A 56,952-nucleotide genomic window follows, 5' to 3' on the forward strand; every position below is an offset into this window, starting at 1 on the left:
GAACATTTGTTCATGCTTTATCTGTTGAAGAAGTGAGGTTTTAAATTTCTAAGTCAGGACATCTTTTAATGTCTACAAAATAGAGGTATGGGTCGGGTTTTTTGTAGTGTGACGACAGATTTACTTTGTAATGATTTGCGGTAGCTTTTTGTTTTGTCGTACTATTTCGGGGTGGTCTCTTTCAGGGTGGTATTGACCTGTTAGAGTTGACTAAAGATTTCTGTCGTTCTCATGGGTGAGTTTCACTTTGCCGAAATGAGAATAAATTTTGTACGGTTTGGGATAGGGAAGTTTATGTGGAAGAATATTAAGAAGCTACCTCTTGTTGGGTGCCTGTTGTTTGCTTTGCCAGGTGGCGTATTGGCTCAAGAGGAGATGACGGAGGCGGCCGACTTGAAAGAGCCTGAGATACTTATATTGCATGGAGAGGTTGCTACTCCAATAATTATTCCGCCGGGAAACGTTGTGCCTGATCATATAGAGGCATTTGGTTTTTATCACTCGGGTAAGCACGTCGATTATATTTCGGAGGTTGCTCCTTTTTCGACTTTTATTAATCTGCATTGGAGTAATGTGGATGAGAAGTTGGCAGAGGCTAAAAGGCATGGGGTAAAAGTTTGGGTAGAGCTGGCGCCTATATTTTTCGATTCACAGTCGGGCTTCCGTAAGAGAGAGGATTATCTTGAGCAGTGGGAAGTTGCCAAAGAAAAACTAAAACCTTATGAAGATATTATCTATGCGTTAGATCCTCTAGATGAGCCATATAATAGATCAGAAATGGATCTGGATCAGGTTAAAGAGTATCTAGATGAAATTGGTCTTATTTTTATACAAGATTTTCCAAAGGCAAAAAGGGCTATAACTTTTACAGAAAATACCGTTGAGAAAATATTTGGTTATGGCAACCTTTTTGGTTATAGCGAACATGTACCTCTTAATTATAATTTATTCGGGGTTGATAAATATAAAGGTGTTAACTTTCAGGGGGGAATGACTGATCTTTTGAGAGAAAATGTAGATAATGTAAGGGAGCATACAGGCGCTTTGCAAGATGTTAAGTATTACATAATTCCCCGTGCATTTATGACCGACAACACAACTTATGGCTATCTTACGGAAGAGCAATTGATAACAAGAGCTCAGCAAGCTTATGATCATGCTGTGAGGAAGGAGGATGTGATCGCCATTTATCCTTTTGCCTGGCCTGAGGTGTATGCAAGTAAAGGGACTCTTTATGGGCCGCGCTATGTTCCTGAAGTAGAAGAGCAGTACAGAAAAATTGGTAAGGCGATTAAGTTGTTTCGAGATTAATTGATAAATACTCTATACAAGCTTTGTTGTTTTAAGTTTGTATAGAGTGTTTTTTACATTTGTTATCTGATTATAATGGTTTCTTAGTGGTTTGTGTTGTCAAAGTTGAAGCGGTTTTCGTATCGTAATGCTTTATTTAAAACGCTAGTTTTGCGTGGGCGGATTTGGTTGTGTTTCACTTATTCCTCAATGCCGCCCAAAATATTTTTTAAATTTTTCTTTAAGGTTTGAACATTATTGAGGCTCTAATTGGGAGGTTTAAATTTTAATAATTTTAAGCTGCTTAACTAGTCGTTTTGGCTGAAAGTTCTAGTTGGTGAAACATGGCTACTCTTCGGTTAGTATTTGTATAGAGATTAGCTTGGCACGAGAGCCGGAGCAGTTATCGTCTACATACACCTTCACGGGCTTTTGAGCCATTTGTGCAGCTAGGGCAATGGATAACATCTGGTCCATCATATTGCTACTCATGCTAGCAAAAACACCTTGGGGCCATTCGCAGCCTGGGTCTGTGCCATTATATGTGATCTGCCTGTCAAAATTGATTACAAAGCCATTATCTTCCCAGCCGGTTTCAATCCATTGAATATAGAGCTTGTTATCTGACTCTGACTGTACACCAGCCTGTGCAAAGGCAGATAACAGGCATGCAAATAAAGTTATCATTGTTTTCATGTACAGAATTCCTTGATTGAGTTTGGTGTTGATTTATGAAGTGTACCTTTGGCGCTTAGTTTTTTAAAGCTTTTAAGAGTAAAAGCTTATTTCGATAGATGTCCCTTGGGAGCGTATGCTCAATTCTTGTGCTGGTCGCGCTTGAGTATAGAGCGTGATGGGTTCAGATATGAAAGATAAATTTGGTCCAGATTTAGTTAGCCTTTCTGAATTAAAGGAAGGCACTTAAAAGGCAATTTTTATTCAAGTGCTATCCAAAAGTATGAGAAATTTTTAACAAGTTAGACTGATACTATTCATTCAAAACTCGTATAGAGATAAGTTCAGGTCTTGAGTTAAAACACTCATCTTCGACGTACAGAGTAACGGGTTTGTTAGCCATTTGAGCGCCCATGGCTAACGATAATGTCTCATTGTGTAAGTTATCGTCATCAACTTTAATAACCACGCTTTTTTTCCATTCGCAGTTGGGGTCTGTGCCGCTATAAGTAATAGTTCTATCGAATCCTATTGCCAATGTGTCTTTACTCCAGCCGGTTTCTATCCACTTGATGTAAAGCTTATTGTTGCTATCGGATGAAACTCCCGCGTATGTTAATGTGGGCAATAAGCAGGCGAATGCTGTTAAAAGTCTTTTCATCTTTAATCCTGAGTGCGATGGATAATTGTGAAGGGAGATGAATATACTTAAAAATAATTATTTTTCAAGCTCTTACTAATCCTGAATTAAATAAATTGTTCTTAGAAGGAATATTTTCTAGGTAATACATTAGTCCTAAATACCTTTTCTATCCCTCGATCATAGCCTGGGTTAACAACACTACCGTGATTCTCGTTATCAAATACACGCTTTCTTAGAGTAAGGCTATTGTAGTTACGGGACTTCAGTCTTTTTACTAGTTGAGAGAAGTCTTTTACTGCGCAAACTGAGTCGATTTCACTGCAGGTCTCTTCACCACCAATAAATAAATACACGCTTTTCCCCAAATCGGCATTGCGCTCTGCATAGGCCAATTCACTATCTAAAATTTGCTTATCGGCCCACCAAATGCTGGGGCTTCCAATGACATATCGGTCAAAGCTATTGGTGTGGTTAAAAAGTGCATGGAGAGCCAGAAGCCCACCCAGGGAATGGCCGACCAGGGTTTCATCTTCTTCATTGCCTTTAAAATTGTTATTGATAAAGGGTTTGAGCTCTTCTTCAATAAATTCCAGAAAGTAATCTGCGCCTCCACCGAGTTCGGTATCTTTGATTACACCGGGTACGGGGGTGAAGTCCATTACTCGTTGGGCGAAATTCTGGCCGTCGAAGGCGTGGGATATGCCTACCAGAATTACAGGAGGCATTTTGACATTGCCAAACTCATCGGGTACCTGTTCCTGGATAAGGTTGGGGGCTGTCATGGGGAAGTGCAGAAAGCCATCGGTCATATAAATGACTGGGTAGCGATCGGTATTTTCCGGGGTATATGAGAGGGGCAGCATTACATCGATGACGTACTCGCGTTCGAGTAAATCCGAGTAGAAATTGTAAGACAATATCCCTGGGCGAGTGAAAGTCGTAGGCTCGGCACTGCCGGCTATTGCCAGTTGGCAGCAGATGCTGAGAATACTCACCACTAATAATCTAATTATTTTCATTGTTATCCCTGAAGGGCGCTTAATCCTTCTTGTTATCGCCTTGTTTACTAGAGGTATATTTATGAAAGCCTAACAGATAGGTAATGGTAATCGCTAGCATGGGAGAAGATTAGCTGCCGCATGAATCACTCTGAGCGGCAAGTTTTTGTCCAAGGAGTGGCTGTGATCACAGAAACAGGCTTTTATGGCTGGGGGAAATGCTGATGTTGGAAGGGAGGGTGTGTCCCCCCCATAGGCTTAGGCAATGACGTTTTTATTGTTGTACAAGTGCTGGGCCATGCGAAGGGACCCAATCTCACCAGATCTTCCCACAAGTTTTGGTGCAACAATATACTTCTTAATATTGCTTTCTGAGACTTGCGGGTAGTAGCCGCCGGCCAGTGATAGGAACTTTGCCCTTATGCGATCGAATAGGTGAGTCTGGTCCATAACTCCCCCTCCCAGAATGATTCGCTGTGGTGAGTAGCAGCTGGTGAGGTTGACACACATAACCGCCAGATATTCTGCCTCCAGGTCCCAGGCCGGGTGGCTCTGTTCCAGGTGTTGGCCACGCAGCCCCCAGCGGTTTTCTATCGCGGGTCCTGAGGCTAGCCCTTCAAGGCAATTGTCATGAAATGGGCAGTTGCCGTTAAACGGATCTCTTCGATTGTCTCTTGGCATCAGCATGTGCCCAATTTCTGGGTGCATAGATCCATTGATCAATTTCCCATCGATCATAATGCCGGCACCGATACCTGTGCCGATAGTAACATAGACAAAGTTTGTTACATCTGTAGCGGCGCCGCAGAGGTGCTCTCCAAGGGCAGCGCCATTAACATCTGTATCGAAAGCAACAGGTACGGATAGAGCTTGGCTGAAGTAGCCGGCCATATCGGTATTGGACCAGCCAACTTTGGGGGTTTGGGTAATGTAGCCGTAGAGGGAGGATGTCGGGTCCAGATTTACCGGGCCAAAGCTGGCTATGCCCAGTGCAGAAACAGCGCCGTGGCGTTGACTGCTTTCGTGAAAAAACTGGGCGACTTTGGATAGTGTTTGTTCTGGGCTGGTGGTTGGGAAGCTGGCTCGCTCACGGATATCATCAACTCCTGCGGCAACCACACAGTTAAATTTGGTACCACCGGCTTCAATTCCACCGAGCAAGGTATCTACCGCACTGCCTTGCATTTCCATCCTAATCCGCTCCCCAGGTTACATAGGTTATTTGTATTATCAGTTGATCGTTGACAGAAACTACATCACTGATAATTTATAGCTGGTTATATTGTTTCTAAAAGAAAAAACCGAGCGCCGGTGGAAGCCAGACGCTCGGGGTTTGCAAAGCTATGGGCAGAACTGCAAACCACTTACTAGAGTAGGGAATAACAACGATCAAAAAGCGTAATTAAAACTGACGCTGGTGGATCGGCCACTGATAGCTCGTCCGCGTACTATGTCTCCAACTTCTGCGTAAGACTCTTCAACTTCGGTAACAACAAATTCGTCGGTGAGGTTGTTTACGTTAAAGGAAACGGTAAGGTCTTCTGTCAGGTAATAAGAACCAAACAGATTGATCAGGACATAACCTTCCTGTTTCAACTGGTTGGAGTCAGAAACAAAATATTCAGTAGACCCCTGGAAGCTCGCCCCAAATGTAAAGTCATCCCCAAAGTTATATTGCGGGGTAATAGTATAAATAAAATCAGCTTGGCGACGCGGTGTATTTCCTACGACGGAACTGTCATTGGCATCTTTTGAAATTTCGGCGTCGGTCCAGGTGAGGTTTCCATTTACGGAAAAGTCTCCATAACTGTAGGCTGCTTCCAGCTCAATTCCCTGGGCCTCGTACTCGCGTACAAACGTTAAGCCGCTGGTGATTTCTGCATTGGTCTCTTCTGTGACCGTATTAAAGTAAGTTGCAAAGAAATCCAAATCGCCGGTTGAGAGTTTGTATCCAATTTCCAGCTGGTCCACAGAGTCGAAGCCATCGGTGGTGTCGGTCAGGCTTCCGTCACTGTTGAGGGCGCCGCTAATTTGTAGAAGCCGATCTGCAATTGCTCGACCCCCCTCGCTGTAGCGGGCAAAAATGGCCATGCTGTCGTTGAGAATATAATTTCCACCGAGAGAGAAAGAGGTGTTGTCTGCATCGTAGTCAACGAGCTGGGTGGATCCATTGGCCATTGTGATAATGCCGCCGGTAAATCCAAAGGCATCGGAAGCACTAGCACTTTCCACATCACTGATAATGCCATCGCCATTCAGATCGTAGTCTGTATCACCACCGCAGCAGCTGGAAACCAGGGAGCCTTTGGCACTGACCATATCGTGGCGGGCACTGACATCGAAGGTAAAGTCGCCGATGTCGATCGCCACATTCATATAGGGTGCATAAGTTTCATATTCCAGGTCCCAGGCCCAAGAGAGAAAGCTTGCAGACCAGACGCCATCATCTACCAGTACATCTCCGTTGGCATTGGCAGTTATGGTGAGGTTTTCAGAATTGCTGCCGTCAACAGTTTGAATCAGGGCATTCCAACTGTTCCAGCTGGTTTTGATATTTTGGTTGGAGTAATAGAAGCCACCGGAGACAACAATATTATCGCCAATTAATTTATCGACTTTAAAGTCGTTAACTACCAGACCCAAATCGTGTATTTCTGTATCAAAGAGCAGATCGACATAGGCGAGGCCCTCGGCCTCTTCACCATTCGCATAAGTCACCGTTGTGCCGGCGCTACAGTCTATGGCCTCTCCGCTATTGCTTACGGCATTTGCACAAATGGTATCAGCCATATCCTGTGTGGATTGTGGTCCGTAATCGCCGAAAGTATCGGTAAAGGGGGAAATAAAGCTGCCGCTAACATCAGAAATTCTGAATTTGTCGGTAACAGTCCAGCCATCATTAAATTCGAATTTGGTTTCAAAGCCATAGGCTTCCACCAGTGATTCGATACCGTCGGATAAGTCGCGGGTTACCGGATTGCCGTAGGCATCAAAAGTGGAAATGTATCGATAATTATCGGAATGCAGGGTTTGGCTGCTGGCATCGAAGTTGGCAACCGTGCCGAATTCGCCATTGCCTTTATAGGTTACAGGGCCAGGAAGATAAGTTGTTACCTGGTCATCGAGATGTTTGTAATAGAGGCGGACATAACCGTTATCAAACTCTTTGGTGAGGTTGGCCTTGAGTTGGCCGCCGGAATCCCCATCAAAGCCCGTCTCGCGGATGCCTTCGCCCTCTCTTAAAAATCCGCCGACATAGAATCGCAAAGTATCATTCAAGTGGTGGCCATAGCCAAAGTCCAGCCGGGACTCATCGTAGTCCGCACCAAAGGAAAGTCCTACATTACCACCTTCCTCTTCGCCGGTATTGCTGATCATATTGATCACACCGCCAGGGGAATTACTGGCAAAGGTGGAGGCTGAGCCGCCGCGTACGCTTTCTATACGTGCGAGAGAGGAGTCGGTGCGAACAAAGTTGTCAGTGTTACCGAAATTAATATCGCCGTATTCTAATACAGGCAATCCGTCTTCCTGGATTTGCATATATTTGGAGCCGCCAGTTGCCAGGGGAATACCCCTAACGGTGATATTTGCATTGCCGCTGCCACCGGAGGATTCCGCCCGAATACCGGGTAAGCTGCGGAACAGCTCTGCGGTAGAGCGCGGGGCGTACTTCGCCATTTCCTCAGTGTCCAGTGCACTAACGGATACGCTGGATTCCATCTTGGTAACCGGTCGGGCGGTTGCGGTAACCATCACCTCTTCAATTTCCGGCATTTCCTCAGCTGTTGCCGGTACCGCTACGCTGGAGGCCATGGCAACTGCCAGGGCTATGGAGTGTGGTTTAAAGTGTTTCTGTGTCTCTGAACCTGCTTGGAAGCCCTCTGCAATCACGGCGCTCTCCTCAATCATCTCTTATGGTTATTAGATTTTTCACGGCCCGTTCTCTGCGGGCTCGAGACTCTCTTCCTGTTACCGCATGGGTGGGACCTCTCCCCGCGAACACATTTATTAAATCACTGTGATTTAATAAAGGCAATACGAAAATTTGCGTAATTTACGCAGTGGAATCAGCAAATAGATAAGCAAACCAAGGGGAAGTAGTGATTTTCGTGGTATCGATATTTGCTTTTGGTGACAGCGCTGCTTGTCTTTCTAAGTAGCACTGGTTGCGGGAGAAGGGGATACGGGGCAGTAGATGCTTCTGGTGAGCATCTACCTAAGGATTTGGTTGCGATTCCTGCCTGCTAGTCTTTGGCCAATTCCAGTTGCCCATCGTCCATAAACTCGATGCGTTTGGGGTCGCAGATACCGCCGATAAAGTTGCCCTCGGCATCGTCCCTATTAAAAGCCAGCAGATACCAATGTTGGTCCGGCCCCTGGATAACCCGGCCGGAGTAGAGTGATCCCTGCTGGTCTGCGCCGATAAAGCCATCTCCAACCACTTCGTATGGGCCATTCAGATCATCGGCGATAAAATATTTTGTGCCAGTCAGTGGTGTACCCTGCATGGATTGTCGATGGGCAGCGCTGTGGAACTTTGTCGATACTGAGCAGAATAAGTAGTAGCGGCCATGGATATATTCAATTTGCGGTACTTCCATTTCGCCATACCAGCCGGGAGCCAGTACAGGTTGCCCCACTTTCCAGTGAATTAAGTCCGTTGAGCTGGCATAGCCAACTGCGCCACGCCCATCAGGGCTGCCCTGGTTACAGCGCGCAGTGAGATACATATGGTAGAGATTCTGCGTGGGGTCTTTAACGATCCATGGGTCACGCCAGGATGCATCGTGCCAATATTCAAGGTTCAGGCCATCGTAGAAATTGGGGTCTAATTCCACCAGGGGGTTGTTGGGGTGTTTTTCCCAGTGTAATAAGTCCTTGGAAGTTGCCAGGCAGACCCGCTGAATCAGGCCTTTCTCCGAATATTTAGTACCGGTATAAAACATATACCAGGTGTCGCCTTCTCTGTGTACACAGCCGGTCCAGGTAGTGTAAGAGTCTGCAGCTTCCTCACTGGCGGTTGCAGTTCGAGGTGAGGGTTTTAATGCATCCTGGAGCGTTGTCCAATGAATAAGGTCCGTAGAAACGGCATGACCGACAGATACATTCCAATGGCGCAGCTCAGGATCGCCCAGTGATTTATCGGCTTGAAGGTAAAATACATGGTACTGGTCGCCGTCCTGCGCGAACCAAAAATCCCATACCCATTTATTATCGAGATTAAATGCCATGATATTTACCTCATTAGTGCTGATTGGAAATTTGCCGGTGAGTTATTACTTTGATCCTTCTTAAGGAGCCCAGAGTTATTTTTATGCTTTTCTGGGGTTCCAATTAAGGCGCAATCAGGTAGATATTCTTCCTGGTATGCCGCCCTTTAATAGAACTGTTTTATCCGGTGCAAAAATTGAGTAAAAAGGCAGAATCGCACCGCCTGTGGCGATAGCGTCGACTCCAATTTTTCCACTGACAATTTTGGGCGCAAATACACCTGAAGGCGCCACCTGCTTTATCCTGCGAGAAATCATTTCGACCAGTTCGTCTAATAAAAAGCGGGGTAAATGCGCATCGACGATAATAGCCTCCAGGTCCAGTACGCTGATTGCCGATAGAAATGCATAAACCAGCGCATCTGCACAATCATCCAGCCACTCCTGGATCTGAGGGCGGGCCTGGTCCATTACCGTTTCAAGTTCGGAAGCGCTGGTAATTTCGATGCCGCACTCTCGTAAATGTCTGCGCAGTCCAAATAGTGAAGCGCGATTGAGGAGTAGCTCAAATGCCTGGTGATTTTCAGGGGTGCTGCTAAGTTTTGAGGGGGGTACTGGCAGGGAAACCAGGTTGCCCGCATTGCCATGGACGCCGGTTTCCAGGCTGTCATTTAATACCAGGCCTCCACCGATAAAGGTCCCGATATAGACGTAGAGAAAATTGGATATGTCCTGGCCATTGCCAAACTGCAATTCGGCAACAGCAGCAGCTGAACAGTCGTTCTCGAAGAAAACCGGCAGGTATGTGCGCTGAGCAACTTCTTCAGCAAAGTTAATTTCCTGCCACTGGGCGGCAAGTTCTTCGCTCATATTGAGCTCTTCAGTCCAGGCGCCGATAAACCAAGGCATAGCGATACCAACGCCCACTAGTTTCCCTCTGTCTTTAGTGGGGAGGGTATCGGTAAGTGTCTGGAGGCCCGATTCAATTTTCGCTAATAAAAATTTGGGTTCCGGAAATTCAAACTCGTGACAAACTTTCTTTAGTACCGTGCCACCAAAATCCATTAGCAACAGCTCGATATTACGCCGTCCCACTTTGATACCGACAGAGTAGGCACCGGTAGGATTAATAACGTACATGATCGAGGGTTGGCCTTTGCCGCCCAGTCGGCGCCCCTCTCGCATCACCAGTCCTACGCTTTCCAAATCATCGACGATCCTGGTAACCGCTTGAGCGGTGAGGTCAGTTTGGCGCGCCAGGTCGGACTTGGAGGCCGCGCCAGTTTTCCGCAGGGCCGTGAGCACTACTCGCTCGTTATAGCGGCGTAAGCCACTGGAATTGCTACCTTTACCCATCCGTGCCCCCTGAGATGAAACGTGATCTGATCCGGCCACTGATTGTCCGGTTCTATTGTTAAATAGTGTAACTTTAAAGCCTTTACTTAGTCTATTAGCTTCGCTGTAACTAAGATTTGAATTTGGCTAACCTGCTGATTAATATGAGTTTTTTTGTTTTTTGAGGCTTGGCTTTACTTAATTAAATCACTGTGATTTAATTTTTGGCCAAGTTCAAGCAATCATTCTAAAAATACGCTGCTAGCAGTGAACGAGGAAGTTATGCCGGTCGATTTTGGTCTCCACCCAGTCGATGCGACCATTTTGGTCGTCTATTTCGTTTTCACCATCGCCCTTGGGCTCTTCCTAAGTCGCCGCCACGATACTGCAGAGGACTACTTCCTGGCTGGGAGGAAAATGGTATGGCCTTTGATAGGCTTATCCCTGTTCGCTTCCAATATATCCAGTACCACTTTGATCGGCTTGGCTGGAGATGCTTACAGCACTGGCATAGCGGTCTTCAACTATGAGTGGATGGCGGCGATTATCCTGGTCTTCTTTGCCGTTTTCTATCTGCCTACAATTCTTCGCTCGCGCATTTACACAATGCCGGAAATGCTTGAGCGTCGCTTTAATAGCACCGCACGCACTTATTTTTCGGGATTGACTATTTTCCTGAATATTGTGGTTGATACTGCGGGTAGCCTCTATGCAGGGGCCCTGGTAATGAAATTGATATTCCCTGAATTACCAATTTGGACCACGATTTCAATTTTGGCGGTGATCGCGGGTATCTACACTATCTGTGGAGGTTTGGCGGCCGTTATTTATACCGATACCATTCAGGCTCTGCTGCTGATATTTGGTTCAATCCTGATCAGTATTTTTGCCCTGGATCGCGCAGGAGGTTGGGAAAATGTTGTATCCCAGGTCTCGGCGGAACAATTGAGTCTGATACGGCCCATAGGTGATTCGAGTGTGCCCTGGTTAGGGCTAATTACGGGAGTCACTTTGCTGGGATTTTATTTCTGGTGTACTAACCAATTTATGGTGCAAAGGGTACTCAGTGCGAAAGATGTTAATCACGGCCGCTGGGGAGCCTTATTTGCCGGTCTGCTGAAACTTCCCGTGCTATTTATCATGGTTCTGCCTGGCACTATGGCGATTGTTATTTTCCCGGAACTAGAGCGCGCGGATATGGTTTATCCCACTCTGTTATTTGAGCTGCTGCCTGTCGGTATACTGGGGCTTGTGTTGGCCGGTTTTGTTGCTGCACTAATGTCGCAAATTGATTCTACGCTGAATTCAGCTTCCACGCTGGTGACCATGGACTTTGTGCGGAAGTTTTTTCCGGGCCTGAACCAGCACCAGTTAATGCGTGTAGGTCAGCTGGTCACCTTTATCTTTATGATACTTGCCGTACTTTGGGCACCACAAATTGAGAGTTTTGGTTCCTTATTCCAGTATCTGCAGAAGGTACTTTCCTATGCAGTTCCCCCTGTACTGGCACTTTTCCTGATTGGATTCTTTTGGCGTGGGGCTAACTCCAAGGGAGCCATAGCTACTTTACTGTTAGGTACCTTGGGCGGCGTTGGCCTCTTTTTTGTCAATGAAGTCTTCGACTGGACAAACTTACACTTCCTTTATATTGCTCCAATTTTGTTTGTCTTCTGTTCACTGGTATTGGTGATTACCAGCCTGCTTTATCCAACTGAGATTAGCAAAGAAGCCAAATCTTTCACTTGGTCTAAAAGCGATTTTGACACCGAGACTGTATCCCTAAAAGCACAACCACTATGGCAGAACTATAGAGTTCTATCTGTGCTACTGCTTATCGTTACTGCGCTGGTGGTGGGTTCGTTCTGGTAGCGCGAAGACAGGTTACTCCTATTTTTCACCCCACAGGATGGAAAACTTGGACAATAAAGGCAATACAGGAGGGCTGGACACGGACGAAGTTGACAAAAGATTGTACTCAGATAGTTGTATCCATTTAAAAGAATAATCTTATAAAGAAGGTGTTGACTATGAAGTATTTCGTCACAGCGATGTTAGGTTTATTGGCTTCTGCGCAGATAAGTGCAACAGAAAATATTTTGGATCAGTACTTCAATACATCAGATAATGGTGGGACCCTAAGGTACGATACAATATTTCAGTATGGTAAGAGTGGGAATGGCAGCGATTTCGACATGTGCGATAGCTATGGTACCACCCGAATCCCTGGAGACAAGATCACCGCTATAACAAGTTTTAGCGGTGATGAAAGAATCAAAGGGTTAAAACTCGAATACTTATATGCAGGAGATGAGGAGGTTGGTAAAACCACTATCTCCGGGTATCGAAAGTTGCTTGGTGCTACCGAATATATTCAGGGTTGGCGCTTCTATAAAAAGCGCGATGGCAATATTTCCAGAATTCGAGTTTACTTGAAAGACATGGCTGATAACTCAACCCGTGATATTACCTTTGGAGGTAATAATGGCTGGTATAAGTGGGAGGAATATCATCTAAGTATTGAAACCCGGTCAGTAGTTGGATTTGCTGGTACTGCGAGTGATAGTAAAGTTTGGAGTATTTATCCTTGCGTTGCGGATCGTTTGGAATTGGTGGAATCTGGAGTAGAGATTCATTGGGATCAGATTGTGGAAACCCCCAACAACACCAGGACATTCTTTGGTGAGAGATTGCTTGAGAACTCTGGCAGTATTGCCCAAAACGACAGTACAGAAGTCTGGTATACCGATGGGAAGAGTGAAACTGATACCTGGACTAATACTATGGGGATTTCGGTTACTGCTGGAGTTAGCTTGACCGAGGGTTACAAGGTCGGTGTTCCCGGTACTGTTGAAAATAGTGGCTCTATTACATTCAGTTTCTCTGAGACTTTTAGCGTTTCAACGACGGTTGGGGAAACATCGACTAAAAGCAACCAGGAAACGGTTAAGGATGCCATGCCATCCAATGTACCCGCCTATGGACTGATGATGGCGCGGATGATGGTGGAAAATAGCGAGGTTGAAGTTCCCTATACCACAACGGTCGTGAACCCCCATAATGGTGATGAGTTCGAGTTGACAGGAGTTATCAAAGGTTCCAGCTATTCCAATGCGCGGAAACGCTGGGATGAAGTGGGGCGGGCCTATCCAACTCGTTATGAGATATACCAAAGTTATGCTTGGGTGATCGAGTACTATGGGTTGGAAAACGCAAGCTTGATAGATGATCCGGATATTTTCTAGATTGACATTGGTAAGAATTGACTGGCTCAAATTATAAAGAGTCAGTCAATCATATGAGATTTGGCTATTCATCATGAAACCGGATTGAGCCTAAGCGAATCCTGTCATCTTCACATCCGTAGTAACTGAACTTTACAGTTTTCTGGGACATATAAGCGGAAAGCAGAAAAGATACTTTGGTGTTGTATATGGCAGAGTCGTTATTGATAAGAAAAAAAGTGTTTTTGCTCACGCAGCTCACCTCTGTCTCTGGATTGACAAATCCTCTAAGTCTGACATCTACACCATTCGAGTGTACTTTTAAGTAGTAAATTTGCGCCTTCTCTGTCCAAGCGGCTTCGCTGATAAGTGGCAGTGTAAATGGGATACTCAAAAGTAAATATTTTAGAGACTTCATCCTTGATTCCTTGCCAATTCATAAATGGTAATTAAACCGTTTCTCTCCGTATTGGTTAACTAACCTTTAAAACTATAGCAAATGAAGTTGTTAGGATCGGTGGCAGGCAGCGTAGTTAAGTGCCTTTTGAGGAAAGGGTTTACGCCCATACCGACACCTCGATTCTGTTTTCAGTCTGGGGTGAATAAATTAAGGCCACTTGTTGAATATCGCGAAGTAGTAGCTACTGGAAGTTTTAAGTCGCCAGTTTGAACGCCAGCAGGTGTTTGAGCGCTAAACAGTTTCCGTGAAAGCAGTGCAGACATAAAGACTAAGACAAATAAGGCGCTAAAAATCATTCCACCTGTAATGACAGTAGCTAGCCCGCGATAAATAGCAGCGCTACTATCGGGATTAAGAACTAAAGGAAGGTTGCCAAAAATGCAGGTTATTGTTGTAAGCATAATTGGGCGCACACGCAATCTTGCTGCAGCATATATAGCATTCAGTTGGCTGGTTCCATTTTGAAGTGATTTATGAAATTAATTTACAAACAGTATTGTGTTGTTAACCACAAGTCCCATCAGGATTACGAAACCAATCATGGTTATAACATCCAGGCTTTGGGGGGTGAAGAGGTTTAACACATGTAAGCTCAGCATTCCTCCCGCAAATGAAAGGGGTACAGCACAAAGCACTGCTGCGGCCAATTTGGCAGACTTTTGAGTGAAATACAATAGTAAGGCCAGTACGATCAAAGCTGCTAAAAATATCTTTAAAAATTCATTGAGAAATAAATTTAGCTCATTGGCGCTACCTCTAAATTGTGTATGAAGATCGCTATAGGAACCTCCTGATAAAAATGCCGTTACAGATTTGTCAATGTTCTCTACAAAAGACTTCATTGCTCCTCCTTCGGGAGGAGTCAGGTTTATTGATGCACTAAGTGTGGAGTACGACAACTTCGGCCGCCCCAAGCATCAGTACGATGTTTTGGATGGCGAAGTGTCCAATGGTGCAAACGGTATCACTAGCGGTATCCAGGAGCACTACACCAATACCGGCGCATTGGAATATGTCACCGACCTGAATACCGGGCGTGAAGTATACCGGGCGTGAAGTATACCGGGCGTGAAGTATACCGGGTGCTCAGCTCCAATAGCCGTGGCCAGGTAACGGATTTTGATATCAATAGCGGCGGTGTTCGTATTAGTAATGGCTACGATAGCGCCACCGGACGCCTGTTGTCGCAAAAGGCCGATAACTCCGCATCTGCGACTACCGTTCAGCAAATGGCTTACGGTTGGGATGCCGTAGGCAATCTGGTTAGCCGCAACAACCAGCGCACCGGCAAGAAGGAATCCTTCTGCTACGACAACCTCAACCGCCTGTTGCAGGTTAATGCCAATACCACCAGCACCAGTAGCTGTAACTCCGACGCTACTGACACCCAGTATCAATACGACAGTATCGGCAATATCCTCAGCAAAGATGGTGCTGCCTATTTGTATGAAAGTGCCAAGCCCCACGCGGTTACCAAAGCGGCTGGAGTGGATTACGCCTACAACGATAGCAATGGCAACCTGACTTCCGACGGTACCGGCAGGACGTTCACCTACACCACTTTCGATAAGCCGTCCCTGATTACCAATACCCAGAGTGGTGACAGTACCGCTTTTACCTATGGCCCGGATCGCGCCCGCTATCAGCGTGTCGACACTCGCTCCGACGGTGAGGTGGTTACCACCCTCTATTTGGGTGGCGTAGAGCGGATTCATTATCAGTCTGAAGGAAGCTACCACTGGAAGCGCTACCTGCCCGGCGGTGCCGTATTTACCTACGAAACCAACGGTGCCTATGAGCAGCAATCCCTAACGGAACGCTATCTGCTCACAGACCATATTGGCTCTACCGATGTGGTGCTGGATGAAAATGGCAGTGTGCTCGAAAGCCAGAGTATGGCCTTCGATCCCTGGGGTAAGCGCCGCGATAGCGATTGGGACTCCCTGGAGATCAGTGACCTGATCGGTAGCAACTACCAGCTGATGGATAGCCTGAACGAGATCACCACTCACGGCTTTACCGGCCACGAGATGGTGGACGCCCTCGGCATTATCCATATGAATGGCCGTATCTATGACCCCAATCTGGGTCGCTTCTTGCAAGCGGACCCGATGATTGATGGTGTTGAGGATACCCAGGGTTATAACCGCTATAGCTATGTAAAAGGCAACCCGCTAACTGTCGTTGACCCTACAGGTTACTACGGCATCAATGATTTCTTTGATGATGCTAATGAAATTCTGGATGATGCGCTGGGAGGGCTCGGCATTTCATTCCAGGTTGGCGTTACCTATGGTGCTACCGGCACGGGAGTAGATATTTCTGGTGGTAACTTCTGGTCACAGCTTGGTACTGCCGGTGCTGCGGCTCCTGAGGGAGCGGTAGGGGGCGCCTTTGGTGATGATGAGGAAGATAGTAGCTTTTTAGATGATATTGCTATTACTTTGGGGCCGTTTGATCAGAGTGAGTTTGAGGGGCCGTTTTCACCTGAGGTCACTAAACACCTGGTTGGTGATAGCGATTCTAAGCAGCCAGATACTGAGGGTAGTTTTGGTGCTTTCGCCCTTGGGGCTGTTCGAATGTTTATGTTGGATACTTTAGTATCGGCTCATTCATATATGACAGGGATGACACCAGAGCAAATAGGTGACCCAATGGGTCTTAGGCCTTCAGGTGGGGCTCAGGTTGCTGGAGCAGAAATGTATGAGGATAATGCGCTTATAATTAATAGTGCGATGTTGCTTGTTCCTGGAAGAAATGCCCTTTCTGCTAGACAGTTAACGACGAGGACATTAACTACTGTTGAGAACAGGGGAGCTTTCGGACATAAAGCGAACATTGGATTAAAAAAACAGCTAAAAAGTGAAGAGCAATTAGCTGATATTTATAATGGGGGAGGAATTCCAACACATGGAGCCGATTCACCTCGTCAATTGGATGTCGCTGAAAGGCTTGTAAGAATGTATGGGGGAAATGCAGGAGACTGGCAGAAGGTTTCCAGTGATGCGTATCATGCTGTTGATGGGGGGCATGTTGAAATACATGCCTATAGAAATATCGAAACAGGTCTGGTCGTTGAACCTAAAAGTATTGCGTTTCCTCAGGAAAAGGGCTCTCAGTAATGAAAGTAAAGGCAGTTGCAACTAAGCTAACATGCGCTCAAAAGAAAGAGTTAAATATTGATCAAAGAAAGCAATTTGAGTGGCAATTAACTGTCAATAAAGAGTATTTAATTATTTCAGTAAGGAATATTATCGGATCATCATTTTATGGTAATTCAGTCCTCTTGGAGCTCGAAGATGATTATGGGCGATTACTGTTTTGTCCAATCTGCCTTTTTCAAGTTGTTGATGATCGGCCTTCTCGGTTTTGGAGGGTTTCACTTGATGGGTCGAACCTCTCACTACAAGTAAAGGAGTTTTGCGATAATCCGGAATTGTCTGAGAAAATCTTGGATAGAGAGCCAGAGGCACTCTTGGAGTTTGAGAAAATAAAAGCGAAGCTTGATGCAGAATTTGATAATTAAAACCTGCATTCAAGTTTGAGGTGCATCAGTTAATCGCTTGGGAAAAGAAATTCTAGACACCCATAGATTGGAGGAAGGCGCTAGTAGTATTACTGGCGCTGATTTTTGGCGGCCGTTTCAACTTGATTCAGAGCTAAGTGCTATGAGGTCGTGGAGAGTTTCACTTAAGGCTCGAAATGGGAAATTTGGATAAAACTAGAAGGGATTGTGTTGGAAAATTGGGTGGGGATTAGCAGGGTGTAGTAGAAAGGAAGCGCCGGCAGTTGCTTACACCCTGCGCCCAGCGTTTATCGAATTGGATACAGGCTTGTTGAGCGGCCGTTGCTGACCCACTAGGCCTTTAAAACGGCTGTCAAAATTACGACTGAGATACAACCAGTGTTTTGGTGGTATACCCAGGCGTTCGAGCATGGGGGCGTTCTCAGAAATGGAGCCGCGCCTTCTGGGATCTAAATGTCGACCGTTCCAGTCCACTAGCTCTAAATCGTGATCCAGCCGAAAGGGCAACCCTTTCGGCATATTTAGCTTCTCACTTGCCACTCCTCCTGATACGCACATAAATTTCTTCGCGGTAAACAGGCAGGGATTTGGGAGCATTGATCCCAATCTTCACCTGATTGCCCTTAACCTCCAATACTGTAACTGAGATATTGGTTCCAATTCTTAAGTTCTCGCCGGTCCGGCGCTTTAAAATCAACATGGTCATTTCCTGCAGAGACTAAAAATCGTGTGCGGATCTTCCGCATGGGGGATGCTTGGTAAGTAATACGTGGCAGAAGTGAAGGGCGGTGCACGAGAACGGTAAGCGTAGAATAATAAAAGACAGATGCAACGCTGCCAGGGCTTGAAGGATCTATTCAAGCCTCTGAATCTGCTCCACTTTATTGAAGACGAGCGGGTTTCTAGCGTATTATCCACTGAGCCACTTTGATAGTTTGCTTATCAATTTGGTTAGCTGGCCCCTGGTGTTGGTAGCACCTTGGGTCAGCGCCTTTTACCTACTCTTACGTTACACTACCGTTCTCCTTTGAGAGATGGGGCTGGAAAACTCTTGGGTTTCTTGATCTTTGGTTGCCAGCCTATTCAGACATACTCAATTACGGCCAAAATATCGATAAATATCTGTCAATTTTACGCAGCTTTGACACTAAAACAAACTGAATAAAATCCAATAAGATTATTTTCGTGCCTATATTTTTATGGGCTTTATCTATAAAAATATCAACTTTCTATTAATAGCTCGCGCTTAAGTTGAGATTGTCCTGATTTAACAAGCTGAATTAAAAATTAATAATGCCTCAACAGCGGTCGCAGCAGCTTCGAATACCATACCTTCGGTGAGCGCACTGTCAGCTCCGATGCCAAGGTCCAGGTGGCTGGCACCTTCTACGATAAGCTCGGCCGAGTCACCTACTAAGATCAGAGACGGTTCTGGATACCCATGGATAATGCCCATAGTTAATGGAGTACTGTTCTGGAGATACCCATAGATAAGGGTAGGGGGCTACCTGAGACACAGGCATCCCCCTTTGCGACTGGTGTTTCCTAAATTGGTACCAAGGCGTAATGTAAGAGTTAAGCATTATGCTTCGGATTCGAAAATTAGAGTTTAGGCAAAATCTGAGAGGAATGAAGGCTGTGGGAGGGAGTCAGAAATAGCCGGGCGTTGCAGAAAGGTAGCGTTGACAATTGCTGATGCCATGTACCCAGCGTTTCCCGAGTTTGATGCAAGCTTGTCGTACAGATCTCTACTGATCCAACTAGGCCCTTAAAGCGGCATTCAAATTTTTGACTGAGATAGAGCCAGTGTTTTGGCGAGATACCCAGCGGTTTAAGAATAGAGGGTGTGATTCCAGAAATGGCGCCGCGCTTTCTGGGGTCTAAATGCCGACCACTCGAGTCCCCCAGTTCCAAATAGCGATTTAGCCGTGACTTTAGATATTTTGAATAACTAGAAGTAGGCGGTGTCCGCATATTTTGAGCAGTCTTATTGGAAGGCGGGTTTGTACCAAGTAGCAAATTAGTATCCTAGGTGGTAATTTGGAGCAGATAGGCCACCTCGCCGGGCAATCAAGTTGACCTTGTCCGACAGGAATTATAAAGTTCTCACTTCTATTTTAAAATTCTACAGTGTAGGTAATAATGCGGAAAATTATAGCTATTAGCTTAATGGCACTCTCCATGCAGGCAGTTGCTGATAAAGGCTGGATTGCTACAGACGTTGAAGTAACAGCTGTTACAAATACCAACTCTAATGGCCAAAGCTTTTCAGTGGTTGTGACTGACGGTGATGGAAATTATCCATGTGAAGATACAACAATATCTTTTCCTCTTGGTGCTGCCGGAGAAGACGGGGATGAAGGTATTCATAACAGGGCATTTAGTTTAGCCATTACAGCCTTAACTGCAGGGAAAAGAGTTAGCATATATAGTTATTCCGATAACTCAGTATGTCATGCTGCCGCACATATCAAATTGCTTAAATAAGCTTATCGGCCTAGGCGCATCCCAGATATGTCTAGGCAAATTTTTAAAATTTAAGCTCTAGGCTCTTTAGTGATCATAGATTCGTCCAGGCAACGCTTAAGCCAGCTGATATCCACTAAGTCTTCTTGCTTTAGAGTAATTAACTCTTCGAGCTTTCTCTCTTCATTGTGATCCGGTGAGGCTTCCTGGGCTGGACGCTAGGCCATATTAGAAATCTTGAATGGCTTTTCCCAGAAGATACTGACCTGAGTTTCGGGGTGGTTCATAACTGTGCAGAAGTACTTTTCTTTTTGATGTGAGATATGATGTCGCAAAGGTATGGAAGTTAATAATTTTTAGTTGGCTATTAAGAAAGTAATGGTTATGGTTGTATGATTGCTATTGATTTAATCTGTACTTTTGGTTTTTAGATTCTCTTATTACGTAATTTTTATTGTGCGTGCTATCTGTGCGTGGTGATGTTTGAGGTGGGGTATAATATGGGCGGTTGTTAGTGGGGTGAGGGTGCTTGCATTTTGATTAAGGATGTTTGTTATTTTTCGTAACTCATATGCCGTGCTCACTAAGGTGACCGTGTATGATCGTTTGCATTATGTAAGTGCAAAGTTCGATTGCTTGATATGTTCTCTAGAAATTGGTGGCGAATTATTTGACTTGGAGGTTAATGGGGGGTTCTAGTCGATTGCTTGGTGTGAGCTTGTGGTTTGTCAAAAATCTATAGTAATGTACAATCAAAATATTAAATCTATGGTTAATTTAGAAAAGTATAGTCACAACAAGTTTTCTGTGGTGAATGCCGATAAAAATATATAATTTCAGGGGGGTAAATTTTGAATAATAGAAAAATTTTATTGCTTGGATTTTTTCTGGCCTCCGTTAACACTTATTCTGATAGTCAGACATGCACTGGCAATGTTACTACAGTAGAAGTCGCTGCAAATGGAAATATTCACGCCAGCATACAGGATAGTGGTGGAGATACTAATTTTCATAGTGTTGGAATTTGCAGGGTTACAGAAACCGTGGGTGAGTTTGCTGAAGAGTCCTGTAAGGCAGCCTTAACTCTTCTAACCACGGCACATGCGACAGGAAAGGAAGTGACCCTATGGTTTCGAGAGGATCAGTTTTCTTCTTGTACGCAGTCGTGGGGAGAGGTTTGGTCTCAGGGAGTTTATCATCTTCGGTTGAAAGAAAACTAAGAGTCCAGGTTTTCCTGGTGGATAAATAGTTTTTTGAAGGAGCAACCCTAGACATCCATACGTCATGATGAGCCAAAAAAAGACTGGAGGCGGCACCCCTTCCCCGTGAGCCAACAAGCTGCTGGGGTCGATTTTTAGCAATGCATTATGAGGTTATAAGGAGTTTCACTTGGACTAGAAATAGTCAATTTGGGGCAAGGTCAGAAAAGATAGTGCTGAGAAGATAAGCGGGAAATAGCAGTACATTGTAGAAAGGGTAATCCTTTTTTATATTGCGGGGTGCAATGGTGTGAATACTAACGCTTTGGGTTGTTGGCCTTATAAGTAGGTATCTTTGTGGGGATAGATAGTGAGTCTATCTATCGACCGTTAAATTAACAGTGTTGTAGGGACCTTATCTTCTTCAACTAATGCGAATGGGTGGGGCTAGTGGTAGTATACGCAGAGTTTTTCACTTAAGTTAAAGCTTCAGAAAAGGGGAGATACTGTGATGAAGAAGGCGTTGCTATTATTTTGCGCCCTGTGCTCGGTAAATGGATGGGCTTCCGGTGGATATATAGCCCAAAGTGTCGAGATTACGGCAGTGGCAAATACTGCGGCAAACGGTATGTCTTTTACGGTGAAGACCGCCAATGGCAATGGCTTGTGTAACGGAGAGTCCATAACCTTTCCTTTATCGGTGGCTGGTAATGCAGGGAATAATGAAGAGATTCATAGTCGGGCCTACGCTGCTGCCCTTACTGCGCTGACCACTGGAAAAAAAGTTTCCATATATAGCTATGAGGACTCTTCGGTATGCAATCGCGCGGCCTTTATCGAGATTTTTCAGTAAGTTGTTGGTTTTATTTTATAAATTTAGGGTGGATATGTGATAAGGCTTAAGGCTTTTATTTTTTTAATTGTTCTTTCATTCCCAGCGGTTGCGGAGGAAGTTTGGTTTACTTCAACGGTTACATGGATATACCCTCACGGGGATGGGCATTTCGTTATAACGTTTGCTGACGATTCTCCGAGCTGTACAAGCGGAATTAACCCAAAGTACCATCGCGTGAAAGTTGGGGAGAATGGCGTGACTAAGGAAGGGTTGAATCTGATGTTTAGTGCAGCTTTGGCGGGAGCTGCAGCGGGAAAAGAAGTTCGAATTAATTTTGATGATAGCAGTAGCTCTTGCTATATAAATAGATTGTTTGTTAAATATTGAGGGCTGTACTCGTAAGGTGCTGATATTTTTTAAAACGTCTTCGAGTAAGTTGACCAGATAAGACGTTACCATTATTTAGCGCTTTGTGTTCGGCAAATGGATGGGCTCTTGGTGGGTATATAGCTAAAAGTATCAAAATTACTGTAGTGGTAAATACTGTAAAACGGAATGTCTTTTACGGTGAGGACTACTAGGTAATAGCTTATGTAATGGTGAACCCATAGCCTTCCCTTTGTCGGTGGTAGGAAATCAGGAATTGATAAAGTGATTCATAGGTGGGTCTGCTCTGCCGTTCTCGCAGTGCTGGTACTGGGAAAAGTTCCTATGCAAAGCTGCGAGGGCTTCTCAGTCTGTAGTCGGACAGCTTTTATGAAAGTTTTGGTAAGTTGTTTTTGTTTTTATTTCATAAATCTAGGGTATTAATATGCTAAGACTTAAAGCTTTTATTTGTTTGGTTTTTCTTTCATTCCCTGTGGCTGCCGAGGAGGTTTGGTTTACTTCAACGGTCACAAGAGTATATCCTCATGGAGATGGTCGATTCGTTATAACTTTTGCCGACGATTCTGCCAGCTGTACAAACGGTGTTGATCCAAAGTACCATTGGGTAAAGGTAGGGGAGAACGGTGTTACAGAGGAAGGGTTAAATCTAATGTTTGCTGCAGCTTTAGCGGGAGCTGCAGCAGGAAAAGAAGTTCGAATTAATTTTGATGATAGCACGAGCTCCTGTTATATAAGCAGGTTGTTTGTTATATATTGAGTGGTGTAGAGCTGTACCCATAAAATAGTGAAATTTAAAATCTGCCTTCGATTGCATAATTGACCTGATAGTGAACGATATTAATTCTTTCGCTATCAGGTCGGTTACTGCATATCTTAAGCTGTGAGACCTTCTACTCCTCTCGTCTCAACTCTAAACGCTGAGATTCGCGGATACGAAAACGCCGCTTATTTTCCCGCTCACCACGAATACGAACTCTTTCGCCAGACTTCATCCCCTTTTCCTTCGCTTCCTGTGCGTCTATAAAGTAATACTCACCGGTAGTTTCGTCTTTTACAGAGAAGCGGTGATCCACTTCTCCGGTTTGAAAGTTCTCGGAGATCTCTTCCTCTAAAACGCCAGTTACAGTCTCTTCCGCCATGACTGAGGAGGAAAGAGCGAGAAGCATGGCTAAAGGTAAAATTTTCATTGTGGTCTTACTCCTCTCTGGATTATTCGTCATAAGTTACAGAAACAGTTGCGGAGTTATTACTGCTATCGGTGGATAAGAGTTCAATAGTGATACCTGCGAAAGAATCGGTGAAACTCTCCCCGGTACTGGATAGGGTGGCTACCTGGTTGGCGGTGACATTGTTGCTGCTAGCGCCGCTTAAGTAGTGGATTGTCACCGCATTTTCATGATGTGGGCGAGGATTGAGGATATCGTGCTCAATATGGTATTCGATGTAGTAGTAGTTTTCTCCATTCCTGCTACCAATACTTTCCACCTTTAATAGTTGGGGAAGAGTGCTGCTAAGCTCACCTGGAGTTAGTTCGATAGCTTGAAACTCAATAGAGGTAGTGGTACCCGAAACTGCCTCAAGGGTTTCTGTATATCCGGGGAATGAGTCATACCAGCCCATATAATCGCGGTGACCGCTTCCGAAGAGGCGCGACTGCCATGCGTTGCCCATAAGGGACCCATCACTGCCATATTCACTCTCACCACTATCGTTGGTGTCCCCATCATTATTATTGTCATTGCCGGCGTGGCTCAGGCCAATATTGTGACCGATTTCATGGCCCATAATCAGCTGGTCGCTATCGGCAATAATCATGCTCCAGCGGCCTCCGACAGAGGCCACTCCTGTGCCCACCAATCCCGCGTTGGCGGCGGCTTCGGGGAAAATGTATACCCGGTGACGCCAGTCGCTGAGGTCTATCGGTTGGTTGTTGGAGTCTACATAGTTACTCTCTATCCAGCTGGTTGCGTTATCTCTCCAGGTGTAGCCGCTATCGTTGTATTCACTGCCCGAGCGGGATTCCGCGTCTTCAATGCTTAATACACCACCATTTTGGCTATCAGCAATGTTATAGGTAAAGCAGTCGATAGAAGTGCTTTCATCGCTGCCTTCACCATAGCAATACTGGTCCAGTGAGGTATCACTACTCAGATGGCGGTTGAACTTCAGTTGTCCCAGGGAGTTCTCTCGGTAGGCGTTGTCGAGAGAGTCAGTGTCATTAAAAGCCATATCAGCGATTTGGGAAATACTGAGATCGTCTTCTACGGTGGAGTCAGAGAAGTTCATAAAGATAAAGACGATGCTGCTCTCGGTCGCTTCAATAGTCTGAACTGAGAATACAACAGAGAGGGTACTGCCATCGCTAAGCTGGAAAGAAATAGTGTCCTCTACGGATTCGCCATCATTTAAATTGCCGGAGTTAGTGTTTAACTGGTATTCCCAGTTACCGCTCTCATACAGAGTAAAATCACCATAATCCCCGGCAACACTACTGGCTTGAAAGGCGGGGCTGCTGCTATCGGTATCTTCCAGGGTGAGGGTGCCACTGGCATACTCCTGTGTTCCCACGATGAGTGTTGCCAGGGGGCTGCTGGGGTTAAAAGTGTAACCTCCTGTTTCTTCATCATCCCCGCTATCGGAGTCGCCGGAACTGCCGCTGTCGGTGCTTGTTTCCGTTTCAGTAGTTTCGTCGCTGGAATTGCTACTGCTGGAGCCGCCTCCTCCGCAAGCTGTAAGGAGAACGGATAAGCTGAATGCTGTGAGGAATTTTAGGGTATCAGGCATGACAAACTCGACGTATTTCTTAGTGCAATTGAGCAGGACGATTTGTATTTGATGGACAGCTGCTCAAAGGTCCGGTTCCTGCCGGTTAGAATTTAAATAACCGAAATTGGATTCTGGGTCACCGAAGGCAAAATAGCTATCTGTTTTTTGGCAGGTTGTGACGGTGTTGGACCATTGGCTTTGGTTGCCTTTAAGTAGTGTGAACCCAGTTTGTGCAATTGATGACAGGGTTCATAATGCTTAACTGGCATAGTAGATAGAATATAGAAGTTAGCCCTATATTTGAATGTAGTTTGAGTTTAACGCTCATAATGCTTCTGCAAGAGCAGGGGGGCTTTAATCATCGAGGCCAATTGGCGGAAGGGTAAGTATTTTGCCTGTTAGTGTGAAAACCAGATTAGGTTGTTTGCTACTCTGGAAGGCATTGGACTTATGATCTGGGTGCTATCTCAATTCGCAACCCTGATAATCTTAATATGGCCTATTCCATGGCAGAAGCTCTTGACTCATCTCATAGTGTAGGAGTCTATTACAATGGTGGAGTTAATAAAGAAGGTCGCTGCAGTTTCGATATAAATACAATGCCCCTCCAGGAAATGATGATATTGTTGTTTGCATCCAACCCTGTTTAATTCTTACAGCCAGGGAGGTGGTATTTGAACAATGACCGTATCCTTGCGTGGCTGCGAAAAGAGCAATCAGCAGCCCTGTTGGATGTAGCCCCTGAGTAATCCCTTCCACTAATCCCTGCCAATTGCCTCTTATCTGGATAAAGTTCCTCTGATCTTATCCGGTGGCTTGGATATTACAGCTTGATAGTGTGTCTCCATCGAATGGAGGCAACTATGAAACCCTATTCTCTTTGGGCGCTATCTCTAATGATCAGTAGCGCTACTACCCAGGCGGGTGCTCTTGAGTCGCAATGGGAGCTGGCGATGGCAGCCGCTTATGATCGTGTTTCTGATAGCGCACTCTTTGAAGGACAATCAAATGTATCCCAGCAAGCTTTGCTTCAGGGGGCTCTACAGTATGAAGCCTGGGAGGGGCAGGTATCCGCGCTTCATCAGGCGGAGAGAGGTGGTGGTGAAGACTCACAACTGGTGGTTGAAGAGCTTTTCTGGCAGGGAAGCTGGCAGGGGTGGGATTGGCTTCTGGGCAAGCGTCGCTTGGACTTTGGTGTTGGGTATGGGCACCGCCCGCTGGATTGGTTTTTACCCATAGAGCGGAATCCGGTATCACTTCAAGTGAGCGAAGGGGTTGGGGTAGTGTCAGCCAGCCGTTTCACTGAGAGTGGAGAGTTGAGTGTAATGCTGGTGGATGCTGATATCAGCCAGGTCTCTAATGGTAAGCTCCCCAAGGGGGTTGCTATACGCTGGTATCAGCTTGGAGCAAGTGCCGAGTGGCAGTTACTCGGCTACATGGATGACCAGAGAGGTATGAATCTAGGAGGGAGCTGGGTTAACACTTATGGAGAGCAGTGGGAGATCCATTCAGAATGGCACTACCAGCAAGAGTATTGGCGCTGGCAGACACCAGAGCTGACCGCTATGCCAAAGCAGGAACAGGTTGATGATGGTTGGCAGGCTCTTGTAGGTATGACTTGGGCGAACAGTATTGGGCACTCGGTTATTTTGGAGTACTGGTTTGATAATCGCGCCTGGGGTAAAAGTGAATGGAGCCAGGTGTTTGATAATAGCCTGTGGTACAAAAACCAGGGAGTGCAGTGGGACAGCCTTCGCCAGTCCTTCGCGACGGCCTTTTTAAGTGATAACCCCCTGAGGCACAATCTGCTTTTACACTGGACGCTTTCCAATAATGAGTATCATCCAAAAGTTGATTTAATCTACACACCTGAAGATAGTGGCCTTATTTTAACTATCGGCGGTGAGAGGGAGATAACTGACGATTGGGTCATTGGGGCATCCGCAAGATTCTTTGGCGGCCGTGACGAGTCTGCTTTTGCACAGCTTCAAAACCAGGCTGTATTTACCTTGAGTACAACTATTGTTTTTTGAGTGGAGTTAAGGGTGAACCTGTTAAGAGAGTGCTCACGTACTTTGATAATTTGTGTGGTAGTAGCGGTAATTACCCAGGCTATCTGGGGGGGGAGCTATGCAATTCACGGCGTGATTTCTTTGGCGTACGGATTTATAGCTACATCCACGAGACAGATAGTCGAGTTTTTCAAGCCCGCCTGGCCCTCTAAATTAAAGTATGCAGTGGTGAGTTTAGCGGCAATTATACTGGGAACTCTACATGCTTGGTGGTGGATATCGGGCTTTGGGGCATTTCGGGCACTTGATTTTTTAATTATTGCCACTCTTCTTTCTATTTTTCTCTATCAAGTTCATCTTAACCGGGAGCAATCTCACCAACTTGAGAGGGAGCGTCAGGAAGCTGAATTGTTAAAGCTCGAACAACAAAAGACTCTGGCTCAAAGCCAGCTGAAAGTGCTGCAAAGCCAGATAGAACCTCATTTTCTTTTCAATACCCTGGCCAATCTAAAAATGCTTATTCGCCATGATCCTCAAAAAGCGGAAACCCTACTGGATAACTTTAGTGATCTCTTACGATTTAGCTTGAAAAAATCCCGTTCCGATCAGGTGTCTTTAAAGGATGAGCTTAGCAGTTTGAAGTGCTATCTGGAGATTCAAAAGATACGCTTGGGGGAAAGGTTAGAGTATGAGGTCGATTTATCAGGAGATGTAAGTTTAGAGACCTTCGTTCCTCCTCTGCTCGTACAACCCTTAGTGGAAAATGCGATTTTTCATGGCATTGAGCCTGCGGCCAAAGGTGGATTGGTAACGTTGAGGGTGAAACAAAAGGAAGACCAGTGGGTTATTGAGGTAGAAGACAATGGTGTGGGGCTTGCTGCTGGAGTCAACAACCTTAGCTCCAGTAAACATAATGGAATTGCACTAAGCAATATCAGGGAGCGCCTTTCTACCCTCTACCAGGAGCGTGGTAAACTGCTGATTCAAAGTAATAATCAGGGTGGGGTAACTGCCCGTTTGGAGTTTCCATGCGTGCCATAATTGCAGATGATGAACCTTTGTTACGTCACCACCTGGATCATATGCTTGCAGACGTTTTTCCAGAGCTTGAAATTGTAGGTAAAGCAGCAGATGGTGAAGAGGCACTGCAATTGTGCGGAAAAGCAGAGCCGGATGTTATTTTTCTTGATATCCGTATGCCTGGCCTGGATGGTCTGGCGGTTGCAGAGGCTCTCAGGAAATCTGAAAAACAGCCTATCGTAGTATTTGTTACAGCTTATGATGAATATGCAGTGAAGGCTTTCGAGCAGGAAGCAGCTGATTACCTGCTGAAACCGATTGATGACAAGCGTCTGGTTCAGGCCTGTGAGCGTATTCGCCAGCGCTTAAAGGAGAGAGAGGAGAGAAGTGTTACGGCAGGCCCTGATATACACGCCATTCTCAAGCAGCTGTCCTCAAGCCAGCCGGAATATTTGCGCTGGATTCGGGCGAGTAAGGGGGAAGATGTCTACCTGATTGCTTGTGATGAGGTTTCAGCATTCGTTGCTGAAGATAAATACACCACCGTTTACTCTGAGCAGGGACAACATATAATCAGGACGCCGCTAAAGGAACTCTTGTCTCAATTACAGCCGGATTTGTTTTGGCAAATTCATCGCTCCACCATTGTCTGTGTGAAACGTATCCAAAAAATAAGTCGTGGCTTGACAGGCAGTATAACGGTAGTGATGGATGATGGACGTCAATTTGGCGTTAGCCGCAGGGCGGCATCAATGTTTAAGTCTATGTAAAAGTGAAGTACGTATTTACTATTTATTCTTTTTATGGGCATCTTGAATAGTCGTTATTGATAAGCATTATAGCGATCAGTTTTTATTTCTTGATGTACATTGGTACTACTTTGGTGTCAGTTAATTGCTTACCAGCTATGAACGTAAGGCCGACCAGGGAAGAGTGGCCTTGTTTTTGGATAAAAATTTTTGTGGTGCTGAGCTGTATGATAGTCTACCAGATAGCTTTATGAAAAGTTGCAGGCGTTCTAATTGGAGCGCTTTGTGTATGTGATACGTTCTACCTAGTATTTTACCTTCCTTAAGAAAATTAAAAAGTCCAGTCGTAATCCTTTCCCATGAGAAATCTGATTGTTTTTATTGCCCTTATTGTTGTTATCCAGAGATGGGATGACATCGGCCGTATTTTTTCTTCAACACCTTCCGTCATGCCGGTTGCTACAGAAGTTGAGGCTTTAGAGGGGCAGGTTATTCTTTATGCTACAAAGTGGTGTGGATACTGTAAAAAGGCAAGAAATCTGATGCGTAAAAATAACATCGATTTTGTTGAATATGATATTGAGGCTTCGAAAGAGGCGAGAGCGCAATACGATCAATTAGGTGGTAAAGGAGTTCCTTTACTATTGATCAATGGTGAATTGATTCATGGCTATAATGCAGGAAAAATACTTCGTGCGTATCAAGGCTCCGAATAGCGATACCCATGATTTGTCGTGAAAGGTAAAAATATTATGAGGCGCTTAGTGTTGTTACTTTTCGATGTAATTGGTAGTAATTTACTTTTTTAGATCCGGTCGAGATAATCGCGTGCAATACGCACTTGCATATAGCGGTGGTTCGCTTAAATGACTGGCATAGGTTTTTAGATTTAACACATTAGTTCTTTGACTCTGGTGGGGTTGTAGCCCAATAAAAACCTGGTTTACTTCCCTTTTTGGGAAGTATCGGTACTTCTTGATAAGAATTTTTGTTTTGGAGTTGCTATGCACATTGTTTAATGTGTGCTTGGCTTTCGTCTTATCTATTGACGACTGTGCCATCAGGGGCTCTTTAGCTTTGATGTTAATTAGTATGGCAATTGAAAGTCTGTTTTGCCGCCCTGCAGATGTTTGTGCATGAGTTTTTATATCTGCTAATAATGGATCTATCATGCTTAATGGTCTTAACTTGGATTCTTGCGCTATTTCTGTTGAAGGGTTTGAGGACCTGATTGAAGTTAAAGCACCTTACTTTGCATTAGAGTCTTTACATTTTGATATTGACGGTTGGTTGATTGCCAGGGTGCCAGTTCAATGTGAAAATACTTTCGAAAGAACATTAATGGATGTGGCGGAAATAGGCAGGCACTTAGCTATTTTAGGGTCATGCTTTGGGGCCTTGGCGCACCCTTTGAAGTTAAGACATTATTATTTGGTTTGGAAGGCTGACCTTAAAACCTTTGATAATTTAATTTCGGACACTCGTCCTGATTATCTCTTTGCTCGTACTAAAGCGGTATTTACCAGTAAAAGAGAGTTGATAGCTGAATCTGAGCTGCTGGATACTACGGGTGAAGTTGCCGCCAGGCTTAATGTGAGATATCGCGTAATGAAGGAGAAATCTTTCCATAGAGTTTATGACAGATATATCCAGGATGTCTCTCCTGTTATTGAGAGTGTTAATCCTTACGGAAAGAGTATAGACATAAAGATTTTAAGCGTTGATGATCAAACTTTAAGTGCGACTATCGGCCAGGTGGCACCTGAAATGTGTCTAGGCCATTTTGATCGGGTTAAGGCATTACCAGTAGCAACTTCCTCTCAATGTATGTTTAAGTCCTGTTGTCTATTTTTAAGAAACCTGCTTGGTGAGGATGAAGCTCGTTTTGTTCTGACATCAACAGATCTGCGTGCAGATAATTTGGCTTTGGCCGGCCAGGAAGTAGATATTAAAATATCTCTTGTGGATGTTAAGGGGGACCTGTTTACTGTCCGGAGTATTGCTACAAATAATCATGGTGAAGCTGTCGGAGAGGCGGTAAGCCATATTAAGAAAGCATCTTAATTATTGCTAAGCTTTTACTTCAACTTGCCGGTGAAAACTTTTTTCTCTAATGCCGGCAAGTTTTCTGCTTTATTTGACTAGTAGCTCTGGGCCTCTCTAAGGCGGCCGTAACTCTAACTATAAGTTGGACTTTCGTACACCCTGTAGCTTTACTCATTTCACCTGTCTCTACTTGGGACCCGTCTATCCACATTTTTTGAGCCATTCAAATTGGCTGATCCCCCGCTTATCCTCCGTGACGACTACTTATCGCATAGGGAAGATTCTGAATTTAGATCTCGCTAATTTGCTCCCAACTTAAACGCAAGGATAGATCTAATGAAAAAGTTGATAGCAGTATTAATTATGAACTTGGGGATGAGTATCTCCTCATTCGCTGCAGTCGATGCACAAATGGAAGGCTTGTATCAAAAAGCTACAAAGCAGGGAGGGGATGCGGTAGAGGAATCTTATGAAATTTTCAAATTAGCACAGAAAGAAGATCCCACTGATCCTGTTGTGCTCTTTTATCTGGGGGCCAGTGAGACATTGATGGCAAAAGAAAGTTTACTGCCCTGGAGGAAGGTCAGTTATGCAGAGAATGGAATTGCTCGAATGGATAAGGCACTCACCATGATTGAAGAAATGGAAGATCCCGGTCGACCCTCTCATGGCGTACCGCAAGATATACTACTTAAAGGGATTGCCGCTACAACTTTTACTAAGGTACCTAAGTTCTTTAACGCTTTTGACCGTGGATTTGAACTGTACCGAGAGTTGATGAGTGATCCACGTATGGGATATTTACCGCCGAGTGCTACACGTTGGGTTTATTGTGGTGCTGTGCAGGCTGCGGGGCTTCAGAACAATTCAAAGTTGGCGAACTCCTGGAAAGCTAAAGCGCGAGATAACGGCATTTCAAGCCCCTGCCGTGATGATAGCAATTCCGATTAATAGCAGCGATCAGGTGGAGAATCCATGTTACAGCTAACCCATATTGAAAAGACTTATACCTCCGGTGAGATCCAGCTTCAGGCGCTAAGGGATGTGAACCTACATATTCGTGCGGGGACTATGGTGGCGCTATGTGGTCCATCGGGCTCAGGCAAGAGCACTCTGTTAAATATCTGCGGGCTACTGGATCAAGATTACAGTGGCGAGGTTTGCTTTTCTGGTGAAGTGATGACTAGAAATTATCGGCAGGCAAAGGAGATCCGCCGTGCACACTTGGGCTTTGTGTTTCAGAAATTTAATTTGGTCCCAGTAATGACGGCTTTTGAGAATGTGGCCTATCCCCTGCTTCTGAATGGAATTAAAGAGGGAGAGGTTAAGCGGAGAGTCATGGCTATGTTAGATCATGTGGGGTTGTCCCAGTTTGCCAAATACCGGCCGGGTCGCCTCTCTGGAGGTCAGCAGCAGAGAGTAGCGATCGCCCGGGCTCTGGTGCACCACCCCAGACTTGTGATAGCCGATGAGCCCACAGCCAGTTTAGATAGTGTAACAGCGGAGCAGATTATTGAACTAATGAAAGGTTTGGGGCGGGAGCAAGAAACCGCATTTATTGTGGCCAGCCACGATGATCGTATGACCCGCCATTGCGATAGGATTATTGATTTAATAGATGGTGTAATTTATCAGGGGGAAGCTTTATGCGTCGCTTAAAAATCGCCATATTAAATTTATTGCGCAATCGTCGCAGAAGCTTGTTGACCGTTGCTATTGTTTCCATCGTAGTGACTGCTTTGATGGTCTCCGGAGGCTTTGGTCTCTTTACTTACCAGTCTCTTAAAGAAGGTGCCGCGCGAAGCGAAGGACATCTGGTGTTAACACAGCCGGGATATTTTGCTTCTGATGAGGAGTTCCCACTACAAAATGGTTTGGATAATGCGCATGAATTGCGTAAACGGCTGCTGCTTGAGGATCGGATAAAGGCGGTGCAACCCAGGGTTTATCTGCAGGGATTGATTTCCAATGGCGATAAGTCCTCCATTTTTTTAGGGCAGGGAATACTATCCAGCGAATTCCGAGTAAAAGGTCCATTTCTTGATGTTACTAAGGGCGGTATTTTATCCAGTAACGAAGATATCAGTGACCCTGAAATTATGCTGGGTAAGGATCTTGCTAGAAACCTCAAGGTGCAGCCAGGAGATTATGTCACTTTAATGTCCTCTACGGTGCATGGAGCCCTCAATGCGATGGACTTTAAAGTGAGGGGTATTTTCGGTACTGGTGTTCCTGATATGGATAAGCGCCAGGTTTATATTTCGGTAAAATCTGCTCAGTTCCTGTTGGATAGTGATCGAGTCAGTACCATGACGATCTACGGGTATGACCTTGATGAGGCAGAACTTTTACAGGAACAATTGGGGCAGTTAGTTCCAGAGTTAGAAATTACCAGCTGGGAGGATCGTGCCTTCATTTATCGGGGAGTTAAAAATCTCTATGACCGGACATTTGGTCTGATGGGTTTTATCATGGCGATGGTTATCTTTGTATCGCTCTTCAATACTTTGGCTATGTCGGTAACGGAGAGAACCCAGGAAATAGGTACCCTTTCTGCACTGGGGGCATCTAAGGCGGAATTGATTACAGGTTTCATATTGGAGGCTCTGGTATTGGCGGTAGTAGGTTCTATAGCAGGTATTATTTTGGCTGGTCTGATAAGCGCTGGATTGATGGTATTTGATATCACTATGCCGCCACCACCTGGAAAGACAACAGGGTATCCTTTGAATATTTATTTTTCTATTAACCTGGCTTGGATGATTTCAGTTGTGATAGCTGCGATATGTGTTTTTTCATCCTTCCTGGCAGCGCGGAAAGGTGTCAATAAACCGATTACTGAGGCATTGGTCCATGTATAAATTAAAAATAGGCAGAACCAGCTTGGTTATTTGGTTATTAATGATGTTTTCTCCCTTTCTATTTGCCGAGACTGATCAGGGAAGAGATGAATTCTCATCCGTGCAGGTTGAAAGCATGTTGGCCAAAGCTGATTCATATCGTATTGGGGAAGCGTCTTCCAAAGTTGTCACCAATATTCAGGTTTTTAAAGGTGGTCAGCTGGAGAGTCAGGATCGGTTCCACGTTTATACTCGTCCTGAGAGGAAATCTCTGGTGGTATTTAAAGGCGTTGGTGAAGAAGGGCAAAAGATGTTGATGTTGCAAGATAACTATTGGCTATTGATGCCCCGCAGTCGCCGCCCAATCCGTATTACACCAATGCAGAGATTACTTGGAGAGGCGTCAATTGGCGATATTGCAACTCTGACCTGGAGCCAGGATTATCAAGGCAAATTTGAAGCAAGTGAAGTTCTAAAGGATAAGCAGACCTACAAGCTTCAACTGGAGGCGAAAACCAAAGGGGCCAGCTATCAAAAGATAACACTGTGGCTTGATGGTGAGAGTCACTTTCCTATCCAGGCGGAGCTTTACCTGAAGTCCGGGAAATTGGCAAAAGTTGCTCATTTCGTACCTGGGTTCAGGGGCGAAGAGCTGTTTGTGGAGGAGATGGTTTTAGTAGATAGTATTAAAGCGACTACTAAAACGAGGGTTCACTATGAGAGCAGCACTGCGCATCAGTTACCGGAGAAATTTTATAATCCTGCTTACTTGAGTCGGCAGTCTAAAATGGAACTCTGAAGGTCTTGCCTCTGCCAGTATCAACTCGGATACTGGCAGGGTACCGGAAATTAGGCTGCCTCAACTGCTGATGTTTGAATTTCCCGTTCTTCGGAGAAAGCTTTATCGAGTCCTTCGGCTTCCCTGAGGCGCTTTATTTTATCAAAGAATAACTGTGCTTCCGGGAAGGCTAATTTTAAATAGGCGAGCCACTGTTTAATTCGATTTCCAAGGTACTTGGAAGGGTAAACTTCCCGAGTGGTTTGATAGTAACCCCAGAGAACTTCAATAATTTCCTGCCAGCCCATCGCTGAATAGCTCTCGCCTGCGCAATAGGCTTTTATTTGCCTGCCCAAATCTGGTCTGGCCAGCAGACTGCGACCAAACATAAATGCTTCACATCCAGTAACTTCTCGGCAGCGTTGAAATTCCTCAAGTGTCCAGATATCCCCATTGGCAATGACTGGGATTTTCAGCTTTTCACGGATCTCACCAATATATTCCCAGTAGGCAGGGGGTTTATAGCCGTCGACTTTGGAGCGCGCGTGTACCGCTAACTCGTTGGCACCACCAGTCGCTGCAGCTTGGGCGTTATCCATATAGGAAGAGCGATCATTAAAGCCCAATCGAATTTTTGCGGTAACTGGGATGTTTTCCGGGACAGCGCGGCGAACGGCTCCCACAATAGCTTCCACCCTGTGAGGACTCTGCAGTAGGCAGGCACCGCCATCGCTGTTATTTACAGACTTGGCGGGGCAGCCAAAATTCAGATCAATCGCTTTAGCACCAAATTCAACTGCTTTTACTGCGTTTATAGCCATTGCACCAGGATTGCCACCTAGCAGCTGTAACCGTACGGATATGCCGCTTGGGGTCCTGGCTCCATTATCGACTTCTGGGCACAAACGAGTGAATACCCTACGGGGCAAACGGGTATTGGTAACGCGAACAAATTCTGTGACACAGACATCCACCCCTCCGATGGCAGAGAGCAGGGCGCGGACATGATGGTCGATCACGCCCTCCATTGGCGCCTGATAGATTTTGGGTTCTAGGGGAGGTGTCTTATTGGTCATAAGTCAGTTTGGCGGTAAATCTTGAATCGGAAAGCGCATATTCTATCAGCAAGTTATTGTAATGGCGCAAAATTGATCATTCTTCAGTATAAAAAAATAGGAGAAATAAACTCAGTCTATTGATGTCTCGCACCAAAAATGGGCATCTATGGTTAAGTCCTTCTGTTGCCCCTGAAACCAATAAGTGTTTGATTTTAAAAGCAACTTGTATTGATAATAGAAAATTATCAGCATTTTGGAACTCACGAATTTATTCCTTTGTAACTGCTTTGTATGGAAATAGATTAAGTACAACTGCAGTTGAAATTACTGGTTCAGGGAATAAGATTCTGATGTGCAGAAATTTGGGACATCTGGTCTATCTGGGGCCTCCTTGGGCAAATTTATTGGTTGTGCAAAATAAATTTGTCTAAGTGGCAGGTAAGGTCATACAGAACATAAAATATCAATTGGGGTATTTCGCCAGTCCCAAGTAATTAGAAACGTAAATTCATAGTGTTGCGGGCACATGTGAAACCGTCCAGGATGGCTGGTTTTATTGCCTGGTGCTAGGGGGAATAAACAGTGCAAGAAACACTTTTTCAACAGGGGCTGGATATCACCCTGTTTGGTATGGGGATTGTTTTTACTTTTTTGTTACTGCTGGTGATCGGTACCGGCATTATGTCCAGAATAATTTCCCGATATTTCCCCGAGGCGGAGCCCGTCTCCCACACACCTTCCCCCACTGCCGGGAATGATAAGGCCCGTTTACATGCGGTGATTAAAGCGGCGATTGAACAGCATCGCAAAAGACGCTAATCGCTATCCGCTTCCAAATAATTTCCAACAATTTCTGCCGAGAGAGATAACCCATGACTGAGGTTAAAAAGCCATTGGGGATTACCGATGTAGTCCTGCGCGATGCCCACCAGTCACTGTTCGCTACCCGACTGCGACTGGACGATATGCTGCCGATTGCTGAGAAGCTCGATAAAGTTGGCTTCTGGTCACTGGAGTCCTGGGGGGGCGCCACATTCGATTCCTGCATTCGCTATCTCGGCGAAGATCCCTGGGAGCGGATCCGCGAACTGAAGAAAGCTATGCCGAATACCCCCCAACAGATGCTGTTTAGGGGACAGAATATTCTCGGTTACCGCCACTATGCGGACGATGTGGTTGAGAAGTTTGTAGAGCGAGCTGCAGTCAATGGAGTAGATGTGTTCCGCGTGTTCGACGCGATGAACGATATGCGCAATCTGAAAACCGCGCTGGCTGCGGTTAAGAAGCAAGACAAGCACGCCCAGGGCACTATCTCCTACACTGTGAGCCCGGTGCATACCATGGATTTATGGGTGGACCTGGGCCGAAAAATTGAGGATCTGGGTGCAGACTCCATTGCGATCAAGGACATGGCCGGTTTGCTGCGCCCCTATGAAGGCTACGAGCTGGTGAAGCGTCTGAAGGCCGCCGTGGATATCCCCATTCACATGCAGTGCCACGCAACAACCGGTTTGTCTACGGCCACCGCTCTCAAGTGTATAGAGGCGGGTATCGATAACGTGGATACCGCAATCAGCTCTATGTCCATGACCTACGGCCACAGCCCTACCGAAGCATTGGTAGCGATTTTAGAAGGCACCGAGCGGGATACTGGTCTGGATATCAATCTGCTGGAAGAAATCGCTGCTTACTTCCGTGACGTACGCAAGAAATATTCGAAGTTTGAGGGCTCCCTGAAAGGTGTAGATTCCCGCATCTTAGTGGCCCAGGTGCCGGGTGGCATGCTTACCAATATGGAGAACCAGCTGCGCGAACAGGGCGCTGGGGATCGCCTGGATGATGTACTCGAGGAAATCCCCCGGGTGCGTGAAGACCTGGGCTGTATCCCGCTGGTTACCCCCACATCCCAGATTGTGGGTACCCAGGCGGTGCTCAATGTTCTGACTGGAGAGCGTTACAAGTCGATCTCGAAAGAGACTGCCGCCGTCTTGAAAGGCGAATACGGTGCAACGCCTGCAGAAGTAAATCAGGAGCTGCAAGTCCGGGTACTGGATGGAGCCAATCCGGTTACCTGCCGCCCGGCGGACCTGTTGGCGCCAGAGTTGGACAAGTTAACTTTGGAGCTGCAAGAGAAAGCCGGTGAACAGGATGTGGCCCTGACCGATGGTGAGGGGGAAATCGACGATGTGCTTACCTATGCACTCTTCCCACAGATTGGTCTGAAGTTCCTGAAGAACCGTGGCAACCCAGAGGCATTTGAGCCGGTGCCCACTGGCAATGAAGGTGCTGCAGTCAAGAACGACAAAGGCGAAGAAGTCTACACGGTAACGGTGGAAGGGCAGAGCTACACCGTCACTGTGGCCGATGGTGGCGACTTAACCAATGTTGCTCCGGTGTTCGGTGGTGCTCATGCACCTGCAGCTAGTGCACCTTCCGTGCCTGCTACCGGAGGTGAGCCGGTTAATGCCCCACTCGCCGGAAATATCTTCAAAGTCATGGTAAAGCCCGGAGATCAGGTGAGTGAAGGCCAGGCGGTATTAGTACTGGAAGCGATGAAGATGGAAACTGTAGTGAGTGCCCCTCGTGCCGGTAGCGTCGCCAGTGTGGCTGTAAAAGAAGGCGATTCAGTGGCGGTAGGTGATGCCCTGCTGTCCATTGCGTAGCCAAAGGTAGGAGTCACACGTGGATAATCTAATTACTCTTTGGCATTCCTCCGGTGTCGCGCAGATGGCATCGGGCCAGTTCATTATGATTCTGGTGGGCTTGGGCCTGCTTTTTTTGGCCATTCGCAAAAACTTTGAGCCCTTGCTTTTGGTACCTATCGGTTTCGGCGGAATCCTGGCCAATATTCCCGGTGCCGATCTGGCACTCTCCGCCGCAGAGACGGCACTTACCCAGGGTAATGCAGCAATTTTGGCCCAGATGGCCCAGATCCTGGGACTCGACAGCACTTCAGCTCTGCCCGAGTTGAAGGAAGCTTTGGCCAGTGCGCCGGCAGCCGTGCAGGTGCAAGCGGCGGAGTTTGCCCGGGATGCCGGTTTCAATAACGGTATGTTGTACAACTTCTATTCCGTGGCTATTGCTTCTGGAATTGCTCCGCTGGTGATTTTTATGGGCGTGGGGGCCATGACTGACTTCGGTCCGCTTCTCGCCAATCCGCGCACCTTATTCCTGGGCGCGGCTGCCCAGTTCGGGATCTTTGCTACGGTGCTCGGTGCTGTGGGTCTCTCGGTAGCGGGAATTATGGACTTCTCTATCGCCGATGCCGCTGCAATCGGTATTATCGGTGGAGCAGATGGTCCCACGGCTATTTATGTTTCCAGTCTTCTTGCCCCGGATTTGTTGGGTGCGATTGCTGTAGCGGCTTATTCCTATATGGCACTGGTACCTATGATCCAGCCGCCGATTATGCGTGCCCTGACTACTGAGCAGGAGCGTAAAATTGAAATGGTGCAATTGCGCCATGTGAGCAAGCGGGAAAAAATTGCGTTCCCGATGTTGCTGCTTATTTTGGTGGCCCTGTTCCTGCCTGCCGCTGCACCGCTGCTGGGTATGTTCTGCTTTGGTAACCTGATGCGTGAGTGCGGTGTGGTATCCCGCTTATCGGATACTGCCCAGAATGCCCTGATCAATATCACTACTATTTTCCTGGGCTTGTCGGTCGGTTCGAAATTGGCGGCAGACAAATTCCTGGACCCCAAAACTCTGGGTATCCTGGCTTTAGGTATTGTGGCGTTTGCGATTGGCACGGCGGCAGGTGTACTGATGGCGAAGCTGATCAATGTATTCAGCAAACACAAAATTAACCCCTTGATTGGCTCTGCCGGTGTTTCCGCCGTACCCATGGCTGCCCGGGTGTCTAACAAAGTAGGGCTTGAGTCCAATCCTCACAATTTCCTGTTGATGCATGCAATGGGACCCAACGTAGCCGGTGTTATCGGCTCTGCGGTAGCTGCGGGTGTAATGATCAGTATGGTGAGGAGTTTGACAGGCGGTTAATTCAAACCAAATAACCTCATGGGAAAGGGTGAACAGTGTTCGCCCTTTTTTATTTTCTGAAAAAGCTGGCTTTATTTAGAGTTTTTTTGGCCTTTTTTACCGCTTCGATAGGAGTAAATCGATAGCAGGCCTTTGCAGCTCGATAGAGTTCATTTTGAGTTAAGGTTCATTGCGCTATATTCCACACCAGCTTATTAATTGTAATCGTAACCTGTTTGGAAGTATCTCTTATGCGCAGTTTGCCTATTGTACTTTTTCTCACTCTTTTCTCCTCCAGTGTGTTCGCTCACGATAACCATCAAACGGCTGAGGAGGTTCGCCTGCTGAAAAAAGAAGTGATCAAGCTTCGCAAGGAGGTACGCTCTGATTATAAGCAGAATGTGCAACCTGAAGGTATTCGTGATTTGCAGAATGAAGTTGTTAGATTGCGGAAAAATGTCCATCAGCTGCAGGATTTAATTCTGGAACTACAGGCAAGTATCGAAGCTCAGTCTCAATTAGTTCAGCCGCTTCCGGTTAATGAGCGCCCTAAATGGGCTTGTTATATGAAGGATGCTAGAGCTGGAGGCATGCACTCCAATGGCTTCAGTCGTGTTGAAGCGAAAGGGAAGCTACTCGAAATTTGCTCCCAGCGTGGTGGCGTTTGCTTTGAAAGTGGAATTAAATGCTCTGATGAGCAGTAAGGAAACGATCGGCTAATCGATGTTGGTGGGGACGGTGGCTCTTGAGGGTGACCAATTCCCCTGGGATGTAGTCTCTATTCTTTTATTTCTCCCGAGACAATATTGTTAAAAGTAAGGCTGAATGGCTCTATAAAGTGAGCGTTGAGAATTTTAAATAGTAAGTCGCGGGCTTTCAGGTGGAGCTTCTCAGGGGAGTCAAAGGTCTTTAGGTAATCAGGAAAAAGTTGGCCAATATCTGCTTTAGACCATTCAAGGTGAAACTGTAACCCCATTATTGTTTTGCCGAATAGAAAGGCTTGGTGAGCACACAAGTCAGATTCAGCCAAGCGCCTTGCGCCCTCTGGAATTTCGAAATAGTAGCTATGGGCATGAAATACCTGCACGTTGCTAAAGCACGGGCATGCCGCAGATCTTATCGGCAGCCAGCCCATCTCTTCTTGGGGAAGTGGGTGGATCTCCGCTCCTAGTATATGGGCAAGAATCTGTGCCCCAAGGCAGATACCTAATACTGGGGTCGGTTGCTCCACAAACTGCTTCACCCATTCAATTTCACTGGTAAGCCAAGGCAGGGTTCGACTATCACAGATATTCATCATTCCCCCAAGGAGAATAACTCCGCCAAAACCCTCCTGGGGAAGCAGTGAGTCCTGTGGGCGAATGACTGTTAGTGGGATTTTGTTTTCTTTTGCCCAGTCGGCAATATACCCCGGACCCTCATTTTTTTCGTGCTGAATAACCAGAATTGGTTTTGTCATGTTAGCGGAAATCCTGGCTTTCAAAATACAATTGTTTTTTTAACTGGATACCTGCTTTGGTAAAGCTCTTGGGCCAGTTTTTTTCTGAAAGTGGTTTACCACTGTCATTGTAAACGACACTCGGTAAATCCTGGTTGATACTAACTAATAATATTTGGTCGAAACTGGGGGTGGGGCCTATTTCGTGAACAAGAAGGGCTAGATCCTGGAGTTTTATTAACCGGTAATGCCCATTTTCTTCCCGACTCAGGGGCTTGTTCATTAGCTGACCTATTACTTCAAAAGTAACAGGGGATAGGGTAGGTTTTCCATTGCGTTCAAAGTGGCCTTTGTATAGTTGGCCCTTAAAATTGTTTAGCCCACCGTTGCGTAACTTGTCCAGGGAGAATCTTTCTGGTTTAAGGCTGATTAGGTCATTTTTTTGAAATAAATCATCGAACTCTACTGGAATTTTAGCTTTCAAATTTAGCAATACCTGATGACTGTGTCGCCCTCCGTGGAGAGGCATATGAGAGGCGATCAATAGCCCTTCTACAGAGAAGAGGGCCATTCCGTGAACTCCCATGGACTTGTCTCTGTGGTTTGCTAACTCCTGGGCGGAGCTAAATGTTGAGCAGATCAAAAACACCCAACTGAACAGCAGGTTCTTCATATGTTCTTCTTTATTTGTACAACTTGGATATCGGTAATTCTAAGCGTACATTAGTGATCAATCGATTCACTATCAGAAAGGTTTAGTTCCACAGTGGAAATAGAAGCACTTGAGAAGTTTTTGGTGATCGCCGCTACAGAGAACCTTCAACGCTCTGCAGATCGGCTGGATACCACTCCAGGTGGACTCAGTAAGATACTTAAAAGGCTGGAGCAGGAGTTGGGCGCCCGATTGTTTGACCGGGTAGGCAAGCAGCTTAAAATCAATGATGCGGGGCGCCGACTGCAAAGTCGGGCTGTTGAGATAGTGGCGATAGCCAATAAGGCGCGCGCTGAGGTTGGTGGCTCTGGTCAGTATTTGGAGTGCAGGATCGCTGCACCTGCCATGCTGCAATTACTATTGGGAGTAACTATCCAGAAAAAGCTGCTAATCCACAAGACAGGGGTACATTTGTCATTAACTTCAGCTTATGAGGCTCTTGCCTTGCGTATGCTGGCGCGCGGGGAAGTAGATTTAGCGCTGGTGACAGGGTCTGTCCTGGGCCAGCTGTCGCCCTCGATGGAGGCGCATTCTCTGGGGGAAGCTTCTATGTGTGTCGCCGCCGGGCCTGAGCATCCGCTGGCTAAAAGCCGAAGTCTTGAGAAGCAAGTTAACCTGGTAGATATTCTGCAATATCCCTTTGCGGCTCCGCGAATATCCCCTTTTTGTGGCGAAGAGCGAGGAATCGGCAGTGATGGTTGGCCTGAAAATGTCCACTCTCGCAAGGTGCAGGCAGTAGTGAACGATTACGGTGTTCTTTGTCGACTTGTAATGGATGGAGAGTTATTGGCGTTCCTGCCAGAAGCACTTGTTCGGGAAATGGGGGGAATCATTCTCAGAGTTGAAAGTGATTCCATAAATTCTCGGGAAGATCTTTATGTTGTAGGTGTGGGGGAGAGCAATTATTGGTTGGACCTGCTCATCTAGGATTTCTTGGCCTTAAGCCAGTCAAGCCAGCTACCAAAACAGGTGATGTCAGAGGCTCCTTGAAGACCTGAACTTTCACAGATAAATCCCATTTCCCATTCTCCAGTAATTAATTCTATTTTTCCTATGCACAAGGGGGCAGGAATAGCAGCGACAAAGCTGCCAAAGAATTTGCTTGGCAACTGCCAGATTTCAACTTGAATAGTTTGGCCTCTACCTGATTCATCGCGAATCATAGCGGGAGAATCTCTCCCGGGAAGGGCGTAGAGTCGGTATCGTTCACTGGTTTCCGTTATTTTAACCAGTGTTGCCCCCCGTTCGGTAAGTTGCCAATTTAGAGGCTGTCCCTGGAGGTGGGCACCACAGACTACAAGCTTGATCTGTCTGTCAGGAATTTTAAGCTGATAATAAGGCTCGATTCCAAAGGCTTTCTCCTCTGGAAATATACCTGTAGCTCCCTGTGGTAAATTACAACTGCGATGTAAACTATTAGCATAATTTAGTAGTGCCATATCGCGGTATTTTTGGCTAAATAAGGTTACCCCCCAGCTAACACCGGAGTCCAGAAAACCAACGGGAACAGCCGTTGCTGAGTAATCTAGCAAATTCATAAAATTAGTATAGGTGCCGAGGATTGAGTTGAGCTTGATTGGCTGTTCAGCTATTTGTGTTCGGGTGTAGGGAGTGGGTAGGGTTGGAATAATAGCGAAGTCAATATTCTCCATAGCTTTATCACAATTGCGTTTGAGTTCCTTCAAACGGTACTGCTCTTTAAATGTTTCGGTAGCTGTTATTGAGTCTGCTGAGCAGATGATAGAGCGGATTACTTTCAGCATTGATTCAGGTTTTACCTCCTGGGTTGAAATCAGTCTTTCTGCTACCCAAGGTCCTTCATAAAGAAGCTTTGCTGCCTCTATAAATGGATCAAAGTCCAGGTTAATTACAATGCCGCCCTGGTTCTCCAGTTTCTCGACTGATTGTTTAAATAGCGCCTGGGCCTGCTGGTTATTTTGAAAATACAGTTCTTCAGGGACCCCAAAATAAAAAGGAGAAACATTGGTTGAACCACCTTCTTGGAAATACCTGAGTCTGTTGAAGTGTGGATTTGTGCGGCTGTAAATATCATGGGAATCGAATACCGCTGTTATATCGAGAATAGTGGCAGCATCGTGGCAATTGAGTGCCAGGATAGAAACACAGTCGAGACTTTTGCAAGCCGGAACCACCCCGGTAGTACTCAGGAGGCCTCTTGTAGGCTTATGGCCAATCAGGTTATTTATTGCTGCGGGTACACGACCAGATCCTGCTGTATCTGTCCCAAGGGCAAAGCTTACCTGACCGAGCGCAGTGGAAATTGCTGAACCGGCACTGCTTCCTCCGGAGATATAGTCCTGATTAAATGCATTTTTACCTTCACCATAGGGAGAGCGAACACCTACCAGACCGGTAGCAAACTGGTCGAGATTGGTTTTTCCCAGTGGAATTGCACCGGCTCTGATCAATATTTTTACAACAAAGGCACTCTCTTTGGGGGTATAAGTAAAGTCTGGGCAGGCAGCAGTGGTGGGCACATTAGCGAGGTCAATATTATCTTTAATGGCAAAGGGGATGCCGTACAGAGGTAGATCTTGAGGGCGTGCACTCTCTAATTTTGATAGATAGGGTTCTAATTGTTCTGGCGACAGTAAAGTAATCCAAGCATTGAAGTCAGATTGTTGCTGGGATTGCTCAAGTAACTCTGTTATTAATTCACGGGGTGTGACAATGCCTTTCTCGTAACAGGCTTTCAGGTGATCAAGTGTCAAATTCCAGGCCATAAGAGCTCCCCGAATATTATTAAATACGCCAGCAGCCCCAGCGATGTTGATTATCAGGACTGTTACAAAGTAATTATTTTAACTTTTGGCTAAACACCAGACCTAAACGGGAAAGCCTGGAGGACGTGTTGGCTTGCCCCCCTGGGGCTTATCCTTCTCAATAAGACAGTGTGCTTCAGTCTGTGTTTCCCTCAGGGGGGCAGGGGGCACCCACTGCGATCCAGTTTTTCATCGCTTCTACAACTTTCTCGTGGGGAATATTCACTGGTTGCCGGCTGTCTCCGGGATGCCATCCCCAAATGGCCAGTGGGTTCTCACTGATAAATTCCAACTGACCGGTCAGTGTACGCCCTCCATTGTCCTGAGGGGTGGTTAGCAGCTTGCAGATCTGAGCCGATGACATTTGTGACCAGTTCAGCTCAATGGGTGCCATCTTCCAGCCTGGCGCTCCCGGCGCGCCGGTCACGGGGTTGTTCGTATTGGAGTGGCAGTTATTGCAACGCATGGTGCCCGCCCCCATATCATCTGGACCGCGCTCTACACGTGGAACATGGGGAGAGCCTTCATTTATTAATGGCATCTCCAGTTGGTGGCAATTAAGGCAGCGAGGGTGGAGGAGGACCTCTACGATAGTTTCCCAGTCCTGATGTCCCGGTGCGTCGTTGGCTGCCTCTTGCTGAGAGGCTTCTTGACGCTGATCGCATCCGCTTAACAGGAGGTAGACTAAGGCGCCTAAGGCCAATAGTGAGCGTAAAGGAACTATGCCTGGCCGTATTTTCATTCGGCTTGCCTTTAAATTGGGTTTCACCCTCAAAACATAATTGGGCTTGAGGTCTAGTGACAGTCTCAAGATTGATTAGGGCGTCAAAAGATAGACTTGGCGGGTCCAGTTCTGTTGACTGGTGACTGATTGTTCATATACGGGAATTTAGGCGCCGAAGTACGTGGTATGATAGGCGCCTTGTACTTATTTAATTCTGGTTTAGCAGGGCGCAATTGTTAGCGTCTAGGAGAGAGTATGTCCTGGTTAGGGGCGGGGTTAGGTGCTGGCTTTGGCTTTATGATTGGTGGTCCAATCGGTGCGGCATTAGGGGCCTGGATTGGCAGCTCATTTGGTTCCAGTTTGCAGCAGCGACTGGGAAAAGCTGCTTCGGCCCTGAGCAGGGATGGAGCTCAAACTATCTTTATCGTCACTCTGTTTTCGATGCTGGCGAAAATGGCTAAAGCTGATGGCTTGGTTTCTAAAGCGGAAGTGGAATTTATAGAAGGATTTATTCGAAATAACCTCCGTTTGGGAGCTGAAGAACGCAAGCATGCGATCCGAATATTTGAAAATGCCAAGACTGACAAGTACAGCATTTATGATTACGCAAAACAGTACCGCCAGTTGGTTCGCGATGAGTCAATGCGGGAGATGGTGTACCGCTTGTTATTTGCTGTTGCTTATGCCGATGGTGAATTACATAGCGCGGAAGAGGAAATATTAAGACGTATCACTATCGATCTAGGGCTGCATGAATCCCTGTTTGCCGCAATGCAAAATGAGTTTGCCCATGGAGGCAGGAGTACAGCTGTAGCTCTTGAACAGCATTACGCGGTGTTGGGATGCACTCCAGAGACCAGTGATAAGGACCTTAAATTGGCATATCGAAGAAAGGCTGCAGAATATCACCCTGATAAAATCGCTTCAAAAGGCTTGCCTGAAGAATTTATGCGCCATGCCGATGACCAGATGAAAAGTATTACTGTCGCATATGAAGCGATAGTTGAGGCGCGAAAGCAGAGGGCGAAGGTTGTCAGTTAGGTTTTCGTAATTTGCCTTTAATATAAGGAGTTAATAGATGAGTCTTGTCGAGACAATAAAAGAAAAGTTGACAGTAGAATTTTCCCCTCAGCATATTGAAGTGCAATGTGAAAGTCATATGCACAATGTGCCTGCAGGCGCTGAAATGCACTTTCGGGTCGTGTTAGTGAGTGAGGCTTTCAATTCGGCAAGAAAAGTTCAGCGTCACCAAAAAGTCTATGCGGCTTTGTCCGAGGAAATGGCCGGTCCCATACATGCTCTCGCGCTTCACACATACAGCCCTGAAGAGTGGGAAGGGCAGGCTCCTCAGAGCCCTGAGTGTCAGGGAGGCGGAAAAAAGTAGTACTAAGCGCTTTATTTAGTGCGGTTCGGGTGGGCCCCAGCCTAGGGGTCTACGGTGATTTTCCTGCAAGCTATCTACCCAGAATTTTTCTGGTTTCTTTTTGTGCCATCTAAAGCTTAACGAGTCCCCTGATAGTTGTAATTCCGACACTTCACTGGCGCTTCTCTTGGTTTATATTTTTAGATCTCTTCAGTCCACACTTGCACTAGCGATCACTAGAATTCCTAAAGGCGCCTATCCATTTTAAAAATCACACTTTTAATGGAAAAATTAAATGCCAAGAAATGGTTTAAGTGCCAAAAAACAATAAATACTTTTTTATACGCCAACATTTGATTGTTTTATCTACAGCTGTTACTTCGTGCGACTAGACTGACCATTGATTGGGCTGATTGCTGTTTGATCTGCTGAATATCAATGGAGTTACCACAAATGAAGATGACGCGTATTCTGATCCCCGTTATGACGCCCCTCGCCTTAGCAATCTCTAGTGTCGCTTCGGCAGGACCGGCTGGCTATGCCCCTCCCCCACCAAAAACCCAGGAGTTCAAGGTTCGAATTGGTGCGGCCTACATCTCACCCAATTCGGATAATGTCACGTTTGCTGACAGGTTCCTCTTGGGGGATGATGATTTTATTGATGATTGGGGTGCATTCCGCTCCAACGTCGATCCCAGTGATGAGTGGGGCTGGTTTATCAATGTAGAGTGGCGGGCCACTGACCACATGAGTGTATCCCTGAGTTACACCCAGGGTGACCGTCACACAGGAGGAGACCGCAGACCCTGGTTGTATCGTTTTAATCGAGATTTTGAAGATAATTTTCGCCACGGTGACTTTCTCAGATGGAAGCCTCAAATTACGGCCGCCTATCTGAATTATTACCCTCTCGATCCCAGCTGTATGGTTCAGCCTTATATGGGAGTTGGTATTAACTACACCGACTTTACCGATGAGCGCCTGAGAAATTGGGGTTGGTGGCGTGAGGTTGATGACATTGACATCTTCCGCCCCTGGGACCGTGGACGCGCAAATTTGAGCGACAACTGGGGTTACACATGGCAAATCGGGGTTGACTTTAACTTCGGTCACGATAGTAGCTGGCTGATTAACCTTGCAGCTATTTACTATGATGTTGATACCGATATTGAGGTTGATGCTTCCTGGTTTGATGTTGATAACGATAATTTCTTTTATCGTCACAGATTCGGTGGTGATTATGAATTTGACCCCTGGTCATTCAACATCGGTGTAGGCTACAAGTTTGATTTCCACTGGTAATCAAGATGTAGTGAAGTAAAGGGCGCTTCGGCGTCCTTTTTTAATTATGTAGCCCCTGAATAAGGCTGTAATATTTCTGCGAAGCTGCGTTTTGGTTATCTGTCTTGTATAAGCCAGAAGTGTCACAGAATTATTCAGTTGCTGCTTGATGTCAGGTGCAGATAGTTCGATAGATTCGGGAAGTTAGAGTTTTCCTATGGTTGATTACAAATTACGTTTATATTGGTCGCAATTGTAATCTTTAAATTTTTCTTTCAATTTTTTAATCTTGCCTCTCCACTTCTCCATCTGCTCTCCTGAGCCACCATCTTTTCTCTTTTCATGAAGTTGCTCAATTTTGCTCTGCCACTTTTTACATTTCTTATAGGATACATCCTGTTGTGCATATGATGTGTTGGCAGAGATAAGTGCAGCAGTAAGAGCGATAGTGAGACTTGTGGTTTTCATAATGATTATTCCAAGTGTTACTAAATAAATAATCTCACCTTGCATGAATAAAGTAAATGTAATCGATTTTAAAAAGTTGAACCTGTTGATTTTTGGGGTGGTGATTAATTAAATAACTATATTTTTTGTGAGCTGTTTAAGGGGGTTTATAGGGTACTGTAGTAGCGGGGTGAATGCGCTTTCATTAAATTTACTGGATGCAGTGATAAAGAGGCTGGTAACTTGGTCGTTTATCTTTAGCGATACAAGAAGGCCCGATAAGCCACGGGCACTTCTTCTATCGGTTATTTATCAGTTAGACCAGGTAGTTATTGATTAGAGGGAAAGCTGAACTGAATGCCTTCCCTTACACCGCTAGCAGGCCAGCGCTGGGTAATGGTTTTGCGCTTTGTGTAAAAACGCACTGAATCGGGGCCGTAGGCGTGGAGGTCGCCAAACAGTGAACGCTTCCAGCCACCGAAACTGTGGTGTGCTACCGGTACCGGTAGAGGAACGTTGATACCGACCATTCCAACTTTAATATTGTCACTAAAATAGCGTGCGGCCTCTCCGTCGCGAGTAAATAGGCAGGTGCCGTTACCGTATTCATGAGCATCGATAATATCCATGGCTTCCTGCATAGTTTCGACACGCATCACACAGAGCACCGGGCCAAATATTTCCCCACTGTGAATCGACATTTCCGGAGTGACTCGATCGAACAGACAGGCGCCCAGGTAATTACCATTTTCAAAACCGGAAACGGTTTGGTTGCGCCCATCTACAGCCAGCTCGGCACCCTCTTCGATACCAGCGGCAATATAATTCTCCACTTTTTGTAAGTGTTGCCGGGTTACCAGTGGCCCCATATCGCTTTGGCTGTCCATACCATCGCCGATTTTCAGATCAGCAATTTGTAGTTTGAGCTTCTCAACAAGGGCATCGGCGGTTTCATTACCTACCGCTACAGCGACAGAGATGGCCATACAGCGTTCACCACAGGAACCATAAGCTGCGCCCATTAGAGCAGCGGCAGCGTTGTCCAGGTCGGCATCGGGCATGATGATCGCGTGGTTTTTGGCACCACCAAACGCTTGCACTCTTTTTCCATGGGCGGTGCCTGTGGTGTAGACATACTCTGCGATCGGAGTCGATCCCACAAAGCTCACCGCTTGGACACGTTTATCGGTGAGGAGTGTATCGACGGCCTCTTTACCGCCGTTAACTACATTTAGTACCCCTGTAGGGATGCCGGCTTCTATACCCAGCTCCGCGATAAACAGTGCGGAGGAGGGGGTGCGTTCGGAGGGTTTTAGTACAAAGGTATTGCCGCAGGCAATTGCCATGGGCCACATCCACAGAGGAACCATAGCGGGGAAATTAAAGGGGGTTATGCCGGCACAAACACCCAGCGGTTGGAATTCGCTCCAGGAGTCTATTGCCGGTCCGACATTTTTACTGTGTTCGCCCTTTAGCATTTCCGGAGTAGAGCAAACGTACTCGATATTCTCGATGCCCCGCTGTAATTCCCCCATCGCATCGTCGAGGACTTTGCCGTGTTCCAGGGTAATCAGCTCACAGATCTTTGCGGCGTTCTCCTGCAGCAGGTCTCGCAGGCGGTACATAATTCGTACTCGCTTGGCCGTCGGAAGGTTTCGCCAAGCGGGGAAGGCCGCTTCAGCTGCACTAATGGCCTCTTCAACAGTCGCTTTAGAGGCTAACGAAACCTGGGCGATCACTTCGTTGGTGGAGGGGTTGGTGACCTCTTGGAGTTCGGAGTTACCTGCGGCACCGGTGTCATTAACCATGTTGCCATTAATCAGGTGGCCGATTACTTTCATAGTTCTCTCTCAGTCGGGTTTATCAATTATTGTTCTACTGCTTTATCCCTTTGTAACACAGCTCTGTGTTTTGGGGAAAAGCTCCCGACTGTTCGGAGTTATTCGTGTTTGGGAAAATCCCTGAGAACCGCCAAAAATGCATCGCCGAAGCGTTCGAGCTTACTGTCTCCAACGCCGGAGACCGCTAATAGCTCGCTGCGTGTTTGTGGGTGGGCTTGTACCATACCGCGCAGGGTCGCATCGTGGAAGACGACATAAGGCGGCACACCCCGCTCTTCTGCCAACTGTTTGCGACAGTTGCGCAGGGCTTCCCAAAGCACCTGGTTTTCTGGGCTGAGATCATCCAGGCTGCGATTGTCACGGCTCTGCGAGCGCGCCGCTTTTGGGGGAAGCTTGCGCAGGCTGAGAGTTTCCTCCCGTCGCAGCAGCGGGCGACAAATTTCAGTGAGCCTCAGCCCCTGGAATTCTCCCTCGACCTCCAGGTAGCCGCGCACAATCAGCTGCCGCACGACTGCCCGCCATTCGGCTGCGCTCAGGTCTTTGCCGATGCCATGAGTGGAAAGCTGGTCGTGCTCGAACTTGCGGACTTTCTCGTTCTCGGAGCCGCGCAGTACATCGATCACGTGGCTAGCGCCAAAGCGCTGTCCGGTGCGATAGATACAGGAGAGTAGTTTTACCGCTGCCTCACTGGCATCCCAGGTGGCAGGCGGCTCCAGGCAGGTGTCACAGTTGCCGCAGGGTTTGTCCAGGGGTTCCGCAAAGTAGTCCAGCAGGGCCTGGCGGCGGCAGCTGGTGATCTCACACAGCCCGAGCATGGCATTCAGGCGGCTGCGCTCCTGGCGCTTGTGCTCTTCGCTGCCCTCTGAGGACTCCACCATCTGGCCGATCTTTACCACATCCTCGAGACCATAGAGCAAAAGAGCAATTGAGGCACCGCCATCGCGGCCTGCACGGCCAGTTTCCTGGTAGTAGGCTTCGATACTCTTGGGCAGATCCAGGTGAACAACGAAACGCACATCTGGTTTATCGATCCCCATGCCAAATGCAATGGTGGCAACAACAATGACACCCTCTTCACGCAGGAAGCGGCGCTGGTGCTCGGCGCGGGTCTCGGTGGGTAGTCCGGCGTGATAGGGCAGGGCAGTGAAGCCCTGCTGGCTCAACCACTCCGCAGTGTTCTCCACTTTGGCTCGGGACAGGCAGTAAATAACCCCGGCGTTGCCCTGATGTCCGTTTTGTAAGAATTGCAGCAGTTGGCGGCGCTGGTTGTCCTTGGGCTCAATGCGGTACTGGATATTGGGGCGGTCGAAGCTGCTGACAAAGTGGCGGGCCTCTTCCAAGTCCAGGCGGCGAGCAATTTCTGCACGGGTGCGCTTGTCTGCTGTCGCTGTCAGGGCAATACGGGGTACCCGGGGGAATTGCTCGTGCAGGCAGTTGAGTTGCAGATAGTCGGCGCGAAAGTCGTGCCCCCATTGGGAAACACAGTGGGCTTCATCAATGGCAAACAGCGACAGTTCCACCCGTTGCAGTAATGACAGGGTTCGTGGCTGTAGCAACCGCTCGGGGGCTAGATAGAGGAGATCCAGCTCACCGTGTAATAGCTGGCTTTCGATTGCCTGGATTTCGTCGTAGGCCACTGATGAATTCAAGTAAGCGGCGCGGATGCCGGCTTCCTGAAGAGCTTCTACCTGGTCCTGCATCAGGGCAATCAGGGGGGAGATTACAACTCCACACCCGGGGCGCGCCAGGGCGGGAATCTGGTAGCACAGGGATTTACCACCGCCGGTGGGCATTAATACCAGGGCATCATTGCCGGCTACCAGAGTGTCGATAACTGCTTTTTGAGGATCGCGGAAATCGGTATAGCCAAAAACGTGTTCGAGAATATGTTGTGGGGAATTCATGGGCGGGGAGTATACCTTGTGGCTCGATCGTGCGTGGTATGTTTATTGATGAGTATGCCGCTGAAATTGAATGAAATTGACGGCTTTACGCTTGTGACATATTTCGCGGGTTATAATCCTACGCCATCACAGCGGCAAGCTAAGGATAGGGCTATGCGCACATTGATTTTGTCAACTGTGTTGTCGTTGACGGTTCCTGCCGGACTTCTGGGGTGCGCCTCCACCTCCCCACATAATCTGGTTCAATCTGTTGTTGCTGACACTCACCTGGGGTGGCAAACAGCACCGGAAAACCAACTGGCATTTTCCCTGGCGACTGCATCGGGTGTTGCCCAGGTTGAGCTACAGCCTTTGCCGGAAGAGTTCACAGTGGTCACTCTCGAGTTACCCGGCATGCAAAAAGTTGAAAATATTCAGTGGGAAAATGAAGAAGGGAAATTCACCACGCTGTATGACGGCGAGGCGAGTTTGGAAGGCGTCAGCCTACAGAGCCGGGGGCACGGCTATCGCTTGCAGTTGCAGTTGTCTGCGATGGACTATCTCCGGGATGGGGGGGTGCTGACCGTTACGGATCAGCGTTAGAAACTCTACTGGTACGCTCAAAGCCCAGTCCAGCAGGGCGAATCAAATAGAGCTGTTTCCAGTACTTTCCAGTTACCCAGAGCCCATTTTTGGCTTTGTCCCAGGCGATCCCATTGGCCACGGTGTCAGGATGATTTCTGCCGGCCGGATTGAGAGCGCTGAGATCGATAATGCCGCGCACCTGGCCACTCTCTGGATCGATGGCAATAATCTGTTTTTCTTGCCATATATTTGCCCAAATCAGGCCCTGGGCAAATTCCAATTCATTGAGTCTGGACCAATTTTTACCTCCGCCTTGAACTTTGAGGTGTTGCACTACCTCAAAAGTATCGGGATCGCGGAAAACCAGTTCGCCACTGCCATTACTCATAATCAGCTGCTGGCCATTACTGGTGAGGCCCCAGCCTTCGCCTCGATAGTGCATGACCTTCAAATGTTGGAGCTTGTCTGCGTGGTAGACATGGACCTCTCCCGCCTTGTAGGTCAGCAGGTAAAGTTTATCGTTGAGAACTGTGAGCCCTTCGGCGAAACGATTCCTAGCAAGCCATTTGCGTCTTACTGGATTGGCCCCAGGGTCGGTATACTCGGCGAGCCAGGAGCGGCGGTAGCGACCACTGCTCTCCCACCAGCGTTGACCATCGTAGAAAAGCCCCTGGGTGAAATGGTCCCCTCCACGCTGGCGCTCTTCCAGGATGGAAAAAGGGATTGTTTGGAGTTGTGTCTCTGCAGCTGCACTTTGTGGCCACGGGGCGTAAAGCAATAACAGTATCCAGCTGTTCACGAGAAGTCGGTTCATCAATAGCCTATGACCAGAATTAAAACTTTTATCACTTTGACGCTGCTGGGTGGACTCGCAGTGGTGCTGCCTATAGCTATCTTTGTCCTGCTGTTTCAGTGGCTGTTCGGTCAAGTTAGTGATCTTGTCGCTCCCGCTGTGGTGTGGCTTGAGGCGCATACAGAATTTAAGAATACCCTTGCCAGGCTCGTGGTGATAGCCCTGATTCTTGGTGGTTGTTTCGCGATTGGTTTGTTGGTGAAAACCAGTGTTGGCAGCTGGTTGCACCGCCATGTGGATCACTGGTTGGGACGCCTGGCGCCGGGTTACAGCACCATCAAAGATGTGGTGATCCAGTTTATTGGTGGCGGTGGTGAAGGTGTGCTTGCGGGGCCGGTAGCCAAGGTCCGCATTCACGGCATTGATAATCCGCTCACTGTCACCGCAATTGTCACTTCTCAACACCCCAATGGAGATATGACCGTCTATGTGCCCACAGCGCCGGTACCCACCTCCGGGTTTGTGTTTCATGTGCCGGCAGAGTGCGTAGAAATACTGCCCGGCGTGAGTGTTGAGGCGGCGATGAAGACGATCGTCGCCTGTGGTTCCGGCAGTGCCAACTTGCTGTCTTCAGAGAAGAAGGAGACTGGAGTCCCCTCTACTTGATATCCCGGTTTCTACCCAGATCGCGAATGGCAAAGCGAGCCGGGTGCAGTGCTTTGGCCAGGGTTGCGCTGACCGGAAGGGGCTCGTTGAGCATCCAGGCAGTCAGTACCTCGGCTGTTAGTGGTGCGTAGGTAAAGCCACGGGAACCCAAGCCTCCCATTACATAGAGACCTTGCTGGTAGTCAGCCCGCTCGGGGACGTACTGCTTGCGGTTCTTGCGCAGTGCGACATAGGTATCGCTGATAGAGTCCCAGTTGGGTAAGGGGCCGGCTAAGGGTAGGTAGTCGGGGGTCGCTGCGCGCAAAGCCGCTCGGCCAGTGAGAGACTGTTGAGAGAACTCATCTGCTATTTGCGGCAGTAGCTCTGCCAGGGTTTGTAGATTCTCGCTGTGCTCGCTAACCCGTAGATCAGTAGCGGTCTCCTTAAGCTTAAAGGTGGCACCAAAGCTCTGACGCCCTTGATAGGCAGGAGTGATATAGCCCTCACCGCACAGAGCCATTTGTAACTGCGAAGAATTTTCAGTGGCTGCTGCTCTGGACACCTGCCCGCGAATTGGCTTCAGGGGGAGGGCCGCCGCAGGGGCAAATTGGCGAATGTCATTGGCACCGCACAGAACTACCGCATCAAATTGAAAGTCACTGCGGTCTGTTTTTACTGACCAGCCGCTCGATTCTCGCTCTAACTCTTTTACCAAGCTGTTGCTGTGCAGGTTGATATTTGGGTGCTGCAATAAAGTGGCGCAGACTTTGCGCGGTTCAACCCACCCGGCGTGAGGAAAGTGCAGTCCACCCACGGGTAGGTCGACGCCTGCCAGGGAGCTGGCCGCTCGAGCATCGACAGGTTCAGCCAATAGCTGCCCATCGCTCTCCGCCAGTGTGGCGGCAACCTGACTCTGTAATTGCTGTTCCCGCTCAGTTTGCGCCAATTGAAGCAGACCGCTGAAGTGGCTCACTTTAGAGCAGCTGCTGCGATAGTAGCGCTGGGCAAACATCAAAGCGTGGAGATTGAAGTCTCCGTTGGGGCCGGGCTTGGGAGATAACTTGGCGTATAGAATTCCCTGGTCATTCCCAGATCCACCAGAGCCGGGTTCCTCACCCTGCTCAAATACCTGAACATCGATGCCGCGCTCTGCCAGTGCCCGGGCAATAGTGGCACTGGCTATTCCCGCGCCGACAATAGCGACAGTTTTAGGAGGCTTGCTTTCCTGGTGAGGCAGGTGCCACGGAGTTTCCCTGGTTTCGCTCACTTGCGGGCTCTCCAGAGTGCCACACAGCATCTCTCTTTTGCGCCCGAAGCCGGGAACCTTGCGGAGAGAAAAACCGGCATCGCGGAGTCCGCGCTTAACCAGCCCAGCACAAGTAAAGGTGGCGAAGGTGGCGCTAGCACCGCTCAGAGCGGCCATGTTGTTAAACAACTCCGGTGTCCACATATCCGGGTTCTTGGCTGGGGCAAAACCGTCCAGGAACCAAGCGTCTACCTGGTGATCGCTGTCCCTTTGCAGGCGCAAGCTGTTCAGGGCCTCGCTTGCCTCCCCGATAATCAGGGTCAGGCTGACTGGGCCAAAGTGCAGCCGGTGAATGCCGGCGGCCAGCAGGGGAGGGTAGCTATCAATCAAGGGCTGGGCGAACGGGGCCAGTTGTGGCCAGAGATCCAGTGCCCTGCGCAGGTCATTGGGACGCAGTGGGAACTTCTCGACCGAAATAAAGTGCAAGCGAGCACTTTCCGGGGCCGTTCTCTGCCAAAGCTCTGCGGCGGCGAGAAAGTTCAGGCCGGTGCCGAAGCCTGTCTCGGCGATGGTAAAGGTGCCGCTCTCCGCGAGCTGTTGCCAGCGTTCAGCCAGGGCATTTTGCTGCAGGAAAACGTAGCGGGTTTCCTCCAGGCCGGAGGCGCTGGAAAAATAGATATCGTCGTAGGCGCGAGACAGCGGCTGGCCGTCTTCACGCCATTCAATTTCTGCGTACTTCTTGTCCGGTTCGCTCACAATAAGACTTCCGTCAGCCCCCATCCTGCAAGCCAAACTCGCGCATTACCTGGTCGCACCAGCGCTGGATACGCTCTTCGCTCAGATCGAATTCGTTCTCCTCATCCAGGGCCAGCCCGACAAACTGGCTGCCATCGGCGGTTAGCCCCTTGGACTCTTCAAACTCGTAACCTTCTGCGGACCAATAGCCCACTGCACGGGCACCGCAGGCGAGCAGCTGTGAATGCAAATAGCCCAAGGCGTCCTGGAACCACTGGGGGTAGCCTTCCTGATCCCCCAGACCAAACAGCGCGACCTTTTTCTCGTGCAGGTCCAGCGCGGCCAAGTCGTCCCAGATATTTTCCCAGTCCTCTTGCAGTTCGCCGTAGTCCCAGGTGGGAATGCCGAACAAAAGGAAGTCGTAGTCTTCGGCGAGGCCAATATCCGCCTCTGCGATATTGTGGATATCAATCCATTGAGGACCGATACACTGGCGGATCTTCTCCGCAGCCATTTCGGTATAGCAAGTGCTGGAACCGTAAAAGAGTCCGATTGGGGCTTGGGAACTTTGCATAACAGGTGAACTTCTTACTGCTGGGACACGGCGCCACTAAAATCCAATTGTCGCCAAGCCTCGTAGATAACAATGGCGGCGGCATTGGACAGGTTGATACTGCGACTCTCGGCACGCATGGGGATACGCAAAGTGTTTTCGGCCCCTACTGCTTGCAGGAACTCTGCGGGTAGCCCCCGGGTCTCCGGGCCAAACACAATGGCGTCATCCGCCTGGAATTCGATCGCGGTATGGCTTTTGCTTCCCTTGGTGGAGAGCGCCAGCACCCTGGCGGGTTGTTCGCTATCGATAAAGGTCTGCCAGTCCTTGTGGCGCACCACGCGACTGTACTCGCTGTAGTCGAGGCCGGCGCGACGCAGGCGTTTGTCATCCATATCGAAACCCAAGGGCTCGATAAGGTGCAGCTC

The 56,952-nt window shown here is 47.3% G+C and carries 56 protein-coding genes and 1 pseudogene (1 of these 57 running past the window's edge); 31 read left to right on the forward strand and 26 right to left on the reverse strand.

The genetic code is table 11. From position 1 onward, the window contains the following. Nucleotides 1–294: 294 nt before the first annotated feature. Entirely contained in the window at nt 295–1,311 is a 1,017-nt protein-coding gene (locus tag BTJ40_RS07470) for a hypothetical protein (RefSeq protein ID WP_157953958.1), read from the forward strand. Nucleotides 1,312–1,638: 327 nt separating this feature from the next. Here the strand turns inward: BTJ40_RS07470 and BTJ40_RS07475 are convergent, their stop codons facing one another. The 7 genes from BTJ40_RS07475 to BTJ40_RS07505 form a co-directional block, all read right to left on the reverse strand. Beyond that, nucleotides 1,639–1,986, reverse strand: a complete 348-nt coding sequence (locus tag BTJ40_RS07475; RefSeq protein WP_108732501.1) for a hypothetical protein — start codon at nt 1,984–1,986, stop codon at nt 1,639–1,641. A 292-nt stretch (nt 1,987–2,278) separates the two neighbouring features. After that, the gene (locus BTJ40_RS07480; protein ID WP_108732502.1) at nt 2,279–2,626 is read right to left on the reverse strand and encodes a hypothetical protein; all 348 of its coding nucleotides are present in this window, start codon (nt 2,624–2,626) and stop codon (nt 2,279–2,281) included. Between the two features lie 101 nt (nt 2,627–2,727). Further along, complete coding sequence (locus BTJ40_RS07485) at nt 2,728–3,627, reverse strand: alpha/beta hydrolase (protein WP_108732503.1); 900 nt, start codon at nt 3,625–3,627, stop codon at nt 2,728–2,730. Nucleotides 3,628–3,864: 237 nt separating this feature from the next. Then, nucleotides 3,865–4,797: an ROK family protein gene (locus tag BTJ40_RS07490; RefSeq protein ID WP_108732504.1), complete on the reverse strand. Its 933-nt coding sequence runs from the start codon at nt 4,795–4,797 to the stop codon at nt 3,865–3,867. Nucleotides 4,798–4,995: 198 nt separating this feature from the next. Then, complete coding sequence (locus BTJ40_RS07495) at nt 4,996–7,500, reverse strand: TonB-dependent receptor (protein ID WP_238152161.1); 2,505 nt, start codon at nt 7,498–7,500, stop codon at nt 4,996–4,998. Between the two features lie 353 nt (nt 7,501–7,853). Beyond that, nucleotides 7,854–8,840: a glycosyl hydrolase family 32 gene (locus BTJ40_RS07500; protein ID WP_108732506.1), complete on the reverse strand. Its 987-nt coding sequence runs from the start codon at nt 8,838–8,840 to the stop codon at nt 7,854–7,856. A gap of 114 nt (nt 8,841–8,954) precedes the next feature. Beyond that, complete coding sequence (locus tag BTJ40_RS07505; protein WP_108732507.1) at nt 8,955–10,175, reverse strand: ROK family transcriptional regulator; 1,221 nt, start codon at nt 10,173–10,175, stop codon at nt 8,955–8,957. Nucleotides 10,176–10,421: 246 nt separating this feature from the next. Here BTJ40_RS07505 and BTJ40_RS07510 point away from each other — a divergent pair, with 246 nt between their 5' ends. Together BTJ40_RS07510 and BTJ40_RS07515 are read left to right on the forward strand one after the other, a co-directional pair. Further along, the gene (locus tag BTJ40_RS07510) at nt 10,422–12,023 is read left to right on the forward strand and encodes a sodium:solute symporter (protein WP_202862868.1); all 1,602 of its coding nucleotides are present in this window, start codon (nt 10,422–10,424) and stop codon (nt 12,021–12,023) included. A 158-nt stretch (nt 12,024–12,181) separates the two neighbouring features. Further along, nucleotides 12,182–13,396, forward strand: coding sequence for a hypothetical protein (locus BTJ40_RS07515; protein WP_108732509.1), 1,215 nt, complete (start codon nt 12,182–12,184; stop codon nt 13,394–13,396). A 64-nt stretch (nt 13,397–13,460) separates the two neighbouring features. Here the strand turns inward: BTJ40_RS07515 and BTJ40_RS07520 are convergent, their stop codons facing one another. After that, nucleotides 13,461–13,793: a hypothetical protein gene (locus BTJ40_RS07520; RefSeq protein ID WP_108732510.1), complete on the reverse strand. Its 333-nt coding sequence runs from the start codon at nt 13,791–13,793 to the stop codon at nt 13,461–13,463. Between the two features lie 170 nt (nt 13,794–13,963). Next, nucleotides 13,964–14,677, reverse strand: a pseudogene (locus BTJ40_RS22750) (efflux RND transporter permease subunit). On the opposite strand from BTJ40_RS22750, the gene BTJ40_RS22245 reads away from it, so the two are divergent. Genes BTJ40_RS22245 through BTJ40_RS07540 form a run of 3 tightly spaced genes read left to right on the forward strand, consistent with a single transcriptional unit; the run spans nt 14,655 to nt 17,361 of the window. After that, nucleotides 14,655–14,891, forward strand: coding sequence for a hypothetical protein (locus tag BTJ40_RS22245; RefSeq protein ID WP_157953959.1), 237 nt, complete (start codon nt 14,655–14,657; stop codon nt 14,889–14,891). The pseudogene BTJ40_RS22750 and the gene BTJ40_RS22245 sit on opposite strands and share 23 nt — an antisense overlap. Then, nucleotides 14,888–16,957 carry an RHS repeat domain-containing protein gene (locus BTJ40_RS07535; RefSeq protein WP_108732513.1) on the forward strand — a complete coding sequence of 690 codons (2,070 nt, stop codon included), beginning with the start codon at nt 14,888–14,890 and terminating at the stop codon, nt 16,955–16,957. The genes BTJ40_RS22245 and BTJ40_RS07535 overlap by 4 nt, the downstream gene beginning before the upstream one ends. Continuing rightward, a complete protein-coding gene (locus BTJ40_RS07540) occupies nt 16,957–17,361 on the forward strand; it encodes a hypothetical protein (protein WP_108732514.1) in 405 nt (134 codons plus the stop codon). Before BTJ40_RS07535 ends, BTJ40_RS07540 begins: the two co-directional genes overlap by 1 nt. A gap of 267 nt (nt 17,362–17,628) precedes the next feature. Here BTJ40_RS07540 and BTJ40_RS22250 read toward each other — a convergent pair whose 3' ends face one another. The 3 genes from BTJ40_RS22250 to BTJ40_RS07550 form a co-directional block, all read right to left on the reverse strand. After that, the gene (locus BTJ40_RS22250) at nt 17,629–17,880 is read right to left on the reverse strand and encodes a hypothetical protein (RefSeq protein ID WP_157953960.1); all 252 of its coding nucleotides are present in this window, start codon (nt 17,878–17,880) and stop codon (nt 17,629–17,631) included. 10 nt (nt 17,881–17,890) lie between these two features. After that, complete coding sequence (gene csrA / locus BTJ40_RS07545) at nt 17,891–18,061, reverse strand: carbon storage regulator CsrA (protein WP_108732515.1); 171 nt, start codon at nt 18,059–18,061, stop codon at nt 17,891–17,893. Between the two features lie 567 nt (nt 18,062–18,628). Next, nucleotides 18,629–18,817 carry a hypothetical protein gene (locus BTJ40_RS07550; RefSeq protein ID WP_108732516.1) on the reverse strand — a complete coding sequence of 63 codons (189 nt, stop codon included), beginning with the start codon at nt 18,815–18,817 and terminating at the stop codon, nt 18,629–18,631. Nucleotides 18,818–19,503: 686 nt separating this feature from the next. Between BTJ40_RS07550 and BTJ40_RS07555 the strand changes: the two genes are divergently transcribed. The 5 genes from BTJ40_RS07555 (at nt 19,504) to BTJ40_RS07575 (ending at nt 23,005) form a co-directional block, all read left to right on the forward strand. Further along, a complete protein-coding gene (locus tag BTJ40_RS07555; RefSeq protein WP_157953961.1) occupies nt 19,504–19,848 on the forward strand; it encodes a DUF5992 family protein in 345 nt (114 codons plus the stop codon). Between the two features lie 830 nt (nt 19,849–20,678). Continuing rightward, a complete protein-coding gene (locus BTJ40_RS07560) occupies nt 20,679–21,047 on the forward strand; it encodes a hypothetical protein (RefSeq protein ID WP_108732518.1) in 369 nt (122 codons plus the stop codon). A 490-nt stretch (nt 21,048–21,537) separates the two neighbouring features. After that, the gene (locus tag BTJ40_RS07565) at nt 21,538–21,879 is read left to right on the forward strand and encodes a DUF5992 family protein (RefSeq protein ID WP_108732519.1); all 342 of its coding nucleotides are present in this window, start codon (nt 21,538–21,540) and stop codon (nt 21,877–21,879) included. 237 nt (nt 21,880–22,116) lie between these two features. Further along, complete coding sequence (locus BTJ40_RS22915) at nt 22,117–22,248, forward strand: hypothetical protein (RefSeq protein ID WP_255422877.1); 132 nt, start codon at nt 22,117–22,119, stop codon at nt 22,246–22,248. Nucleotides 22,249–22,672: 424 nt separating this feature from the next. Further along, the gene (locus BTJ40_RS07575; RefSeq protein ID WP_108732520.1) at nt 22,673–23,005 is read left to right on the forward strand and encodes a response regulator receiver protein; all 333 of its coding nucleotides are present in this window, start codon (nt 22,673–22,675) and stop codon (nt 23,003–23,005) included. Nucleotides 23,006–23,138: 133 nt separating this feature from the next. Here the strand turns inward: BTJ40_RS07575 and BTJ40_RS07580 are convergent, their stop codons facing one another. Continuing rightward, nucleotides 23,139–23,435, reverse strand: a complete 297-nt coding sequence (locus BTJ40_RS07580) for a hypothetical protein (RefSeq protein WP_108732521.1) — start codon at nt 23,433–23,435, stop codon at nt 23,139–23,141. Nucleotides 23,436–23,457: 22 nt separating this feature from the next. Next, the gene (locus BTJ40_RS07585; protein WP_108732522.1) at nt 23,458–25,032 is read right to left on the reverse strand and encodes a VCBS domain-containing protein; all 1,575 of its coding nucleotides are present in this window, start codon (nt 25,030–25,032) and stop codon (nt 23,458–23,460) included. Nucleotides 25,033–25,877: 845 nt separating this feature from the next. Here BTJ40_RS07585 and BTJ40_RS07590 point away from each other — a divergent pair. From BTJ40_RS07590 to BTJ40_RS07635, 9 genes are all read left to right on the forward strand, one after another. Continuing rightward, the gene (locus tag BTJ40_RS07590; RefSeq protein WP_108732523.1) at nt 25,878–27,047 is read left to right on the forward strand and encodes a hypothetical protein; all 1,170 of its coding nucleotides are present in this window, start codon (nt 25,878–25,880) and stop codon (nt 27,045–27,047) included. A 12-nt stretch (nt 27,048–27,059) separates the two neighbouring features. Beyond that, entirely contained in the window at nt 27,060–28,067 is a 1,008-nt protein-coding gene (locus BTJ40_RS07595) for a sensor histidine kinase (protein WP_157953962.1), read from the forward strand. Next, nucleotides 28,055–28,816, forward strand: a complete 762-nt coding sequence (locus tag BTJ40_RS07600; protein WP_108732525.1) for a LytTR family DNA-binding domain-containing protein — start codon at nt 28,055–28,057, stop codon at nt 28,814–28,816. The genes BTJ40_RS07595 and BTJ40_RS07600 overlap by 13 nt, the downstream gene beginning before the upstream one ends. A gap of 338 nt (nt 28,817–29,154) precedes the next feature. Next, nucleotides 29,155–29,511, forward strand: a complete 357-nt coding sequence (locus BTJ40_RS07605; RefSeq protein WP_108732526.1) for a glutaredoxin family protein — start codon at nt 29,155–29,157, stop codon at nt 29,509–29,511. Nucleotides 29,512–29,965: 454 nt separating this feature from the next. Next, nucleotides 29,966–30,859, forward strand: a complete 894-nt coding sequence (locus BTJ40_RS07615; RefSeq protein WP_108732528.1) for a hypothetical protein — start codon at nt 29,966–29,968, stop codon at nt 30,857–30,859. A gap of 318 nt (nt 30,860–31,177) precedes the next feature. Further along, nucleotides 31,178–31,792 (forward strand): hypothetical protein, encoded by a 615-nt coding sequence (locus BTJ40_RS07620; protein WP_108732529.1) that lies wholly within the window; start codon nt 31,178–31,180, stop codon nt 31,790–31,792. Nucleotides 31,793–31,816: 24 nt separating this feature from the next. Further along, nucleotides 31,817–32,500 carry an ABC transporter ATP-binding protein gene (locus tag BTJ40_RS07625; protein ID WP_108732530.1) on the forward strand — a complete coding sequence of 228 codons (684 nt, stop codon included), beginning with the start codon at nt 31,817–31,819 and terminating at the stop codon, nt 32,498–32,500. Next, nucleotides 32,488–33,702 carry an FtsX-like permease family protein gene (locus BTJ40_RS07630; RefSeq protein ID WP_108732531.1) on the forward strand — a complete coding sequence of 405 codons (1,215 nt, stop codon included), beginning with the start codon at nt 32,488–32,490 and terminating at the stop codon, nt 33,700–33,702. The genes BTJ40_RS07625 and BTJ40_RS07630 overlap by 13 nt, the downstream gene beginning before the upstream one ends. After that, complete coding sequence (locus BTJ40_RS07635; protein ID WP_202862869.1) at nt 33,695–34,480, forward strand: outer membrane lipoprotein-sorting protein; 786 nt, start codon at nt 33,695–33,697, stop codon at nt 34,478–34,480. The genes BTJ40_RS07630 and BTJ40_RS07635 overlap by 8 nt, the downstream gene beginning before the upstream one ends. Nucleotides 34,481–34,530: 50 nt before the next feature. Here the strand turns inward: BTJ40_RS07635 and BTJ40_RS07640 are convergent, their stop codons facing one another. Continuing rightward, entirely contained in the window at nt 34,531–35,535 is a 1,005-nt protein-coding gene (locus BTJ40_RS07640) for a tRNA-dihydrouridine synthase (RefSeq protein ID WP_108732532.1), read from the reverse strand. Nucleotides 35,536–35,657: 122 nt separating this feature from the next. Between BTJ40_RS07640 and BTJ40_RS07645 the strand changes: the two genes are divergently transcribed. The 5 genes from BTJ40_RS07645 (at nt 35,658) to BTJ40_RS07665 (ending at nt 40,199) form a co-directional block, all read left to right on the forward strand. After that, nucleotides 35,658–35,948, forward strand: coding sequence for a hypothetical protein (locus BTJ40_RS07645; RefSeq protein ID WP_108732533.1), 291 nt, complete (start codon nt 35,658–35,660; stop codon nt 35,946–35,948). A gap of 151 nt (nt 35,949–36,099) precedes the next feature. After that, the gene (locus BTJ40_RS07650; protein WP_108732534.1) at nt 36,100–36,336 is read left to right on the forward strand and encodes an OadG family protein; all 237 of its coding nucleotides are present in this window, start codon (nt 36,100–36,102) and stop codon (nt 36,334–36,336) included. Between the two features lie 53 nt (nt 36,337–36,389). Next, nucleotides 36,390–38,180 carry a sodium-extruding oxaloacetate decarboxylase subunit alpha gene (gene oadA / locus BTJ40_RS07655; protein WP_108732535.1) on the forward strand — a complete coding sequence of 597 codons (1,791 nt, stop codon included), beginning with the start codon at nt 36,390–36,392 and terminating at the stop codon, nt 38,178–38,180. A 19-nt stretch (nt 38,181–38,199) separates the two neighbouring features. Further along, nucleotides 38,200–39,516, forward strand: a complete 1,317-nt coding sequence (locus tag BTJ40_RS07660; RefSeq protein ID WP_108732536.1) for a sodium ion-translocating decarboxylase subunit beta — start codon at nt 38,200–38,202, stop codon at nt 39,514–39,516. 230 nt (nt 39,517–39,746) lie between these two features. Further along, complete coding sequence (locus tag BTJ40_RS07665; RefSeq protein WP_108732537.1) at nt 39,747–40,199, forward strand: hypothetical protein; 453 nt, start codon at nt 39,747–39,749, stop codon at nt 40,197–40,199. A gap of 74 nt (nt 40,200–40,273) precedes the next feature. On the opposite strand, the gene BTJ40_RS07670 is transcribed toward BTJ40_RS07665, so the two are convergent. Continuing rightward, on the reverse strand, nt 40,274–40,954 hold the full coding sequence (locus tag BTJ40_RS07670; RefSeq protein WP_108732538.1) for a type 1 glutamine amidotransferase: 681 nt from the start codon (nt 40,952–40,954) through the stop codon (nt 40,274–40,276). A 1-nt stretch (nt 40,955) separates the two neighbouring features. Further along, a complete protein-coding gene (locus tag BTJ40_RS07675; protein ID WP_108732539.1) occupies nt 40,956–41,606 on the reverse strand; it encodes a hypothetical protein in 651 nt (216 codons plus the stop codon). Nucleotides 41,607–41,699: 93 nt separating this feature from the next. On the opposite strand from BTJ40_RS07675, the gene BTJ40_RS07680 reads away from it, so the two are divergent. Then, nucleotides 41,700–42,572, forward strand: coding sequence for a LysR family transcriptional regulator (locus BTJ40_RS07680; RefSeq protein WP_108732540.1), 873 nt, complete (start codon nt 41,700–41,702; stop codon nt 42,570–42,572). Here BTJ40_RS07680 and atzF read toward each other — a convergent pair. Together atzF and BTJ40_RS07690 are read right to left on the reverse strand one after the other, a co-directional pair. After that, on the reverse strand, nt 42,569–44,389 hold the full coding sequence (gene atzF / locus BTJ40_RS07685) for an allophanate hydrolase (RefSeq protein ID WP_108732541.1): 1,821 nt from the start codon (nt 44,387–44,389) through the stop codon (nt 42,569–42,571). The genes BTJ40_RS07680 and atzF overlap by 4 nt on opposite strands. 175 nt (nt 44,390–44,564) lie before the next feature. After that, the gene (locus tag BTJ40_RS07690; RefSeq protein WP_108732542.1) at nt 44,565–45,170 is read right to left on the reverse strand and encodes a hypothetical protein; all 606 of its coding nucleotides are present in this window, start codon (nt 45,168–45,170) and stop codon (nt 44,565–44,567) included. Between the two features lie 237 nt (nt 45,171–45,407). Here BTJ40_RS07690 and djlA point away from each other — a divergent pair, with 237 nt between their 5' ends. The 3 genes from djlA (at nt 45,408) to BTJ40_RS07705 (ending at nt 47,817) form a co-directional block, all read left to right on the forward strand. Further along, nucleotides 45,408–46,193: a co-chaperone DjlA gene (gene djlA / locus BTJ40_RS07695; RefSeq protein WP_108732543.1), complete on the forward strand. Its 786-nt coding sequence runs from the start codon at nt 45,408–45,410 to the stop codon at nt 46,191–46,193. A 37-nt stretch (nt 46,194–46,230) separates the two neighbouring features. Beyond that, nucleotides 46,231–46,536, forward strand: a complete 306-nt coding sequence (locus tag BTJ40_RS07700) for a BolA family transcriptional regulator (RefSeq protein ID WP_108732544.1) — start codon at nt 46,231–46,233, stop codon at nt 46,534–46,536. A gap of 432 nt (nt 46,537–46,968) precedes the next feature. After that, on the forward strand, nt 46,969–47,817 hold the full coding sequence (locus tag BTJ40_RS07705) for an OmpW family protein (RefSeq protein WP_157953963.1): 849 nt from the start codon (nt 46,969–46,971) through the stop codon (nt 47,815–47,817). Between the two features lie 204 nt (nt 47,818–48,021). On the opposite strand, the gene BTJ40_RS07710 is transcribed toward BTJ40_RS07705, so the two are convergent. The 3 genes from BTJ40_RS07710 to recQ all read right to left on the reverse strand — a co-directional run bounded on the left by BTJ40_RS07710 (nt 48,022) and on the right by recQ (nt 51,988). Then, complete coding sequence (locus BTJ40_RS07710) at nt 48,022–48,264, reverse strand: hypothetical protein (RefSeq protein WP_108732546.1); 243 nt, start codon at nt 48,262–48,264, stop codon at nt 48,022–48,024. Nucleotides 48,265–48,572: 308 nt separating this feature from the next. Then, nucleotides 48,573–50,084: a CoA-acylating methylmalonate-semialdehyde dehydrogenase gene (locus BTJ40_RS07715; RefSeq protein ID WP_108732547.1), complete on the reverse strand. Its 1,512-nt coding sequence runs from the start codon at nt 50,082–50,084 to the stop codon at nt 48,573–48,575. 98 nt (nt 50,085–50,182) lie between these two features. Further along, nucleotides 50,183–51,988, reverse strand: coding sequence for a DNA helicase RecQ (gene recQ / locus BTJ40_RS07720; RefSeq protein WP_108732548.1), 1,806 nt, complete (start codon nt 51,986–51,988; stop codon nt 50,183–50,185). 153 nt (nt 51,989–52,141) lie between these two features. Here recQ and BTJ40_RS07725 point away from each other — a divergent pair, with 153 nt between their 5' ends. After that, on the forward strand, nt 52,142–52,570 hold the full coding sequence (locus BTJ40_RS07725; RefSeq protein WP_157953964.1) for a hypothetical protein: 429 nt from the start codon (nt 52,142–52,144) through the stop codon (nt 52,568–52,570). Here BTJ40_RS07725 and BTJ40_RS07730 read toward each other — a convergent pair. Continuing rightward, nucleotides 52,554–53,366 (reverse strand): glutaminyl-peptide cyclotransferase, encoded by an 813-nt coding sequence (locus BTJ40_RS07730; protein WP_108732550.1) that lies wholly within the window; start codon nt 53,364–53,366, stop codon nt 52,554–52,556. The genes BTJ40_RS07725 and BTJ40_RS07730 overlap by 17 nt on opposite strands. Nucleotides 53,367–53,375: 9 nt before the next feature. Between BTJ40_RS07730 and BTJ40_RS07735 the strand changes: the two genes are divergently transcribed. Then, complete coding sequence (locus BTJ40_RS07735) at nt 53,376–54,011, forward strand: DUF502 domain-containing protein (protein ID WP_108732551.1); 636 nt, start codon at nt 53,376–53,378, stop codon at nt 54,009–54,011. Here the strand turns inward: BTJ40_RS07735 and mnmC are convergent. The 3 genes in view from mnmC to trmL are tightly spaced (at most 14 nt apart) and all read right to left on the reverse strand, a layout consistent with a single transcriptional unit that may run on beyond the window. Beyond that, a complete protein-coding gene (gene mnmC / locus BTJ40_RS07740; protein WP_108735207.1) occupies nt 54,004–55,992 on the reverse strand; it encodes a bifunctional tRNA (5-methylaminomethyl-2-thiouridine)(34)-methyltransferase MnmD/FAD-dependent 5-carboxymethylaminomethyl-2-thiouridine(34) oxidoreductase MnmC in 1,989 nt (662 codons plus the stop codon). The genes BTJ40_RS07735 and mnmC overlap by 8 nt on opposite strands. A gap of 13 nt (nt 55,993–56,005) precedes the next feature. Further along, nucleotides 56,006–56,545, reverse strand: a complete 540-nt coding sequence (fldB, locus tag BTJ40_RS07745; RefSeq protein WP_108732552.1) for a flavodoxin FldB — start codon at nt 56,543–56,545, stop codon at nt 56,006–56,008. Between the two features lie 14 nt (nt 56,546–56,559). Then, a protein-coding gene (gene trmL, locus BTJ40_RS07750; RefSeq protein WP_108732553.1) for a tRNA (uridine(34)/cytosine(34)/5-carboxymethylaminomethyluridine(34)-2'-O)-methyltransferase TrmL crosses the window boundary here: on the reverse strand, nt 56,560–56,952 show its 3' portion. The gene runs 81 nt beyond the window's last position; 393 of the gene's 474 nt are visible here — the last part of the coding sequence; its start codon lies beyond the right edge, outside the window; its stop codon occupies nt 56,560–56,562.

The sequence above is a fragment of the Microbulbifer sp. A4B17 genome (assembly GCF_003076275.1).
Lineage (GTDB): Bacteria > Pseudomonadota > Gammaproteobacteria > Pseudomonadales > Cellvibrionaceae > Microbulbifer.

Bases quoted from the DNA above. Each gene is read 5' to 3' on its own strand.
- BTJ40_RS07470 (WP_157953958.1), top strand. From the start codon at position 295: ATGTGGAAGAATATTAAGAAGCTACCTCTTGTTGGGTGCCTGTTGTTT.
- BTJ40_RS07475 (WP_108732501.1), bottom strand. From the start codon at position 1,986: ATGAAAACAATGATAACTTTATTTGCATGCCTGTTATCTGCCTTTGCA.
- BTJ40_RS07480 (WP_108732502.1), bottom strand. From the start codon at position 2,626: ATGAAAAGACTTTTAACAGCATTCGCCTGCTTATTGCCCACATTAACA.
- BTJ40_RS07485 (WP_108732503.1), bottom strand. From the start codon at position 3,627: ATGAAAATAATTAGATTATTAGTGGTGAGTATTCTCAGCATCTGCTGC.
- BTJ40_RS07490 (WP_108732504.1), bottom strand. From the start codon at position 4,797: ATGGAAATGCAAGGCAGTGCGGTAGATACCTTGCTCGGTGGAATTGAA.
- BTJ40_RS07500 (WP_108732506.1), bottom strand. From the start codon at position 8,840: ATGGCATTTAATCTCGATAATAAATGGGTATGGGATTTTTGGTTCGCG.
- BTJ40_RS07505 (WP_108732507.1), bottom strand. From the start codon at position 10,175: ATGGGTAAAGGTAGCAATTCCAGTGGCTTACGCCGCTATAACGAGCGA.
- BTJ40_RS07515 (WP_108732509.1), top strand. From the start codon at position 12,182: ATGAAGTATTTCGTCACAGCGATGTTAGGTTTATTGGCTTCTGCGCAG.
- BTJ40_RS07520 (WP_108732510.1), bottom strand. From the start codon at position 13,793: ATGAAGTCTCTAAAATATTTACTTTTGAGTATCCCATTTACACTGCCA.
- BTJ40_RS22245 (WP_157953959.1), top strand. From the start codon at position 14,655: ATGTTCTCTACAAAAGACTTCATTGCTCCTCCTTCGGGAGGAGTCAGG.
- BTJ40_RS07540 (WP_108732514.1), top strand. From the start codon at position 16,957: ATGAAAGTAAAGGCAGTTGCAACTAAGCTAACATGCGCTCAAAAGAAA.
- BTJ40_RS22250 (WP_157953960.1), bottom strand. From the start codon at position 17,880: ATGCCGAAAGGGTTGCCCTTTCGGCTGGATCACGATTTAGAGCTAGTG.
- csrA (WP_108732515.1), bottom strand. From the start codon at position 18,061: ATGTTGATTTTAAAGCGCCGGACCGGCGAGAACTTAAGAATTGGAACC.
- BTJ40_RS07550 (WP_108732516.1), bottom strand. From the start codon at position 18,817: ATGGGCATTATCCATGGGTATCCAGAACCGTCTCTGATCTTAGTAGGT.
- BTJ40_RS07555 (WP_157953961.1), top strand. From the start codon at position 19,504: ATGCGGAAAATTATAGCTATTAGCTTAATGGCACTCTCCATGCAGGCA.
- BTJ40_RS07565 (WP_108732519.1), top strand. From the start codon at position 21,538: ATGAAGAAGGCGTTGCTATTATTTTGCGCCCTGTGCTCGGTAAATGGA.
- BTJ40_RS07575 (WP_108732520.1), top strand. From the start codon at position 22,673: ATGCTAAGACTTAAAGCTTTTATTTGTTTGGTTTTTCTTTCATTCCCT.
- BTJ40_RS07580 (WP_108732521.1), bottom strand. From the start codon at position 23,435: ATGAAAATTTTACCTTTAGCCATGCTTCTCGCTCTTTCCTCCTCAGTC.
- BTJ40_RS07585 (WP_108732522.1), bottom strand. From the start codon at position 25,032: ATGCCTGATACCCTAAAATTCCTCACAGCATTCAGCTTATCCGTTCTC.
- BTJ40_RS07590 (WP_108732523.1), top strand. From the start codon at position 25,878: ATGAAACCCTATTCTCTTTGGGCGCTATCTCTAATGATCAGTAGCGCT.
- BTJ40_RS07600 (WP_108732525.1), top strand. From the start codon at position 28,055: ATGCGTGCCATAATTGCAGATGATGAACCTTTGTTACGTCACCACCTG.
- BTJ40_RS07605 (WP_108732526.1), top strand. From the start codon at position 29,155: ATGAGAAATCTGATTGTTTTTATTGCCCTTATTGTTGTTATCCAGAGA.
- BTJ40_RS07615 (WP_108732528.1), top strand. From the start codon at position 29,966: ATGCTTAATGGTCTTAACTTGGATTCTTGCGCTATTTCTGTTGAAGGG.
- BTJ40_RS07620 (WP_108732529.1), top strand. From the start codon at position 31,178: ATGAAAAAGTTGATAGCAGTATTAATTATGAACTTGGGGATGAGTATC.
- BTJ40_RS07625 (WP_108732530.1), top strand. From the start codon at position 31,817: ATGTTACAGCTAACCCATATTGAAAAGACTTATACCTCCGGTGAGATC.
- BTJ40_RS07630 (WP_108732531.1), top strand. From the start codon at position 32,488: ATGCGTCGCTTAAAAATCGCCATATTAAATTTATTGCGCAATCGTCGC.
- BTJ40_RS07635 (WP_202862869.1), top strand. From the start codon at position 33,695: ATGTATAAATTAAAAATAGGCAGAACCAGCTTGGTTATTTGGTTATTA.
- BTJ40_RS07640 (WP_108732532.1), bottom strand. From the start codon at position 35,535: ATGACCAATAAGACACCTCCCCTAGAACCCAAAATCTATCAGGCGCCA.
- BTJ40_RS07645 (WP_108732533.1), top strand. From the start codon at position 35,658: ATGTCTCGCACCAAAAATGGGCATCTATGGTTAAGTCCTTCTGTTGCC.
- oadA (WP_108732535.1), top strand. From the start codon at position 36,390: ATGACTGAGGTTAAAAAGCCATTGGGGATTACCGATGTAGTCCTGCGC.
- BTJ40_RS07665 (WP_108732537.1), top strand. From the start codon at position 39,747: ATGCGCAGTTTGCCTATTGTACTTTTTCTCACTCTTTTCTCCTCCAGT.
- BTJ40_RS07670 (WP_108732538.1), bottom strand. From the start codon at position 40,954: ATGACAAAACCAATTCTGGTTATTCAGCACGAAAAAAATGAGGGTCCG.
- BTJ40_RS07675 (WP_108732539.1), bottom strand. From the start codon at position 41,606: ATGAAGAACCTGCTGTTCAGTTGGGTGTTTTTGATCTGCTCAACATTT.
- atzF (WP_108732541.1), bottom strand. From the start codon at position 44,389: ATGGCCTGGAATTTGACACTTGATCACCTGAAAGCCTGTTACGAGAAA.
- BTJ40_RS07690 (WP_108732542.1), bottom strand. From the start codon at position 45,170: ATGAAAATACGGCCAGGCATAGTTCCTTTACGCTCACTATTGGCCTTA.
- djlA (WP_108732543.1), top strand. From the start codon at position 45,408: ATGTCCTGGTTAGGGGCGGGGTTAGGTGCTGGCTTTGGCTTTATGATT.
- BTJ40_RS07700 (WP_108732544.1), top strand. From the start codon at position 46,231: ATGAGTCTTGTCGAGACAATAAAAGAAAAGTTGACAGTAGAATTTTCC.
- BTJ40_RS07705 (WP_157953963.1), top strand. From the start codon at position 46,969: ATGAAGATGACGCGTATTCTGATCCCCGTTATGACGCCCCTCGCCTTA.
- BTJ40_RS07710 (WP_108732546.1), bottom strand. From the start codon at position 48,264: ATGAAAACCACAAGTCTCACTATCGCTCTTACTGCTGCACTTATCTCT.
- BTJ40_RS07715 (WP_108732547.1), bottom strand. From the start codon at position 50,084: ATGAAAGTAATCGGCCACCTGATTAATGGCAACATGGTTAATGACACC.
- recQ (WP_108732548.1), bottom strand. From the start codon at position 51,988: ATGAATTCCCCACAACATATTCTCGAACACGTTTTTGGCTATACCGAT.
- BTJ40_RS07725 (WP_157953964.1), top strand. From the start codon at position 52,142: ATGCGCACATTGATTTTGTCAACTGTGTTGTCGTTGACGGTTCCTGCC.
- BTJ40_RS07730 (WP_108732550.1), bottom strand. From the start codon at position 53,366: ATGAACCGACTTCTCGTGAACAGCTGGATACTGTTATTGCTTTACGCC.
- BTJ40_RS07735 (WP_108732551.1), top strand. From the start codon at position 53,376: ATGACCAGAATTAAAACTTTTATCACTTTGACGCTGCTGGGTGGACTC.
- fldB (WP_108732552.1), bottom strand. From the start codon at position 56,545: ATGCAAAGTTCCCAAGCCCCAATCGGACTCTTTTACGGTTCCAGCACT.